This window comes from Danxiaibacter flavus, assembly GCF_041060425.1.
GTDB classification, from domain to species: Bacteria; Bacteroidota; Bacteroidia; order Chitinophagales; family Chitinophagaceae; genus Danxiaibacter; species Danxiaibacter flavus.
Map to the genome: position 1 here is coordinate 115,343 of NZ_JAULBC010000004.1, position 57,671 is coordinate 173,013.

Consider the following 57,671-nt stretch of genomic DNA (forward strand, 5'->3'; position numbering starts at 1 on the left):
TCTATACTAAAGCAATATTCATCAGCCAGCTCCTCGATTATGTCTAGTTCTCTTTTAAGCGGAGATAACTTGCTGGAAGGTTTAGCAACAAAAAAAAGCCCCTGCAAAAAAACCGATCTTACGTGTATTTCTTTTCCTACAGACTTTGCTCTTAACAATAGCTCACCTCGTTGGGAATGATTGTCTAATAGATTGAAAGGAACCTGAATAATATCAATGTCGGACTCAATTGCGGTAAGCAGCTCTTCATTTGAATATATCGATACACCGGTTTTCCTGACAGCTCCCCGCTTTTGCAGCGACTTTATAATTTGCTGAAAGTGCCCAGCTAAAAAATCTTTAAACGCGTGATACATGAGCACTTCGTAAGTATCTACGTCCAGGACCTCGAGCGACTGTAGAACACAAGTCTGCATTTCAGCAGGGCTCCTATAGGAAGCCGCCTTAAATTTATTGACTATCCGGAATTTTCGCCCGGTTGCGCGATGGTAAGCACCTACACGTTGGATCGCATCTCCGTACAATTCAGCCGTATCTAAATCACGTACTGAATTTTCAAATGCGTAGTCAAGAATTTCTTTTGTCTTTTGAAGGTCGGGTTGTCCGGCATGGTTGTTAATACCATAATCCAGCCCAAGTTGGGCCGTGCCTAAAATAATTTTTTTCATTATTAAGTCTGAGCATAGTTAATAATAGCCCAAAATAGCCTCAATAACATATGCTTGTTCAGCATCTGTAAGCGTAGGATACATGGGAATGCTTAGACATTTTTCATAGTATGATTCAGCAACTGGAAAACGGGCATCTTTATAGCCGCTGTTCCTGTAATAAGGCAACATGTGTACAGGAATGTAATGAACCTGTGCGTATATATTTTTTGCTCTTAAATTTTCATATAAACCTTTACGATCGGACACCTGTATAACGTACAAATGATACGCATTTTCACCGCTGGTTTGCACAGCCAGGGGTTTTACAACCGAATTGGCAAATGCGGCATCGTATTTTGATGCAATTTCACGCCTACGCTTAAGGCCTTCATCGGCTCTCTTCAATTGAGAAGTTCCCAGGGCCGCCTGAAAATCAGTAAGCCTGTAGTTATATCCAAGTTCCTGCATTTCATAGTACCATCCGCCATGATTTTCATGCATCAAAGCAGGATCTTTTGTAATACCATGCGTCCGCAAAAGCAATAGCTTTTCGTAAAGAGTCTTATTGTTTGTTGTTATCATTCCTCCCTCACCACATGCAATGTGTTTAACAGGATGAAAAGAGAATATCGCAAGATCAGCATAAGTACCATTTCCGCAAAATTGTTTAACACCTTTGCTGTCTACGAAATATCCACCGGGTGCGTGACAGGCATCTTCAAGAATCCAAAGTCCATATTTATCAGCCAGGGTTCTCAATTTTTCAGTATCAACTGCATAGCCCGCAAAATCAACCGGAACAATTCCCGTAAATGTTCCTGCGGGAGCTGAACTTAACAATTTTTCAACCGCATCCAGATCAATTGTCGCTGTCTCCGCATTAACATCAACTAATGTCACCGTTCCTCCGCAATACTTAATGCAGTTTGCCGAGGCGGCAAAAGTTATATCAGGAACAATCACATTCGACTTTTCATCAACACCAAGCGCTAAGGCTGCGAGGTGAAGGGCGGCCGTTCCATTTGACACAGCTACTGCGTATTTGGCATTTACATAGGTAGCAAATGCCTTCTCAAAGGATAAAATTGCAGGCCCCTGAGTCAAAAAATCAGACTGAAGTGCCTGTGTTACTTCTTTAATATCTTCTTCTGTGATGTGCTGTCTGCCGTAAGGAATGCTATTCATGATATTATGCTACGAAATTAGGATCTATGTGCTGTTTGATAAGGCCTCTCAATGATTCAACAGTCTCCCACTCAGTATTTGTTCCCGAGTTATACTTAAAGCCGATTTCTACAGGCTGAGCTTTGAAATGATTAAGATACTCATCACGTGACCATCCGGGCACCTGTGGCAAAATAACATAGTATTTGCCAACGTCTACGGTTGTAAATGAATCGGCCTCTGTAATCATTTCTTCGTGAATCTTTTCTCCGGGTCTAATCCCTACTATCGGTTTCTCTGCGTTAGGAGCTACAGCTTCTGCTACGTCTAAAATCTTGTATGATGGAATTTTGGGTACAAAGATCTCACCACCCCAGTGATGCTGTAATGCAAAAAGTACCATGTTAACGCCATCTTCCAACGAAATATTGAACCTTGTCATTCTTTCGTCAGTAATAGGAAGGATGCCACTCTTTTTCTTTTCTAAAAAGAATGGTATAACGGAGCCCCGTGAGCCCATCACGTTCCCATAGCGAACAACAGAAAAACGTAGGTTTCTTTTCCCTTTGATATTATTTGCTGCAACAAATAACTTGTCAGAGCAGAGTTTAGTTGCTCCGTACAAATTGATCGGAGCAGCAGCTTTATCAGTCGATAACGCCACAACGTCCTGCACGCCGCAGTCTAATGCTGCGTTAATCACATTCTCAGCACCCATGACATTAGTTAGAATACATTCCATTGGGTTATATTCCGCAGTTGGCACCTGCTTAAGCGCTGCTGCATGGATTATAATATCAATACCTTCACAAGCACGTTTTAATCGTTCCGCACTACGTACATCTCCAATAAAAAAACGGATGTTTGGATATTTTGAAGAAGGGAAGGAAGCCGCCATTTCAAACTGCTTCAATTCGTCTCGTGAAAAAACAACCATCCGCTTGATATCAGGATATTTTGCCAGCACTTCGGCTACAAATTTTTTTCCGAATGAGCCCGTTCCTCCGGTTATTAATATCGATTTACCATTTAAATCAAGCATAATGTAAATTCTTACTATGAAAGTAACTGTTTATATATTTTTCTGAAAAATATTAAGATTGTTGCAAGAACTCCTAGCACAAATGCACCAATAACCGTCCATTTGAGCAAACTGGCTTTTTCCTTTACCAAGGGCTGGCTTGGTTCGTCTATTATTTGATAAAGCGGCATTTCTTTTTGCAGAGTCATTTTTGCAATCTCAAGGTTTTTAACAACCTCACCGTAAGCGGTTCCTGCCGCCTGAGCCTGTAACTGATTCCATTGAACATCGGTTCTCTTTGATTGAAGCGCGGGATTAAGGTTAAATGTTCGATCAGTTACGTTTGCTGCAGAAATTATAGAAGATCCCAAGAGTCTTTTTAAACTGTCTGCCTCATTTTGTAACATTTCCAGATTGTTTTGAGCTGTCTTCGTTTTAGTGTCAATGTAAAACTTCGAGGCTTCTTGAACTACATTCCTGGCAAGATGAATAGATACTAATTCGAACGAGCTTTTGGTCGACACAGAGTAAAAACTTAATTTTTTGTCAGGCTTGCTAACATCTAAAACACCCTTAACCAACATGTCGCGAATTGCATTAATAAGACTGTCCTGAACTGGAGTTACCGAATTAATGTCATTAGGAAAAGGCAACTGCGCTTTTACATAAGCATTTTCTTTCCAGCCCTGCAACCCCGGAAAACTATCGCAGATGTAATTAATTAGCAGATCATTCCTGGCAGGAATTTTTTTGAACAACGCTCCCTTAATAATTCTTGTTGTTTTAAGAAGTTCAATGATGTTTTCGCCCTCAAAAACATCACTGGTCACGTTTCCAGATAAGTCCAATCCGAATTGGCCTACCAATCCCATTAAACCGCCACCCCTAGAATCATTGTTCGATAATACAAAAGTGACTGTCCCCGTATAAGTTGGCTTTTTCCTTATTGCATATATGGATCCCAATACGCCACCAACAAGTACACATATTGAAATAGTAAGCCATTTAGATCGCAAATACGCAAGCCATTCCTTGATCTTGCCAACTAATTCTTTCAGCGTAATTTGTTGCTCTTGCTCAGGCATATATTGATGAGAATTATAATTATTTGGTCAAATTAATAATTGCAACAACTACTGCGGCCAAGGAGGCCAACGCGCTTGATACACCTATTATTTCCCCAGTCGAAAAGGCTTTTCGTTCAGGCTTTTCGGGCACGACAATTTCTGATCCAGGTTTAACTGTGGGATAGTTTTTAAAAAACAAAAAATGTCTGGTCGCCTTCGCTTTTCCATTAGCATAAAGAATATATGATTTGCTTTTTCTTCCTCTTTCCGAAACACCGCCCGCAGCCGACAAATAGTTTTTAAAACTGTAGGATTTGTCATACGGAATTTGCGTTGGGAATAACACGCTTCCGCTCACCCTAACCTGGGCATTGAATCGAGGAACAAAAAGCTCGTCGCGTCCTTTTAAAACGACATCCTCGGGAGATCCGGGGTTACGCAGTATTTTCTCTAGGTCTATGGGGATTTGGTCAAATTCTTTTATAAGATCTTCCGTAATGTTCGTACTTGAGGTGTCTTTCAACTGGGACTGAATTTTTTCAATCTTTTGTTTACGAAGGGCGGTCATTTCATTATCATCATTGTATCTTTTAACATACGCGCCCTGAATGTACGCCTCCGGAGTAAATCCTCCTGCTCTCTTTACCAAATCACTTACGCGTTCCTCTCTTTTTGATAAAACATATGGTCCCGGGTATTGGAACTGACCAGCTACTGTCACCGTTTGTAACTCCTGGTAACCTGGCTTTTTGCGTACTGTAACAACATCAAAGGGCTGTAGTTTAATGTTGTTAGATCCTGAAGAAAGATCTCCAATATCATTTATTTCAACAATATCACTGGCTCTAATGTCTTGTGAAGTAAGCGTATCTCGTTTTATGAGCCTTGCCACTTCAATTCTCCTGGTATATGCTCCTTCCGCTAACCCCCCGGCCTGAATAACAAGATCTTTCAAACTAATGTTATTTCCATAACTATAAAATCCGGGATTTCTTACTTCTCCTTGTACTGACACATAGTATTCATCCCTTAAATCGAAAATTGATTTAATCACAACCGAATCTTCTCTTTTCAAATTAATCTGCTCACTCCCATTGAGAACATTTTTTACATTGAATGAAAGAATTTCTTTGGTAAGATCTGGCTGCAAACGAATAATTTGCCCCCTGTCGGTATATGCATCCTCTCTAATGCCATCAGCTTTCTTTATCAGATCGCTCAACGTCATTCCTTGTGTTAACTCAAAACCTCCGCCTCTGAACACAGCCCCGGTTATTGTAACTCTATTTACATATCGCCCCAATAGTTTATCTACAGCGTAAAAATCGCCGCCTTTAGGTTGATAAGTCTCGTACTCCTTTGCAAATATGTCTTTTACCTGCAATTCCTTATCCGTGAACTGCGTAACTTTTACGGATGCTCTATATGCACTATCAGAAAAGCCTGACGAAAATTTCAACAAATCACTAAAACTCTCGCCCGGTAATATTTCAAAAATTCCTGGTCTCTTTACATAACCGGAAATTTCCACACGATCTTTATATGCTGGAATGCGGATAACATCATTATCCCTTAAGTTAACATTGTCAGACTGATCACCATTTACAAGAAAACGATACAGGTCAATTTTCTTAAATAGCTTATTACTTCGGATTAGTTCAATTTCCCTAAAGCTACCGAACTGGGAAGGGCCGCCGCAAACAAACAGCGCATTAAAAGCAGTTGATAGGGATGGCAGTGTATAGTTTCCTGGTTTGTTGCTTCCAATAATAGTCACCCGGATGCTACGTATGTTTCCAAGCGTAACGGATAATTTTGACCCGCCGTTACCCAATGTCGGATACGCAGAACGCTGCATATACCCCTTAATTCTGTCGGTTGCGGCTTCTATCGTCATTCCCCCTACCTTAATTTGGCCTACATTAGGTATATATATCGCACCCTCTGATGAAACTGTCAAAGAATGAGCGACCTCCTGTATGCCATATACTGATATTTCAAGCTGATCGTCAGGCCCTATTTGATAATTAAGAGGTGTAGCTATGCGCAAGTTGGGTTCAAATGTAAGGGATTGATTGTTAAATAATTCAGATCCGAATATCTTGGGATCGATCAACGGCTGTGGCTTTCTATTTGTATCGATAGACGATGAATCTTCGAAGCGATTGGGTTGAACAGTAAGCGTGTCGGAGTTTTGTTTAGAGCCAGTCAAACTCTTATTGGCATTTAACATGGCAATCCGCTGCTTCAGCTTATTGATCTCGTCAGGCAACATTCCTTTAGATGCAGCCATTTGTTCTGCCTGCTCCACTGTCATTCCTGACGCTCTTAGCTGTTGCTGATATTTGTAGATTTGTGCATCAGTCAACTGATCTACTTTGATTTTGCTTAAATCACCTCCCCTCAGAAGATCCTGCGAATAGACCGTTGCAACAGAAACAATTATCGCTATAGCTGAAAAATAGAATTTAAGGTACCGTTTCATCCTGACTTTTTTTACATGGCTCCGCCACCTGAGTCACATACCATCAAAAAAATATCGATCAGAAAGAACGACCGATAGTATTCTTGCTTTTTCGGCTGGATGGCATATGAATCCCCCTTTGAAATTATTAACCGGCCGCAAATATAGGATTTTTATAATGCTCTCAAAAAGCCTTAAAAATGCCCAAACCGGCCTAGTTTTGAACTTATTACGTAAAATGATGCCAGTCTTCTGGCGAAATCTGACATGGCACCCTGGTTTGAGCAATGCCCTTATTATTAGTGATACTAATGTTTTTCTAACTTTTTCCCCCAAACCAAAACTTATTTTATCTTCCCCTCTTAATCTTCCATATGTCCCAACGTTATTATTCACTGGATGTGTTTAGAGGAGCAACTGTTGCATTTATGATCATGGTGAACAACCAGGCCGGCCCGGCTTATGAATTGCTTGACCATGCACCATGGCACGGATATACGCCGACTGACCTTGTGTTTCCATTTTTCCTTTTTGCTGTTGGCAACGCGATGGCTTTTGTGATGCCGAGGTTTGAGCAGGCTGGGACAAATGTGTTTCTCAAAAAAGTGATTAAGAGAAGTTTATTGATATTTCTGATCGGCCTCTTTTTGAACTGGTGCCCGTTTTTGAGATGGAGCCATGATCACCTTGTGTTCAAGGGATGGACCTGGGTTAATGATAGTGGCAAAATTCAGGGCGTGCGCGTTATGGGCGTGCTGCAACGCATAGCATTGTGTTATCTGTTTGCTTCGCTTATCGTTTACTTTTTTAAAACAAAGGGCGCATATTATATCAGTATAATTATTCTGCTTGCCTATTGGGTGCTGTGTGCAATGCTTGGCGATCCTAATGATCCTTACAGCTTGCAGGGTTATTTTGGAACAATGCTGGATGTGCGTTTATTTGGAGAGCCACATGTATATCATGGTGAAGGCGTGCCTTTTGATCCGGAAGGACTGGCGAGTACTTTGCCTGCAATTGTACAGGTTGTGTTTGGTTACCTGGTTGGACAATACATTCAACAAAAAGGAAAGAATTATGAAATGCTGTCTAATCTTTTTGTGGCTGGATTTATTCTCTTTATTGCCGGTGTATGCTGGGGCGAAGTGTTTCCGATCAACAAGAAAATATGGACAAGCAGTTATGTGTTACTCACCTCTGGCCTGGCTGCACTTATTCTTGGTGTATGCATCTATTTGCTTGAATTTAAAGAAGTTAAAGGATGGTGGAGCAGGTTTTTTGATGTGTTTGGAAAGAACCCGTTATTCATATTTGTTTTGAGTGGTTTTTTGCCACGTGTATTGGGATTGATCAGAATCGAAAATGGCATCAACAGTGATGGATCAGTTAGCTATCTTTCGCCGTTTAGCTGGTTGTATGAGCATGTATGCAAACCGGTATCTGACAATCTGAAAAATGGATCTTTATTCTATTCAATTATACTCATTTTAATATACTGGTTGATAGTTTATGTAATGGATAAAAGGAAGATTTACATGAAGGTATAGTACGCAAACCTTTGCGCTATTTTTTGAATGTCCCAATCGCGCAAAACGCCATTACCGATTGCATTACAGCGATTAGAGATATCTCTATCACTATCGTACATTTTTTAAATAAATCTTGTCAGATCACTTGCATTTGGTGTTGTGGTTGTTTAATTTTATAAAGACACCTTTAAACAGTCACATTATGCAAGCACCAGAATTCAATCAAATTCTGTTAAGCAATGCGGAGTTCTTAAAACCCTTTGCTATAACATTAACCCGGGACACAGAAGCTGCCAAAGACTTGTTTCAAGAGACTTTATACAAGGCGTTAGCCAACAAAGACAAGTACAATATTGGCACTAATATTAAAGCATGGTTGTATACCATCATGCGTAATATTTTTATCAACAATTATCGCAGACGATTCAGACAAAACACCATTTTTGATGCAACGCCTAATGATGCTTTTTTAAATTATGTTCAAATTACCGCCGCAAATATTGCAACAAGTAATATGAACATAAAAGAGATGCAGGACGCTGTTCATCATCTTCCTGAGATCTTCAAAAAGCCATTTTTGCTGTATTTCGACGGGTTTAAATACCACGAAATAGCAGACATGCTTGGAGAACCTTTGGGCACTATTAAAAGCCGGATACATTTCGCCAGAAAACTGCTTAAAATTCAAATCGAACGATTCTAGTCCATTTTCTCAGATTCTCCAGGTTCTTTTTCTCTGTCCCCCATGTAATTCAGCCTTAACCGTATCTCTCGTAATTTAATTGCACTCTTTACGTACCGAAAAAAAATTACCATTGTAATAATGGCTAATCCTTACTTTTATTGCATGGAACATGTGATACTAGTTAATGATAAGGACGAAGCCATTGGTGAAATGGAAAAAATGGAAGCGCACGAAAAGGCCTTGCTTCACCGGGCGTTTAGTGTATTTATATTCAACAAAAAAGGCGAGATGCTTCTTCAACAGAGAGCACTTAAAAAGTATCACAGCGGCGGCTTGTGGACCAATGCCTGTTGCAGTCACCCCAAGCCGAATGAAGATACCTCTGCAAGCGCTTTAAGGAGATTGAGAGAAGAACTTGGTTTTGAAACAGATCTGTCGAAAATTTTTGAATTTACTTACCAGGCTTCCTTTCCAAACGGCCTGACTGAAAACGAATTTGATCACGTATTTGTCGGTACATACAACGGACGAATTGAACCCAATCCCGAAGAGGTAAATGACTATTGCTTTAAAACAATGGAAGATATTGCCGCTTCACTTCAGTCTCATCCGCATAAATATACCGTGTGGTTCCATATTGCTTTTGGTAAAGTACATGATTGGTGGAAGCAGCATGTGACCAGCCTCGCGGCTTCTGCTGTTGAAAACATTGTAACTAAACAATCCTAGTTTTTTTCAAACAAATAAAAAAGGGAGCGCATTCACATTCGCTCCCTTTTTTATTGAATAAACTTTTTTATTTCTTAAAATTCTGCACCAACTGATCCTTCGGAACAACCTTTACCTTCATTCCATCTTTCAGCTGTTTACTCACTAAATCATACGGACCAGTTATTACCTGCAATGAATCAGACAAGCCGCTATCAACCTGGATGTAATTCAAATCCTGTATTGATGTGGTTACCTTTTGCTTCTTTACTGTCCCATCTTTTTGCAGCACAAACACAACCTCATCTATTCCTTCATCGCCGGCAACAGGCTGTGGATCAGCATCCGATGATGATTTATCATCTTTCTTATCTTTTTTATCGTCCTTGTCTTTGCTGTTGGTCGGTGCATCATTTTTATCCCGTGTAGTTACTGCATTCAACGGGACAGAGAGCACATTTACATTGGTTTTGGTTTGAATATCAGCACTGGCTGTCATATTCGGACGGAAAGGGAAACCTTTACCGGAAACAATCAGATCTTTATAACTATCCTGCAACAAACGGATATGCACTTTATAGTTTGTTACTGTTGTAGACGATGATGAACTTGCGGAAGTGCTTGTTGTTGTATTCGGATTTGCTATCTTATAAACTATTCCCTTGAATTTTCTGTTGTTATAAGCGTCCACTTCAACCAATGCAGTATCGCCATATTTTACTTTAGGGATATCATTTTCTCCCACATCCACCTGCGCCTCAATGCTGGCAAGGTCTGCAATGCGCATCATTTCTGTTCCGGCCATCTGGGCTGTACCTACTACCCTTTCGCCTTTTTTCACAGCTAACAGGCTTATTACGCCATCCATTGGAGCCACAATTGTCGTACGGCCCACATCTTTCTGCGCCCGGTTAAGACTGGCCTGAGCGCTTTGTACATTTGCCTGGTTTGCCATGATTCCGCTCTGAGCAGCATCATAATTTGCCTTGGCAGAAAGATATGCCTGTTGCGATTGCTCAAATTCTGACTGAGATATAACCTTCTGGTCCAGCAGTGTTTTTTGTCTTTTATACGCTGCTTCAGTCTGATCAAGCGTGGCTTTTAAGGCTCCGAGCTGTTGCTTTGAATTGGACACCTGCGCCTGGGACTGCGCGACTACAGCAGCGGCCTGATCGCGTGTTGAGGCGTAAATATCTGCGTAAATCTTCACCAACACCTGGCCCTTTTTAACGGTATCTCCTTCTTCAACATTCAGCTCCACTATTTCACCTGAAATGTCGGAACTCACTTTTACTTCCACTTCAGGATAGATCTTACCGCTCGCGGTTACCGTCTCAATTATCGTACGTTTTAGCGGTTTTTCTGCAGTTACCTTAGCACCTTCGTCTTTGCCAAAAACGCCGGCTTTACTAAGACCAACAAGCAGTACTACAAGTACTATCAGAATACCGATGATCCATTTTAATTTTTTGCTCATAGATGGATGAATTTATAACTATTTGCCCGCAGGCAGAATATTCATTTATTATGAAGTATAATGATTGTTTACTCAAGCCTTATACCTTGTCCTTTGTAAAATTCCAGCAGTTTCATTTTAAAAACATAATCGTACTGATTATTCAGCTGCTGAAGTTTTGCCCTCAACAAGTTATTCTGATTGGTTATAAGATCGATTGTAGACAATAACCCAACCTCATATCGTTTACTGGCATAATCATACGCTTTTTGCGAAGTTTCCACAGTCTTGAAGCCCATAAAATACTTCTGCATCGAGGCTGTTGCATTTGTATAGGCAGTGTATATATCATTTTTCAATTTAAGATCAGCACCATGCTGTTGAATTTTCAGATTCTGTAAATCGAGTTGGGACCGCTGGTAGTTGATACGATAGCTACCGGTGTTATTAAATATTGGAACCGTCATGGTAAGTCCAATGGCTTGCCTGAAGTTCTGATCCATCTGGCCCCAATAGCCATCCCACAAAGTAAAAAAGGATCGTCGTATTTGATCGTAATGAACTTGTGGCTGAAAAACATTGTAATTTGAACCGTTGACATCAACAAAATAGGATGTGGGTGTTTTCCCAATCACCGTAACGCTATTGTAGTCAACGCTTTTTGTCGGGTTCGAAAAGTTGGACGCCAAATTATAACCCAAATAGAAATTGGGGTACAGTGTAGCCTTACTCGCTTTTATAGCGCTCTCTGCTCCCTTTATCCTCAACGCATAGGCTTTTTGCAATGGCTGATTATTAATTGCCATGCCGAATACAACGTCCGGTGCAAGGTCCGCAATAGGCTCAATCGGGATCTTGTCTACAGGAGGTGTATCTACTTCAAAAGGAACAGCAGCATCTAAATTAAGAACACCTTTCAGCGTAAGAATGCTTAAATCAAAATTAGATTTTGCAGTTACCAAATTACTGCTGTCGGTAGCAAGTTGAGATTCCAGTTCTGCGAGGTTTAATTCCGGCAACGCACCGGCATCAACTTTCTTTTTTGTTATATCATACTGAGATTTTGTCTGCGATACCTGAACCTCTGCGATGTTTATTTGCTCCTTAGCGGAAAGGACCTGCAGATAATAATTTGCCACATTTAGCGATACATCATTTGCATTCTTTTCTACATCTGTAAAAGCGGCCTGCGTGTTATACTCATTTGCGTGGATATTTTGTTTTACCTGTCCGAAACCAAAGATTTGCAATCCACCCTGCAGAGCCATCCCCTGGTAAAGTAGTTGAGTGGTCGTGAACTGGTTTGTTGTAGGATCAATAGAACGGCCAAACTGAAAGCCAATATTAGGCGAAAAACTCATACTCGGGATCTTGGCGTATTTGGCTTGTTTTAGCTGAAGTGCAGTGATTCTTGCCTGGACATCAGCCTGCCTCACAGAAACGTTATTCTTAACCGCATAATCCACACACCGCTTTAAATCCCATTTGTCCTGTGCAATAGAACTTATTGTGACAATAAGTGCAATTAGAGTTAGAGCATAGTTCTTCATATATCAAAAATATAAGAAAGCATTTCCCGTCACGTTAAAATTAGATGAACGGAAAAATAAGTTTACGCACAAGTTAACACGCATTTGCCAAAAATTCTATGCATGTAAATAATTTTTAATAGCTATGGGCTATCAGCTTTCAGCCATCAGCCGGGCACAAGGTTTCAGGTATCAGGTGTAAGGCGTGAGGATTGAGGATTGAGGCATGAGGGTTGCGGTAAAAGCTCGAGGCGTGAAGATTGATGTAAAAGGCCTCGGGCTTAAGGTGCCAACTCTTACGATCTTACTTTCTTACTATCTTACGGTCTTACGGTTTTACACGTCTTCCTTGGTCTTATCTTTGTCTCATGACCACCAGGCAATCCCAAATAGAAAAATTCAAAGAGATTTATAACGGTTTAAATGAGCAGCAACGTCTTGCTGTAAATACCATTGAAGGACCGGTAATGGTAATTGCCGGACCCGGCACGGGAAAAACGCAGATACTTTCCGCGAGGATAGGAAAGATATTGCTGAATACAGATGCATTGCCGGAAAATATTCTTTGCCTTACTTATACTGATGCAGGCGTTGTAGCTATGCGGAAAAGGCTGTTGGGTTTTATTGGTCCTGATGCATACAAAGTAAACATTTACACTTTCCACGCTTTTTGTAACGATGTGATCCAGGATAATCTCTCTTTATTTGAAAAAACAGCGCTTGATCCGATTTCTGACCTGGAGCGTATAGAACTGTTTAAAGAGCTGATAGATAGTTTTCCAAAAAATCACCCGCTAAAAAGATACCGCGGTGATGTTTATTTTGAAATAAAGAACCTGCAATCCCTTTTCAGCACAATGAAAAGGGAGGGATGGACTCCCGCCTTCATTAATGAAAAAATTGACGAATACCTGGCGTCGCTCCCCACGCGCGATGAATTCGTTTACAAACGTGCATACAAGCAATTTAAAGCAGGAGATCTTAAACAGGATAAGTTGGACGAGGCAAACGAGCGCATGGAAAAATTACGTGCCGCGGTTAACGAATTTGACCGTTTCCAGCTAATGATGCGGAAATACAACCGCTATGATTTTGATGACATGATCAACTGGGTAATTAAGGCGTTCGAAGAAAACCCAACACTTTTATCCAATTACCAGGAACAATTCCTGTATATACTTGTGGACGAATACCAGGATACTAGTGGTACGCAAAACCGGTTAGTGCAACTCCTGATCAATTACTGGGATAAGCCAAACATTTTTGTGGTGGGCGACGATGACCAGAGTATTTACCGCTTCCAGGGTGCGAACGTGGAAAATATGCTGGCATTTGCAGATAGTTACAAACAGGATCTGCTCACGATAGTGCTCACAAATAACTACCGTTCTACACAGCCCATTCTGAACGTTTCAAAAACACTTATTGACCGCAACAATGAAAGACTGGTAAACCAGCTGCCCGGACTTAGCAAAGACCTTCTTTCTTCCAATAAAAATATCAATCAGCTTTTACACGCACCAATAGTCCGGGAATACGAGACGCCAAAACAGGAGATGACGGATATTACGCTCAAGGTTCTGCAATTACTGCAACAGGGTGTTACTCCGGGACGCATTGGCATTCTGTATAAAGAGAACAAATATGGCGAGGAACTGAGTCAGTATTTCAAACAAAGAAATATTGCGGTTTACAGCAAAAGAAGCCTGAACGTATTGGAAATTCCGCTGGCAAAAAAGATCATCCTGATCCTGCGCTACCTTGCAGCTGAACATGATATTCCTTACGGGGGAGACGAAATGCTGTTTGAAATACTGCATTTCAATTGGTTTAATATTCCTCCCATAGAGATAGCGAAGATCACTGTTGAAGTGTCGGATCAGCAATTTAAAAATAACCGAACCTCTTTGCGGAAAATACTGGTGGATAAAAGCAACCAGCCGCCAAAAGATCTTTTCTCGCAAGGCCTTCTGCCATCTTTGAAAAAAGCCTCTGAAGTTTTTGAACAGCTGATCGCAGATGTTCCTAATGTTACATTACAGGTTTTATTTGAACATATCATCAGAGAAGCAGGCATCATCAAATACATTATGCAAAGTGAAGAAAAACTCTGGCACTTGCATGTTCTAACCAACCTGTTTGACTTTATTAAAGAGGAAACGCGCCGCAATCCGTCTCTCACATTGCAGCAATTGGTGGATATATTCGATCTGATGGAAAAGGAAGGCCTTAGTCTGCCGCTGGTACAGGTAAGCGGAAGTGATAAAGGTGTAAACCTGTTAACGGCGCATGGCTCAAAAGGACTGGAGTTTGAGTATGTATTCTTTGCTGGTTGCAATGCGGCATTCTGGGAAAGCAAACGTAGACCAGGCGGAGGCTATTCTTTACCTGACACCATTTTTACATCTGCATCCAACCAGGATGAAGAAGAAGAAATGCGCAGGTTATTTTATGTAGCACTCACCAGGGCCGAACAACATCTATTCATTTCTTACAGCCGGTTTAGAAACGATGGCAAAGAGTTGGAACCCTCTATGTTTATTGCAGAAATACAGGAACAGCATCAACTGCCCGTGGAAAAGATCTTCCTGGATCCGGAGGTATTGGCGGAATTCCAGTTGCTGGATCTTTCTGGCGGAGATGCTCCGGAGATAGAAAAGATCGAGGAAGATTTTATAAGCCGTTTGCTTGAGAAATTTGTGATGAACGTAACTGCGCTTAACAACTATCTCAAATGTCCGCTGGAGTTTTACTTCAAAAATCTTATCCGCATACCATCGCCAAAAAATGAGGCAACAGAATTTGGCTCTTCCGTACACTATGCGTTGGAGCAATTATTCAAAAACATGCGGGAAACCGAGCAGTTCTCAGACAAAGAATCCTTTATCAGTGACTTCAAATGGTATATGCGCCGCCACCGGGAAAGTTTTACCAAAGAACAGTTTAACCGGCGCATGGAGTATGGAGAAATGGTCCTCTCCAATTATTATGACAACTATATCAACACGTGGAATAAGGTTGTCGCCATCGAACGGAATATCAAAAACGTGCACGTGAATGGCGTTCCATTAAAAGGTAAGCTGGACAAACTGGAATTTAATGGCAAAGAAGTAAATGTCGTAGATTACAAAACAGGCGACCCCGATAAAGCAAGGGAAAAATTGGTGCCGCCAAGCGAAAAAGTCCCCAACGGAGGCGATTACTGGCGCCAGGCAATCTTTTACAAAATTTTGATTGACAACTACGAAAGCAAGCAGTGGAACGTTGTGAGTACTGAATTTGATTTTGTTGAGCCCGACAAAAAGAAAGTTTACCGCAAAGCCAAAGTAGTCATCAGACCTGAAGATATAACCACAGTAAAACAGCAGATCACTACTGTTTGGCAGAAAATCCAGGACCGGGACTTTTATACCGGTTGCGGCAAAGAAGACTGCCATTGGTGCAACTTTGTAAAAAATAATGAACTTACGGTGGAGATGGAGGCGGAAGAAGAGGATGAGGCGTGAGGGTTGGGGTGTGAGGCGTAAGGTTTCAGGTGTGAGGTATCAGGTTTGAGGTTTAAGGTTTGACGTCGGGATAATTGTCTGTATGTATAATGTAGTTTATGCTTTACATCTTTTAAACCGACGATAGGGGCTGAAAGTGCAAAACCAAAGCCCAAAACCGGAGGCGGGTCTAGGCTAGAGGTTAAAAAAAGTGACAGCGTCCGGTATCAACTAAAAAAATATCGGCCAGAGACTAAGTCGCATGTCACACCCGATACCTTACACCTGATACCGGATACCGGATACCTCACGCCTTACACCCTACACCTCTCACCTCTTAGCTGACAGCTGAAAGCTAATAGCTGATAGCTCTTTTAACTTTTACCCACACCTACCATTCGCAAAAAGCCTTTATTTTGTAGCCTTTATGAAGCGATTATTTTTCTCAACTGCATTTATTCTCGTTGTTACCAGCATATTTATTAGCCTTTTAGGAGTTGGCTGCGCCGTTATTGTACCACCAGGCGGAGGTCCGAAAGATACTTTGCCTCCCGTTTTGGTTAAGGCGGTGCCTAATGATACATCCACCCATTTCAACACTAACAAGATTGTCCTGACTTTTGATGAATATGTCCAACTGGATAATAATCTGAATGACAACCTGATCGTCTCCCCTATTCCCAACACAATGCCGTTCGTTGAAAGCAAACTGCACAATGTGACCGTGAGACTTAAAGATTCTTTAGAGGCGAATACGACCTATTCTATCAATTTCGGTAAAGCGATAAAAGATGTAAATGAAGGCTTGCCGTACAAAGATTTCACTTATGTGTTTTCGACCGGCAGTCATATTGATCAGAATACATTTTCAGGAACGGTGACGCTTGCTGAAACTGGAAAAGTAGACAGCACACTGATCGTTATCTTACACAGCAATCTTTCAGATACTGCGGTCGAAAAAGTAAAACCCCGCTATTTTGCCAAACTGGATGGAAAAGGGCATTTTACTTTTCGATTCTTACCGCCGGGAAAATTCAACGCTTTTGTTTTGCCTAATGATTACACTAAAAAATATGATGATTCAACGAAATTGTTTGCATTTCTGAATGCGCCGGTCAATATAAGCGATACAGCGAGTGCAGAAAGTGTGCAGTTCTATGCATACCAGCAGGCAAAGGAAAAGCCCAAACCTGCCACAACAAGCACTTCAAATAACGGGACATCTGAAAACAAATCAAAAAAAGAAAAGGACAAGGAAAAACAGGAAGATAAAAGACTGAAAATCGCTCCCGGTGCAGCAGATCAGGGTTTGTTGGAAGATTACGAATTCAGCTTCAACCGTAAATTAAAAATATTCGACTCGACAGCAATTTTGCTTACTGATACAAATTATAAAGCAATTTCCAACTATAAAGTATCGCTGGACACAGGCAGAACCAAAGTAAGGATTAAATATACCTGGCCGGAAAACACCGAATACAAACTGATCATCACGAAAAGCGCGGCTACAGACAGCGCAGATATTGCCCTGACAAAAAATGATACACTTGCTTTCAGTACAAAAAGTGAAAGCGACTATGGAAGTATAAGACTGCGGTTTAATGATGTAGATCTTTCAAAAAATCCGGTACTGTTAATGATGAAAGGCGAGGACATTTACCAGGTAATTCCGCTTGCAACAAGAGAGTGGTATCAGAAACTGTACGAACCGGGCGATTATGAAATGCGCATTTTGTACGATGACAACAAAAATGGCGTTTGGGATCCGGGAAATTACAAGGAAAAAAAACAGCCTGAAATTGTTGAAGCCGTTAAGCGGAAATTGAATATAAAGGCTAATTGGGATAATGAGGTGGAAATTGTATTGCGAAGCTCGCAATAACAATTTTAAACGCTTCTTTTACCTGTTACACATCGTACCTTTGTTGTTTACAGCTTTCAACAGGTTGAGAGTATTTCAATATAAAATAGCTTAATGCAATTACCTTCTTCTCTTTTGGAAAATGCGGTGAACGAGTTTGCGAAGCTGCCGGGCATTGGAAAAAAAACGGCCCTGCGGCTGGTATTGCATTTACTAAAACAGGATGTTACCGATGTAACAACATTCAGTGATACTATTGCAAAAATGCGCAATGAGATTAAGTTTTGCCAGCGCTGTTTTAATGTAAGCGACGGCGACATTTGTGCCATTTGCGCCAACTCATTCAGAAATCAACGCCTTATTTGCGTGGTTGAAACAATTCGTGATGTTATAGCCATTGAAGCTACTCAACAATTCAGTGGAACATACCATGTGCTGGGCGGCGTTATTTCTCCTTTAGATGGCATAGGTCCGGATCAGTTGAATATTGAATCACTTACACACCGCATTCAACAGGAACAAACTGAAGAGATTATTTTCGCTTTAAGCCCAAACATTCAGGGCGACACAACCATCTACTACATTCAAAAAAAGATTCAGCATTTACCCTGCAGGGTTACCACGATCGCAAGAGGAATTGCTTTTGGTGGTGAACTTGAATATGCCGATGAAATGACGTTGGCACGTAGTCTTGCAAACAGGCTACCGGTGCAGCAATATGTGAAGTCGTGAGAGGGAGGCGTGAGGTTTGAGGTGGAAGGTGTGAGGCGTAAGTATTTATAAGTACGAACTACGAGGTACGAAGTACGTTAGGTGAAACAGGCTGTGTTTATGTAATCTCCAATTTGATCGAAGAAAATAAAAAAGAAAAAGCCATCCGGTGGATGGCTTTTTCTTTTTGAATCGCAACAATATTAATTTCTATTGTTGGCGAACCTTGATAATAATTTCAGTATTTCGATATAAAGCCAGATGATCGTTACCATCAGACCAAATGCTCCGTACCACTCCATGTATTTGGGTGCGCCCATGTTTGCACCTTGCTCAATCATATCAAAATCAAGAATAAGGTTTAACGCAGCAATTGCCACTACAAACAAAGACAAACCAATTCCCAACCAGCTGGAATCGTACATAAAGGGAATATTGATGTGGAACAACCTCAATACCATGGCTATCAAATAAAACAGCGCGATACCGGCTGTAGACATAAACACAACTGATTTGAATTTTTCTGTTGGCTTGATAATCCTGAAGGTGTAAAGCAGGAACATCGCAATAGCAACACCAAAGGTTAATCCAACGGCCTGAATAACCAATCCCGGATAATTTTTGGCAAACATCTCGTTGAATATTGCAGATATCGCCCCAAGGAACAGTCCTTCCAATAATCCGTAGGCAGGTGAAATATAGCCAGCCCAGGTTGGTTTAAAAATAATCGCGAAGCTTGTTATCAAACCGCCTATCAACCCAACCCACATCATAGTCATCATGGTTTGTTGCTGAAAGCTGTAATATAAGTGCCATGTATAAGCTGCGCCGGCAAGTACCATCAGCAATAAAAAGCCAAACTTGTACATTGCCCCGCGAACGGTCATTGTTCGTGAATCAGCTGTTCCTATCGTTTTGCTGAAAATCTTTTCAGACAAAGTAGGATTACCAGATTGAAATAGTGCCATAATTCATTGTTTTGAAGAGTAAAAATACAATTAAAGATAGCCAGATATTGTTAATAATTATCAGGTTAGCGGGCAATGTTGGCCGCTGTATGTATTATATACCTGATAACAGCAGCAACGGCTATCAGGTTTTGTTACGCTTTATGCCCGGATATTGATCTATTGTCCGGAAAACATAACGGCGGTTTTTTCTAAGCTCACCAATAAATTTATACAAAGAGTCTGAAGCAGCGGTAGGCGCGAACATCCTGTCGTGTGTCAGAATAACAATATGATTTCTTGTTTTCAGATGTTTGGAATCAGCGTAAGCGTCGATCATTTTTACCATTTGTTCTGCGCTTTGAACCGGAGCACTTTCTTTACCCTTAAAATTCCATTCAACATCCCAGCCAATCAGGTCGTAACCAGCGGAATCCAGCAGTCTTGCAGTCCGTAACGTATTGTGCGGGCCGGTAAGGCGTTCTCGCACGCTCCACGTGCTGTTGCCGGGTAAGCGAAGGATCTTGTAAGGAATTCTTAAGCTGTCCTGCGCACGGTAAAAATCAAACTGAGCCGCAGCAGGCGCAGCATAAAATTTTTTATAATGATTGTGCGCGTGGGAGTAACTATGGTTAACCAAAACCATTTCAGGATAGCTGTCCCTTATGGTATCGACAATATATCTCAAATGCCTGTCTGCATGCTGGCCAACCATAAAAAACGAAGCCTTTACACCCAGCTCTTTACAAATGCGGTAACAGTTCATTGTGCCGGTTTGCGGGCCATCGTCAAACGTAAGGTAAATGTACCTTGTATTGCTGTCCGGCAGATCTTCTACCATATCCTGCGGAGGCTGCGGAACGGGCTTTACATATTTGTTATCGTCCTGCTCATCTGCATCTTCATGTTCGCCTTTATCCCCGTTTACTTTAACTTCCTTTATTTTTTCTTTTTCGGGAAGATGAGCAACAGATTTTTTAATCCTTGTTTGGGTTCCAGGATTATCACAGCCAAATGAGAAAATTCCAATTTGCAACAGAACCATCCATATCAACGTCCTGCCATTCCACCCTGATTTCATCAGCATTTAAAAGTTTGTGTTTAGAATTGAGTGCGCAATTTAATCAGTATTTTTTTACCACTTTTTTCGTACAATAAACTTTAGCGAATATTTCTCTATGAGCTTAAAGCTCAAAGCCTAAAGCTTAAAACTTCTATCGGTCCAATCTTTTTGCATTACGTTCATTAAAATGTTTTGTATCGTTCAACATTAACTTATTTAAAGTTGTCTTAAAAAGATTGACAAAACACGGCTTTAGGCTTTGAACTTCAGGCTTTAAGCTTGCATTTCCTTACTACTTGCGAAAAATCAAAATTTGCCATCCATACTTATCGTAATTTTGCAGTCTTATATTAAGGTTATTTATATCTCAGAGGATTATTTAGCCCGAAAAAACGAATGAAATGGAAAGGAAAGAAGCTTTACTACAAGATGTAGTGATAAAATTTGCGGGAGATAGCGGAGACGGAATGCAGCTAACCGGCCTACAATTCACCAACAATACAGCCCTGCTTGGAATAGACCTGGCAACATTCCCGGACTTTCCGGCTGAAATCCGTGCTCCACAAGGTACTTTACCGGGCGTGAGCGGATACCAGATCCGTTTTTCTTCTGACAGGGTTTATACACCCGGCGACCTGTGTGACGTGCTTGTAGCAATGAATGCCGCCGCCTTAAAAGCAAATCTGAAAAGTCTTAAGCCGGCAGGCAAAATCATTGTAAACATTGATGGCTTTGATGCTAAAAACCTTCGCCTGGCAAATTATGCGGATGGAGTAAATCCGCTGGAAGATGGTAGCCTGGACAGTTACGAGGTGATTAAGATAGACGTGACCAAAATGACCAGGGAATCGCTTAAGGAGTTTACTGACCTTGGTATGAAAGAAAAGGACAGGGCAAAAAACATGTTTGTGCTGGGCTTTTTATACTGGATGTACAACCGTAGCCTGGATAACACCATCACCTTCCTTACGGAGAAATTTGGCAAAAAAGAAACCATACTTCAAAGCAATATTAAAGTGTTGCAAGCCGGTTTTAACTATGGCGATACAACCGAAACTTTCACTACACGCTATCGTGTTGAAAAAGCTAAGTTGCCTCCTGGTTCTTACCGCAGCATTATGGGTAATCAGTCACTTGCGTACGGCTTGATTGCCGCTTCAGAAAAAAGCGGTCTTCCGTTATTCCTGGGCACATATCCCATTACGCCTGCTTCTGATATATTGCATGAATTAAGCAAGCACAAAAACTTTGGCATAAGAACATTCCAGGCTGAAGATGAAATTGCGGGTATCACCTCTGCTATTGGCGCTGCGTATGGCGGAAGTCTTGGTGTTACTACGACTTCCGGTCCTGGTATGGCCTTAAAGGGCGAAGCGATGGGCCTGGCTGTAATGCTTGAAATTCCGTTGCTTATTGTTGATATTCAGCGCGGCGGCCCTTCAACCGGCTTGCCGACAAAAACAGAACAAAGCGACCTGTTGCAAGCGTATTACGGACGCAATGGCGAATGTCCGATGCCGGTAATTTCTGCAAGCACACCAAGCGATTGCTTTAGTGCCGTGTATGAAGCTGTGAGGATTGCTGTACAACACATGACGCCGGTAATTTTTCTTAGCGATGGTTATATTGCGAATGGTGCCGAGCCATGGAAATTTCCTCAAAGCAGCGACCTGGCTCCTATTGAAGTAAAATTCAAGACAGAACTTGGTTTTGACGAAGAGAAGTTTATGCCTTACCTGCGTGATGAAAAGCTGGTACGTCCATGGGCCGTTCCCGGAACACCTGGCTTGGAGCACCGCATTGGTGGTATAGAAAAACAAAACATCACCGGTAACGTTAGCTACGATCCGGAGAATCACCAGTTAATGGTAAAAATAAGGCAGGAAAAAGTTGACAAAATCGCTGACTATATTCCTGAACAAAAGCTTGATAGCGGAGCTGAAAAAGGCAAAGTACTCGTATTGGGCTGGGGAAGTACTTACGGCGCCATTAAAAGTGCTGCAATGGAGTTACAGGAAGAAGGATATGCTGTAAGCCATGCACACTTACGCTATATAAGACCTTTCCCCAAAAACCTTGGCGACATACTCAGGAATTTTGACCACGTGCTTATTCCTGAGATCAACAATGGCCAGCTTGTTAAGATCATACGCGATCAATATTTGATTGATGCGAAAGGATACAACAAAATAATGGGTATCCCTATCACAAAAACAGAGTTGGTAACAGAAATAAAGAAATACTTCACTGAATAAAATAAAGCCGCAATGATCTTGCGGCTTTTCTTTTTGTACTTTTTTACACGCTTATTGCATCCCACAAAAAACAAAAAAGAAGAGGTGGCTTTTCATCCCCCAATGAAATCAACCATGCCTCTTCCAAGATTGACAAATATTGACCGGAAATTCCGGTCGCGTTATGTATTGACAACAGAACAGCGATTCTTGTTGCACTTTGATCGTGATTTTTTTGTTAACGGCACAGCAAAATAAAAACAATGCGATGTAAATAAGGTTCGGAAAGCAGCAGAAAAAAAATGTCAGAAACCGCACTGGCCGGGAGTTACACAAATAATTTGTTTCCGAATAAGAGCAGGATGTATACGCTTTATGACGCTTGTTTTCACAAAAGGTTTAATGAGATAAAATAAAAAGGGGTGGCTCATCCCTATGGAAGAACCAACCCCTTTTCCCCGATTAACATATTATTTATGCAATATGGTTGTTTCCAGTTTTGCTGATTGACCAACACCTACTGAAATATTATTGATAGTTGTGTCTGTATAACCGTTAGAACCATTCACAAATAAAGTATAGCTACCTTCCTGTAAACCGTGTATGCTAAAACGTCCTTCGCGGTCAGGCAGCGCATAAACTGTATCTGCATTGTTCCATGCACTTATTACTGAGTAGGCTTCACGCGGCTGAACCCGGCCTTCAATAGCGCCTGTTTTTACCCTGGTAAAGCAGTGAATAACCGGTATTAAATGAAATTCATTATTGCGTACTTGCACAATTGATCTCGCTATGTCAAAATCAAGCCACAGTCTTTTCTTTTTAGGCTCGAACTCATCCCATTCATGACCTTTAAGAACAATAGTTATAGAAGCATTTGCCGCAACATTTATAGGATATGTTATGCTATCTTTCACAAGACTGTTATTTGTTCCCAATGTAATCCTGATCTTTTTTACAGAACCAATTGAAATGTTGCCTTGCGCCATCAGCGTATCTACACCATTTCTCAGCGTAAGCAGGTCATATACACCCGCCTTAACATTCAGGTCTTCCCATACAGCACAAGAACCATTTCCTGAGTTATCATCCCATCCATGGCCATCACCGTTGTCACCGCCATGATCGTCACTGCCTGAATCTGATTTATCGCAGGTATCAACCAATGCCTGCACCGATCTTATGTCTATAAATACGTTATCAAAAAAACCAGGACCATCAGTCATATAAAGACTTACATTCTGTTTATTGGCAGGCACATCAGAAGAAGAAGACTGATCATTTTTGGTACATGATACAACAATTAAAGATGTTGCAATTACACCAAGCAATAGAAAGCCATACAGGCGTTTTGTTTTCATCATAAGAAAAAAATTAGTGTAGATGTGCGACCTATAGCTTTCTGTTAGTTGTATAAATTTTCGTTTTTATCTGGCAACCATATATAACGCAGCCGGGCTTTTGCCGGTTGCCTGGCAACCTTTTGATTTTTGCAGCGGATTATTAAGACACAGATTTTTTAATTTCTGCGTGCTGAGATATTTACAACTCTTGTACCAAAGAAAATCGAACGAAAAAGGATTTTTTTTATTATGCTGTAAGTAATTTTTAATGAGCAACAATTGAACAGATTAAAATAAAGATGGAGGGCTCATTACATTTAAAACTTCATTTAGCTTCTTTGTGCGTTCAATATTGGGCAAAAAAAATCAGCGCCCGCAGAAGCAGAACGCTGATCAAAATTTTATTGAACTACCATTACACTAAAACCAGTTCTTCCTCATGTTCTTCAGGCATGTCATCCAAATCAAGAACAATTTCAGAAAAATGATATTTAAGACAATCAAGGAAATTTTGGATCGCTATGTTATGCTTACACGTAGCTGCATACCAGGTGCGCTTTGCAACTTCACGGGGTAACGGACGTGCCACTATGTTGCGGCTTTGTAAGTAAGGTTTTATAATCCAGTTAGCCAGCACACTTACCCCCAGGTTTGAACTAACCATTTCAATAATGGCATCTGTATAATGTATACGATGAAGATTCTTGAGTTTTACCTGTTGCATTTGGATCATCCGTTCTATAACAGGAACATTCCCGGAGTTGGGATCAACAAATGATAAAAACAGTTCCTCATCTTCAAAGTCTTTTATCTCTATCATTTTCTTGTGGGCTAACGGATGTTCTTTTGACATGATCACCATTAACTGATCTTCGAAAATCGGTTCGTAATGAATATTGGGATTATCAATTTTTGTTTTTACAATGCCAACATCCAGATCTCCGCTCAATAAAAATTCAAGTGGCTTATGCGTTGCATTTGAGTGAATATTGATGTTTATATCAGGACACTTCGCCTTGTAATATTTAATAATGCAGGGAAGCCAGTGATATGCGGTGTAACACTGTGTGGTGATATTTAACGTTCCTATTTTTCCTTTCTTAAAATTCACAATATCCCTCTCCAACAATCTTATTTCTGATAATATCTTTTCAGCGCTTTCTAAAAATCTGCCACCTTCTTCGGTAAGCTGAAGTCGTTTTCCCTTGCGGGTAAAAACTGGCGTATTTAATTCTCTTTCAAGCTCTTTCAACTGGTGACTCAACGCAGATTGAGTTAAATGCAAGGCCTCCGCTGCGTTGGTTAGCGTTCCAGCTTTAACGGCGGTTTCAACGAGCCGGAAATGGTGTAATCCAATATTCATCATGAATGATATTAATGAGTTTGATAAAATTAATTCATTTTATTCATAATTAGGTTAAGTGTAGATTTGCACAGTAACTTTTAGGAAAACACTTACTATTACCCCGGGTATATTTTTCGTGCGTTTAAACTCGAACAGCAAAACAGTAATTTCTCCCGATGTTTAAAAAATTTTTTTTCTATTCTCTGTTGTTATTTGCAGCTGGTTTAAAAACAACTGTTGTCTGCAGCCAACAAGCATTAAGCTTAAAAGAAGCAATCGATATTGCTGTAAAGAATTACGGTACAATCAGAGCTAAATCGAATTATGTAAAGGCTTCAGAACAATCTGTGATCCAAAGTCAAAAGGAATATTTGCCTGACCTCAATGTTTCCTTTCAACAGGATTATGGAACCGTTAACGGACAAACAGGCCCGTCTTACGGATACCGTGGCTTAAGTGTTGCATCTTCCGGACCTTCACTTGCTTCACAAAACTGGAACTCTGCCTTTGGCGCGCTTTACCTCGCAAACGTTAACTGGGATTTTTTCGCTTTTGGCAAGGCCAAAGAAAAGATCAAAGTTGCCCAAACTGTTTTGGCCAGAGATGTGAATGACCTGGGCCAGGAAAAGTTTCAGCATACTATCCGCGTTTCTGCGGCATATTTAACTGTGTTGGCGGCGCATCAGGTTAGCAGATCCCAGCAAAATAATCTTGACCGTGCAACTGCTTTAAGAAATGTGGTTGTTGCCAGGGTCAAGAATGGTCTTAACGCTGGTGTAGATTCATCACTGGCCAATGCAGAAGTGTCCAATGCTAAAATATCCCTGACAAGAGCCAAAGACTATGAGCAGGAACAAATGAACCAACTTGCTCAGTTAATGGGCGTTCCTGCTACAGATTTTTTGCTTGACACTTTGTATGTTACTCAAATTCCACCAGGTATTCTTGATACCACACAAGGCGATCAACAGAATCATCCTTTGTTGAAATTTTACCGCGAGCGGATCAATCTTAGCAACGAACAGGCTAAATACTACAACACTTTCAAATATCCAACCTTCTCTGTTTTTGGCGTAATGCAAGGCAAAGGTTCAGGATTTGATTACGACTATGGCGCCTTAAACAAAGGCGGCTTTACACACAGCTATTTTGATGGCGTTAACCCAACCAGGAGCAACTACATACTGGGCGTTGGTATGATCTGGAACCTTACAAGTCCGCTGCGTGTTAACAGGCAGGTAGAAGCACTTAAATATACTTCCAAAGGTTTGCAGGATGAATATGACCAGGTCAATCAGAACCTCCACAATCAACTGGAGCTCTCAGATGTAAAGATCAAAAACGCACTAAGCAACTACCGTGAAGCACCCATCCAGGTAAAATCAGCAGCTGATGCATACCTGCAAAAAAGTGTACTGTACAAAAACGGCCTGAGCAATATAGTGGATGTAACACAGGCTCTTTACGGACTTAACCGTGCAGAAACAGATCGCGACATTGCATTTGCAAATGTCTGGCAGGCACTGTTATTAAAAGCCGCAGCAAGCGGCGATTTCAGCACTGTACTCAACGGCCTGCGATAATAAAACAGCTCACTAATTATATATATTTCCAGATAGATCCCTGCTGTTATTTCAGTTACAACAGAACACCATTATACAACATGAAAAACATCATTAGCAGTCATAAGCCTGTTACATTAAACAACCCTTTTTATAAGGGTGCGGAGGAGGCCGTTATATTATGGGATTAATTAAAAGCGCATTACGAAAACCTATTACCATTCTTGTACTTGTAGCGGGTTTATTCTTTTTTGGAATCAACGCAATACGGAATATTAAGATCGACATCTTCCCGGACCTGAACTTACCGGTTATTTACATGTCGCATCCATACGGAGGTTTTACTCCCAACCAGATGGAAGCTTATTTTGGCAAGCAATATGTAAACCTGTTGCTTTACGTATCTGGTGTAAAAAGCATCGAAACTAAAAACATTCAGGGCCTTTCGTTACTGAAGCTTACATTCTATGAAGGCACCAATATGGCTCAGGCAGCCGCGGAAGTATCCGCATTTAGTAATCGTGCACAAGCCATATTTCCACCTGGCTCGCAGCCGCCATTTATCATTCGTTTTGATGCGTCTACACTTCCTGTAGGGCAATTGGTATTAAGCAGTAACATCCGCTCAAATAATGAATTGATGGATATGGCCAACGTGTATGTCCGTTCATCCTTCACATCCATTCCTGGCCTTATTGCTCCGGCACCATTTGGAGGAAACACCCGTACCGTGGTAATCAAGGCTGATCCTACCTTATTGCGTTCGCACAACATGACGCCTGATCAGCTGGTTGAAGCTATCCGTCTCAACAACCAGGCTACACCATCCGGGAATGTGCGTATTGGGGATTTAAACTATATCACACCGACAAACACAAGCATTAAAGAGATCAAAGACTTTGAAAATATTCCGCTGTTCAAAGGTGGCGTTCAGAATCTAACACTGAAAGATGTAGCTACGGTTGAAGATGGCGCTGACATTACCAGCAGCTATGCACTGGTGAACGGTAAAAGATCTATCTACTTACCCATTACAAAATCTGCCGACGCATCTACCTGGGAAGTTGTGCAGAACCTGAAAAAAGCAATTCCTAAATTTCAAAGCATCTTACCGGAAGATGTTAAACTCTCCTACGAGTTTGACCAATCAGTATACGTGATCAACGCTGTAAAAAGTCTGTTGACAGAAGGCGCCATCGGTGCTGTTCTTACTGGATTAATGGTATTACTTTTCCTTGGAGATACAAGAGGCGCATTGATCGTAATTCTCACGATACCTACATCAATTATTTCAGGCGTACTTTTCTTATCGCTGTTCCATCAAACCATCAATATCATGACCTTGAGCGGCCTTTCGCTTGCGATAGGTATATTAGTGGATGAATCGACGGTAACGATAGAGAACATACACCAGCACCTTGATATGGGCAAGCCAAAATCACTGGCAATATGGGATGCATGTAAGGAGATCGCCTTCCCCAAATTGCTGATCCTTTTCTGTATCCTGGCTGTATTTGCGCCTGCCTTCACCATGAAGGGCATTCCGGGAGCACTCTTCCTTCCGCTGGCCCTGGCTATTGCATTTTCAATGATCACATCTTACCTGCTGGCGCAGACATTTGTGCCCATTATGGCTAACTGGATCATGAAGGGACACAGCAAGAAGAAATATGCCAGTGATGAAGAAGAATATAAAGATTCTGAAATCGGACAGCTTCCACCCGAACTGGACACCTGGGATCAGAAGAAAATACTTACCGAACATGAACATCCTGACAGCAAAGGAAAGATTAGCCTGTTTGAAAGATTCCGCAGCAGGTTTATGCGATTCATTAATCGTATGTTACCTTACCGTAAACCGATAACAATTGCATATATACTGGTGGCTTGCGGCGCTGCATTCTTGCTGTTGAACAGCATTGGCCGAGATGTATTACCGAAAACAAATTCAGGACAATTCCAGGTCAGGCTTCGCGCTCCCGATGGAACAAGACTTGAAAGAACGGAAATGAAAGTTGTTAAGGCATTGGACTTGTTGAATGAAATAGTTGGCAAAGAAAATATTTCTATTACTTCTGCTTTTGTGGGAGCGCATCCTGGCCAGTTCTCCACCAGTCCGATCTACCTGTTCATGAGTGGAACGCAGGAAGCAGTATTACAGGTTGCATTAAAAGAAGACTATAAAGTAAACCTGGATGACCTGAAAGAAAAGTTCAGGAATAAAATGCAGGAAGCAATACCTGATATGAAGGTTTCCTTTGAGCCGATTGAGCTAACGGATAAAATATTAAGCCAGGGATCACCCACTCCTATCGAAGTTAAGATAAGCGGCAAAAACAAGAAGCTTAATGAAGAGTATGCTTATAAGGTGATTGATAAATTAAAACAGATCAGTTACCTGCGGGATGTACAGTTAGGACAGCCAATTAAATATCCGGCAATTAATGTGGATATAGACAGAACGAGAGCTGCGCAATTGGGTGTTGATGTGTCCGATGTTTCGCGGTCACTTATCGCGTCAACATCATCATCACGTTTTACTGAAAAGAACGTGTGGCTGGATCAAAAGGTAGGATTGAGCTATAGTGTGCAGGTGGAAGTTCCGGAAAACCAGATGAACAGTATTGAAGAGATGAATGAGATCCCCGTGTCTAAAAACGCAGCAAGACCGGTATTGGGCGATGTTGCATCCGTACACATGGACACCACTTATGGCGAAAACGACAATATAGGTGCGCTGCCTGTACTGTCAGTTACAGCCAATCTGCACAAAACGGACTTGGGAACGGCTGCGAAAGATGTGCAAAAGGCCATTAATTCAATAGGCACTTTGCCGCGCGGTTTAAGCATAGATGTAAAAGGTCTTACGCAGATACTTACGGAAACGCTGGATAGTCTTCAATCAGGATTATTGACAGCTATTATAGTAATCTTTTTAATGTTGGCGGCTAATTTCCAATCATTTAAAGTATCACTTGTGGTATTGTCAACAGTACCTGCAGTTTTAGTCGGATCTTTGCTGTTGCTGAAATTGACAGGCTCTACATTGAACCTGCAGTCATACATGGGAATGATCATGTCTGTGGGTGTATCGATAGCCAACTCGGTGCTGTTGATCACCAATGCAGAACACCTGAGAATGCACAATGGAAATGCACTTGAATCGGCACGTGAATCTGCAGCTTTACGTTTGCGTCCGATCCTGATGACGAGCGTGGCGATGGTAGTGGGTATGATACCGATGGCGAGCGGACTAGGTGAAGGTGGCGACCAGGCTGCGCCGCTGGGCCGCGCCGTAATCGGCGGACTTATTGCATCTACCTTTGCAGCATTGCTTATGTTGCCGTTGATATTTGCATGGGTACAGGGCAAAGCTTCAACAGAATCGGTATCACTTGATCCGGAAGATAAAGAGAGCAAACATTATATTCCATCACTCTACGAGAAGTGAGTTATAAGTTTTACGTGATACGTTATACGTACGAGCAACACAACAACAAGGCTTCGCGTATAACTTAAAACGTAAAACGTAAGACTTACAACGTAAAACGTAGAACGTATAACTTAAAACGTATAACTTATATCGCTGACAATGAAAACACATTACAATAAAAGAGCTCTTGCAACATTATTCATCGGTACGGCATTTACAACTGCCGTGCTTTCCGGCTGTTCATCCTCAGCAGGAAAAACCGAGGCAGAAAATGCAAAGCCAAAAGAAGAAGCCCCTGCAATAGAATCATTCCCGTTACAAAAAGGAACACTTTCTTCAAATCTTAAAGTACCGGGAGAGTTAATCGCTTTTCAGCAGGTTGACTTGTACGCAAAAGTGAGCAGCTTTGTGCAAAAACTATATGTGGACGTTGGTTCACAGGTTGCAACCGGTCAACTACTGGCGGTGATGGAAGCTCCGGAAATCACCTCTCAGTTGGCGGGAGCTGAATCAAGACTAAAAGCGCAGGAAGCAATCTATCTTGCCAGCAAGGCCAACTACGACCGTTTATATGAAACCAGCCAGACACCGGGAACCATTTCTCAAAATGATCTTGACCAGGCGATGGCCAAAAAGAATGCTGACTATGCACAACTGGAGGCTGCGAAGGCTACCTACAAAGAAATAGCACAAACAAGAAATTATCTTGAAATACGCGCGCCATTTAGCGGCGTTATAAGCGCGCGTAATGTAAATACAGGCGCCTATGTAGGACCGGCAGGAAAAGGCTCGGAATTGCCCATGTTTACGCTTCAGCAGCAAACCAAATTGCGTCTCGTGGTATCTGTGCCGGAAGCATATACCGGATTTTTGAAGAATCAGCACGATGTGTCCTTTAGCGTAAAGGCTTTGCCAAATGAAAAGTTCCACGCCAAAGTAAACAGGCTGGCGGGAGCCCTGGATACCCGCCTGCGCTCCGAAAGGGTTGAAATGGATGTTATGAACGACAACAAAAGGCTGCTGCCGGGAATGGTTGCGGAAGTAAATGTTCCTCTACCAGCAAACGACAGCAGCTTTATTGTTCCTAAATCAGCGGTAGTTAACTCCACCGAAAAAATATTTGTGGTAAAAGTTGCAGACAACAAAGCGCAATGGATTGATGTGAAGAAAGGCCGTGAGGCAGACGGAAAAGTGGAAGTATTTGGCGCGCTAACACCCGGTGATCAGATTATTAAAACTGCCACAGATGAAATCAGAGACGGCTCTGAATTGAAAAACGTAAAGTTGGTAGAACAAGCAGACAGCACAAAGCCGAAGGCGAAGGCTTAGGCGGTTTTAAGCTTAAAGCCCAAAGCCTAAAGCTTAAAACTGGATTACTGTCGCGAATAAGACAACGAGACTCACTTGTAAGTATTAATCCAAATAAAAAATATTCTTTATAAAACCGAGCCAAAAGGAGCCTGATTATCAGGTTTTAGGCTTTGAGCTTTAGGCTTTAAGCTTTCTTCCTAAAAAAAATTAAAAGAATATTTTGTTGAATCAAACCCGCCCCTTACTTTTGCACCCCCTCTACAACAGTAAGGGCCCCGGGAAGTAGCGCAGGCCGGTAGCGCACCTGGTTTGGGACCAGGGGGTCGCAGGTTCGAATCCTGTCTTCCCGACTTTTAAAGCCCCTGATAAAGAATCTTTTATCAGGGGCTTTTTGCTTTTATAGAGTGTCACACTCCTTGTGAACCTGAATTATGGACCAAGCCGAAAAGTTTCAGAAAAGATAATTTCCTTAAATATTGAAGAGGCAACTCAGTTCCCGAACAATACTTCCGTCAGATTCCAATATGAGCTCAATATTATTTCAAAGAAAATTTATGTCTGGCAACCCTTAAAAGTGGAATATGAACTTACCGCCTGGAAAAATCAATCATACCTGTTATTGAGTAAACGGTACTTTGGGGAGAAGAACACAGGGAGATTTTGGAAAAGCAATACAGCCTGACTAAGAGATGTATGGATTGATTCATCAACCTTGTTAGAAAAATATGCGCAACTTAAAACTGAACTAAATCTCATAATTATTGGCCTGATCCATAAAATCTTTCTCTTTTATGAAGTGCAATTTTGCATTGTCAATAATGACAGTAAAACGTAAAAAATAAAAAATGAAACGTACAGCAAAAGCACATTGGTCAGGTAGTATAAAAGAAGGCAAGGGCGAATTAACTACGCAAAGCGAAATTTTAAACCACACAAATTACAGTTTTAAAACTCGTTTCACAGGTGAAGAAAAAGGTACAAATCCTGAAGAACTATTAGCAGCAGCACATGCCGGATGTTTTACAATGGCAGTCAGCTTTGCATTAACGGGAAAAGGATTGGATCCAACGTCATTGGATACTGAAGCTACTGTATCAATGGATGGTGCAGGGATTACAGGTGTACATCTTTCTATCACGGGAAATGTACCAGGCATTAGTGCCGAGGAATTTGAAGCAGTTACAAAGGAAGCCGAAAAGAACTGTTTAATTTCCAAAGTATTGGCTCTGCCCATCAGTTCAGAAGCGCATCTTGTATCCTGATCACAGGATCAGATCAATACTTTTTCCAACAGGAAGTTTACAACATTGCCTCATTCAACATTTTGCTACATTTGGCATAGTGTTGAATGAGGATTGCGCATTCAGTTAAAAGCATATTGAGATAAATGGTTATTGACTATAAAAAATTTGATTTGTTTGGAAAGCAATTCCTGCAAAAAATAGTATTGACACCTCCTTTCGAATATACCTTTCCCGAAGCAGAACAAGCCTGCTTTCTATATATGTTAGGTGGCGAGATGCAATATCAGTCTGGAGATCATCAAATAGATATTCCTACACATCAGGCATTATTGCTAAACTGCATCAACTCAGGGAAACAAATACATGAAACAAGTGCTAAGGGCAAGGGTGAAGTTGTGATCGTTACTTTTCATCCGGATATACTAAAGAAAGTTTATGAAAGAGAATTGCCTTTGGTTTTTCAGCCGAGCAATAAAGTGACCAATCAGTCAAGCGGAAAAATAAATAATGATTTTTTAATTCAAAAATATATTGAAGGTCTACTCTTTTATTTTGAAAACCCTTCTTTGGTAAATGATGAAATTTTGATTTTAAAATTAAAAGAAATCATCCTTTTGTTAGCTCAGACACAAGATGCTGAAACCATACAAGTGATATTATCCCAACTTTTTTCACCAACTATTTATACATTCAAACAAATTGTAGAAGCAAACCTTTTTCTGCAAATAAATATTGACGAACTGGCACAAAAAACCAACTTAAGCGTTTCTTCCTTTAAAAGAGAGTTTAAAAAATTATATGATGATTCCCCGGCCAATTATATTAAAAACAAAAGGCTGGAAAAAGCTACCGAACTGCTTGCGATTTCTAATGAACGCATAACCGATATTGCCTTTGAATGCGGATTTAACGACCTCGCCAATTTCACCAAAAGCTTTCATGATAAATATAAAATTACTCCCACCAATTACCGCTTAAGGCTTAAAAAATAAGTACTAGTATACAGATTGAGATGTTTGTGCTGTACTTGAACCAAATTACCAAATCATTGATCTGATTTATAAAACAGTCCTGTTTTTTGCGTTGCAATTTTGCGTTGTTAACATGAACAATCAAATCTAAAATTTATAAAAATGGGACTTTCCAAATTAGGGATCTTTCACACAGCCATTGGTGTTATTGCGATTATTGCGGCAGTTATTGCTTTTATCAGGAGCGGTAAAATAGACTTGAACAAACTGCCGGGCAAAATCTATTTTTATTTTACGCTTATCACTTCACTGACAGCCCTTGGATTATCAAGTATTAAGGGTGTTAATCCGGGACATATTCTTGCGCTATTAATCGTGGTTTTGATATCGGTGGCATATTTTTTACATGCAAAAAAGCCAGGAAACAACCGGGCACGTTATATCGAAACGTTTTTTCTGTCATTCAGTTTCTTCTTATCGATAATTCCTACCGTAAATGAAACATTTAACCGTATTCCTGCAGGACATCCTTTGGCTCATGGACCTAAAGATCCATTAATTGCAAAAACACTGCTGTTACTTTTAATTTTGCTTATCGTTGGTTCTGTTTTGCAATTTAGGCAACAGCGTAAAATGAATAAGCTGGCCTGATTTAAGGCGTTTATTACTTTTGTAAAGCTGTAGTTTACATAACCAAAATTCCGGCTGCGTAATTCACAGCCGGCAATACAATTGGTGTTTGCGAATAGTTATTTTATTTCAATAGTCCGGGAAGTCATCCTGCCATAACCATTAAGAACTATTTTGGCTGGATGCAGTTCTATAACTCCGTATGAATTTTGTGCTTCCGTCTCTACCATTCCTTCCGCAACGATACAGGGTATTCCATTGATTTCACAAAAAGCGCCGGCATGGTGGTGTCCGGCTATAACTGCTTTTACACATTTGAAACTAGAGATCAGATTTATTATTTGTTGGTCATTCAATGCAGTGAGCCCTTCTGCGCAGCCCAGCGGATGATGCGAGAATATCAACACCTCCTCACCTTTCTGTTGTGAAAGATCAAGAAGGTTTTCAAGCCAGAGCAACTGCTTGCTGCTGATACCCCCATTGTATTCCTCGGCATTTTTCCCATTTCTTTCTTTGATTGTCCTGGTCATCTCTTCATACTCCTTTTGTTTCCAGGTCCCTGAAATATTTGAATAAGAAGCCACTTCATTAGTATTTAGCATGATAAAACGCCAATTCCCCTTTCTAAATGAATAATATTCGTCCGGCATGTTCAGCTTCTTATACAAAGCCTGATTATTGGCAATGTCACTATAGTCATGATTTCCCGGCGTTGTATATACCTGATTTTTAAATCCGTTCAACTCACTTAGTACAGTATCCAGATCTTTCGGGTTGCGGTCAGTAACATCGCCGAGGTTCAGCATGAAAGGGAGATGTTGCTGATTAAAAAAGGAAATGCTCTCTTTGAGTTTTGCTAATGAGTTCCTATAAAACCGGCTCCCCCTGCTGTCTGCATCTGCATATTGTATATCTGTCACTAACCCAAACCGGATAGCAGATTTTGTTTGTGCGTTGAGGTTTTGTGTAAAATGCATCAACAGGGTTAATGTGAAAAGAATCCAGATTTTTTTCATGTACTTATTTTTTATTTTGGTTGCCATTTAATTGAGTCAGCATTATCTGGTATCGCTTTTATGACATCCATTTTTGCACTTTTTCATATCAACTGCTATGCACTGATAAAGCAAGAACATTTGTTCTTGTAAACTTGCGGCAGATCGCGACGGTTTTGGAGACAAAACATTATTTTCTTTTCTATCGAATTTCTTTTTCCAATGAGCTTGCCCATTCGCTTATTTCGTCCTGTTGCGGCTTTGACAACTTTGCGTTCGTATGAACAAGCGTATACGACGATAACGGCATTTCTCCTTCCTTGACCGTTTTGGCTATCTCGTGGAGTTTTTTCTTTTTCTTCTCTACTGTATAAAGGTTAAACTCATCAAAATTCAGCTCCTCTTTGCCTTCATTTACATGACTTGATAACCACCACGCAATTGGCTGCATATTGTTATACCAGGGATAGCTGGTATTGTTGGAGTGACAATCGTAGCACGCAGTCTTTAAGAGTGTACTTACATGCTGAGGAACGGTGTAATGCCGCTCAATAGCATTAGCCTGCACTTGAGCCGAAATGTTTTTTTGTGGACGAAAAAATTGAATAATAATCAGTACCGCCGCAATCGGCATAATTACTTTTTTCATTGTGTTTATTTTTTTAATTTTTATTATCCGGATTCTTCAGCAGCATGCAAGCTTCACGGCAATCACCAGGTACGTCCTCATGTGGTAGAAGATCGTAATTGGAAAGATATCCAATTACTCAAATATTACTATGAAAAACCATACATTTTGCCGCTTTTTAATGATCAAATGATACGGCGAGTCAGCCACTGTCTTATCACTCTTACCGGTAATCACAAGAAAACTTTACTTATGTAACTGCTGTCATAAGGATTCGGCTTACACCAAAATAGTTTTGCCTTTGAAAACAATCTCCAGATGGACAATGGCGACGGATCGAACATAAAAAATACATTATTCAATAATAAATATTACCGGCAACATCAATTACATCAACCAATCATTTAGCTTACGATCTTTTCGGTTGTAAATGTCTATTTATGAAATTCAGCTTAATCGCTTTTATATCGGCAGCTCTACTATATGGAACCACAGGCCAGGCTCAGGACACCATTCGCATAACAGATTACGGGTATACGGCCGGCTCCAGGCAAAATGCAGTGCCTTATGTTTTAAAAGCATTGAATGATTGCAAAACAAAGAAAGACCCGGTACTGATATTTCCCGCAGGCCGGTACGATTTCTGGCCACAATATGTAACTGAGAAGTTATATTATGAAAGCAATACAGATGTTATCCCGCTCAGAAGATGCCCTATACTGATAGAAGGCTTCAATAAGCTTGAAATAAACTGCAACAAGGCCGATTTTATTTTTCATGACAGGATGCAGCCTTTTACTATCGACAGCAGTAAAAACATCACTATCCGTAATGTAAATATTGATTGGGAAATTCCTTTAACAGCCCAGGCTCAAATAGCTGAAGCTACAGATGATTATATAGACCTCGTCATTAATGCGTTTGAATCTCCTTATGTCATAGAAAACAACAAACTGGTGTTTGTTGGCGAAGGATGGAAAAGCGAATGGTGGGGATCAATGGAGTTTGACAACAATACAAAACAGGTAACATCGCAAACCGGGGATGCAGGCTGCATGGGCGATAACTTCAAAAATTATAAAGCCATAGAATTAAAACAAGGCTATGTGCGTCTGCAGTATACTGGCAAACACAAACCACTTAAGGGTAACTGGCTGGTGTTGCGGCACAGTGCAAGAGATCATGCTGGAACATTTATCATTAACAGCCGCAATGTTGTTATTGAGAATATGAATTTATATCACTGCGCAGGCCTGGGTATATTATCACAGTATTCGGGTGATCTTTATTTTAAGCGGGTGAATGTTGTTCCCAATGCAGTCAAAAACAGGATACTTTCAGGACATGATGACGGTATGCATTTTTCAAATTGCAACGGCCAGTTAACCATTGACAGCTGTCGTTTTTTATCACTGATGGATGACCCGGTAAATGTGCATGGTACTTCCGTACGCATCATGAAAAAATTGAGTGATACAAAGCTTCTTTGTCGATTTGTGCATGAGCAAAGTATCGGTTTTACCTGGGCAAGAGAAGGAGAAACAATTGGTTTTATTGAAAATGAAGCAATGAACACAATTGATACCGGCAAGGTTGAATCTTTTCATTTAAATAGTCCGGAAGAATTTGAGATAAGTTTTTCAAAACCTGTTCCCGCAACTATTATAGAAGGCGATGCATTGGAAAACCTGACCTGCACACCTGATGTTTTGATAAAAAACAGTTTTTTTGGAAGCAATCGGGCAAGAGGTATTTTGATTTCGACACCTGGTAAAGTAATCATAGAAAATAATGTATTTGAATCAAGCGGTTCCGCCATTTTGATTCCGGGTGATGCAAACGGCTGGTACGAATCAGGCGCTGTAAAAGATGTAACCATACGTAACAATGTTTTCAATGATCTATGTCTTACTTCATTGTACCAGTTTTGTGAAGGCATCATAAGTATTGACCCTGAAATACCCAGGCCTGACGCAAACAAACCTTTTCACAGGAACATACGCATCGAAAACAATACATTCCATCCTTTTGATTACCCCGTGCTTTATGCAAAATCAGCAGCAGGTTTACATTTTAATAATAACACCATCATCCGCTCAACGCGTTTCCAGCCATTTCATTACAGAAAGCATATGCTGACATTTGAATATTGCAAAACAATAGAAGTTGCAAACAATCAGCTACAAGGAGATGTACCCGGAAAAAACATCAAGCTTATCGCAACACCAAAAAAAGAATTACAACTGCAAAAACACCAGGGGATCGTATTGACTGAATAAGAAATTATTGCACCATTTATGTTTCCGACAAACAAAAGGACAAAGCTGAAATATTCACTTTGTCCTTTTTGTTTATCAAATTGCATCGTATCAGAAAAAGTATTTGCCTTACTAAATGTTGAAGATCCTCAAAGTAGCCTGTTAGTCTAAACGGGCATTGCTTCAAAATAGCTTGTCGAAATTTCAGATTCATTCAAAAGATCTATCATCCCAATTTGGGCCGTAGGACAACCAGATTCTTAAACTTACGAAAGATGGTGTTTTGGGGTTATTTAAAAGAACTTTTGGAACACCCATATAAACTTTATCGTTCTAACTTCATGCTTGCGGGAAAACAACCTTGCACGAACTGATCAATCAATAAATATCCACCTTATTAGGTAAATCATATTTGGTAGCTACAAATTGCGGGAATTTTCCTTGATTGACCCCAAAGAAAAAATAAATAAGGACGCTGAATCTCCAAACCTTAGCGTAGGGCTGGCGGAGATTGCGGGCTATATAACCTTGCCCGCAATTTTCGATTATAAATAGGTTATTAAAATTAAAATCATGAAACAATGAATTTTAGAACTTTAGATGTTCAGGAGATGGAAAAAATTATCGGTGGATTAACAAGAACGAACCGAAACACAGGATGCATGGCGATGGGCTTTGCCGCTGGAATTGCAGCTGGATTTAATCCGTTTGTTGGTGGATTGACAACATTTGGTTGTATGCTATTAACTCCCGCGGACTAGAGCAGCGTTTGTAAAATCAACATCATATCTCAGCGGCTAATAATATTATGAGCCTGCGTTATGCAAAGAGCAATTATAATACTATGGTAATATTATTGTTAGAAAAAAAGTTTCTTGCGTAGAAAGAGATATGATGTTGAATATCTAAACACCTGGGTCGAAATATTTATTAATAGACAATTCTAATGAGCTGATTTTTTTTAAATATCACCTGATTTTCAGGATAAAAAAAATAATAATGACTAGTAACGCCGGATTATTTATGGGACTCTTTGTGGTTCTGATTGCTCTACTTGGAAGATATTCTAAAAAAAGAAAGTCTAAAAAGTAAACCTATTTTATTGCCTTACTAAACTGCCCCTTTTTATGCACATAACGTTACGAGATATTTCAAAAAAATTCAAATCAAATATTGTATTTAAGAATCTAAATATTGATATTCAGTCAGACAGCATTTATTGTTTGCTTGGAAGTAACGGTGCGGGTAAAAGCACAATCATCAACTTACTTGCAAACCTTACAGAACCTGAAGAAGGCGCCATCTTGATAGACGGCAAAACTTTTGCAAAACACGAATTATCATTAAAAAAGACGATAGGCCTGCAAAGTCAATATAATCAATTAATCGAAGAGCTAAATGCTTACGATTACTTGCATTTCGTTGGATTGCTTTATGGCATGCGCGAAACAGAATTACATTCACAAATACAAAACCTTTTTGATTATTTTTTTGACGACAAAGAAAAACTCAAGAAAAGTATCAAAACTTTTTCTTCAGGGATGAAGAAAAAAATTTCAATATGTGCGGCGCTTGTAAATAAGCCGCAGCTTTTGTTACTAGACGAGCCCTTCGCAAATCTTGATCCCAGTGCGTGTGCAAGGCTTTGCTCTCTAATTAAAAAATATCGCACAAATAACAGAATAATTCTTATTTCTTCTCACGACCTTTTATATGTTGACCAGATCGCTACAAACATAGGTATTTTGGAACAGGGGGAACTTGTATTTAATGACACGCTCGATATATTTAAAAACAATTCAAAGAACGATCTTGGTACTAGTCTTTTGAAGTATTTAAGCCCCAAAGCTGAAAATAATATTGCCCTTGATAAAATAATCTAGCTGATGAAAATATTTCTATTTATATGGCAGTGGAAAATGCGGGAATATTATTCTCCTCAAAACTGGAAAAGACTGTTAATTATATTTTTCACTGTTTTATTTGTTGGTTTATATGCATACCTCACTGCAATTTTATTTGACGAGGCACATCTTGGCAAGATAGATCTAAATCCGGATAGATTGCTACAAATCAATCAATGGGCAATATTAGTCATACCTATTTTACTGAAATTCTTTCCATTTTATGTCATAAAACAAGCTCCAATTAGCTGTCACTATCCAATACCAAAAAATAAAATTGCACTAATTGATCTTGTTGCATTCAGTTTGACAAGGCCAGTAGTCGCAGCGTTGACAATATATGTTCTTTTGTTTTGTTCTTTAAGCCAGTATTCAACATTAGAAATTTCATTTAATCATTTCCTTTTTCTTTCATTTGGATTTTTAGTCGCGGAAAACTTAGGCAATGCGATTAGTTGGGGGAACAAAGTTTATAAAATGTTATTACTGTCTATATTTGCTTGCCTTCTAATTGGCATTTTTCTCTCATCGTCTTTTCCAGCAGTCTTTTTCTTGTTTTTAGGATTAGATCTACTTTTATTAGCGCTTTGGTTTTGCTTTTACTCCGCAAAGTTATATCAACTTGAAAATGTAGATGTAACGATCCCATTACTTAACAAATGTTCATACGTGAAGATAAGTATGACAAATTTTTTATTTAGGCGGTTATTTTTTCTTGCAATTACAGCAAAAACAGTATTCATGTTTTTTATAGCACCCAAAGTGCCTGAATTTACCAAGATAACTGTCCTCTTTCTTGTCGGATGTCCATTGTACTTATTCACTTATATTTTTAATAATCTATGGGGCATACTAAAAACAACTGCAATTACTATATCCATAACTAATAATTCATTTGAAAAATATGTGGACAGCTATTTTAAGCTTATAATACCAGCACTTTTGATTGACTTTATTATTACACTATTTTCAATGCATTTATTAAAAAACTTGAACCTAAAATTTTTACTTTGTTGGTTAAATATCTCCGTTGCTCTTGTTAGCCTTGGCATATTGATTTCTTTTTTGCAATTTTTCGAAGTAAAGCTTTCTTTATTCAATCTGAAGGGCACCACTTCACAAGTTTTTATCGCTGTCTTTTTTCCATTTGCAATAGCTATTGGCTACTGTTTTAATGAAAACATGTATTTGATCATAGGACATGTAGGATTGAGTCTTATTTCAATTGGGGCCTGGCTTTATATGAAAGCAAATAAAAAAAGCATTTGCAGACGATTTAAATCTAAACTTTTTTGGCTTGGCGATATGCGTTGAATAACAATGTCAGAACCAAAATGATTTTAAACAACCGAGTTGGTATGTATAGAGATCTATTGAACATGAATAAATTATTATTCTTTTTTGTGCTTGCTACAATAACTGTTGCTTTTGCCTATTTAATTCAGTCAATTTTTTTCACGCAGGATTTGTTTATTAGTACCTATGCAAACATATTAGATCAGGAAAGAATCACCGACTCCTTTAGACAAACAACAAATTGGATATGGCTCGGTTATGCTTCTATTCCTTTTTTATTATTGGCTAAAATTTTATATAATTCATGTTCTATAACCGTCGGCTGTTTGATTGGTATTGAAAAAAATAGCCTTAGAAGTAATTTTAATATTTGTTTAAAAGCAGAGCTGGTTTTTATTCCAGTTCTGTTCATACGTTTTATGTGGCTCAACATAAACGGGCCAACCGTAATAACCGACTTGAATTTCATACCGTTGTCCCTGATGAATTTAAGCAATACTGAAACTCCAAGGTCGTTATTCTATCCTTTGCAAACTCTAAACCTTTGGGAATTATTGTATTGTTATTTAGGAAGCGCCCCTCCTGTCTATTACCTACGGGATATCTATTAAAAAAGCGTGTCGAATATTTTGTTGCTCCTACCTTACCGGTCTGTTATTATTGATGTTAATAGCAGTGTTTTTAACAATTTCCTACTCTTAATTCTTAATGAAATGACAAATGGTAAAACCGTATTTTTTTATGCAATAATCACCGGCGTATTCTTGTTACTACTCGTTTTTGGCTATAAGGTTTACCAAATCAAAACTATTAAGGCCAGAGTGTGGCAGGAAACGAAAAGCCTACCGGACTTGCCCTTCTACTTTCCCTATGGTGGCAACGTTTTTACAAACAAACCCATCATTATAAACTATTTTTCGCCGGAATGCGAACATTGTCAGTATATGGCGACACAGATTGTTTCTCATAGCACCACATTGACGAGTGCGCATTTATTATTAATTACAGCTGCTAACTTGACAGATGCCGCGGGCTTTATGTCAACATTTAAATTAGATAGCCTGCCCTTTGTTACTCTGGGATTAGACACAAACAACGTATTCTTTAGAAAATTTGGTTCAAATACGGTCCCTTCATTTTACATATACAACGCACAGCATAATTTAGTTAGGAAGATAATGGGAGAAACTAAAATTGAAAACATTATAGACGCGATCAATGCTAAATAAATATCAAATCGTTCTTCAACAAGAACAATCCGACTGTGGCGTTGCCTGTCTACTATCAATTATTAAATATTATGGAGGCTCTAACACTTTGGAAAATATCCGTAAGCTCAGTGGTACTTACATTAAAGGCACGACACTGCTGGGATTATATCAGGCTGCCAAACAACTAGGTTTTGACGTTCAAGGATGCGAAATATCATTGGATAGACTGCTAAATACCGATGAACCTTGTATCCTACATGTCCAGCCAGATGAAAACTCGTACCATTATGTTGTTTATTATGGCACGGTAACCGAAAAAAGTCAGCATTATTTTATAATTGGAGATCCCGCTCGCGGAATGGCACATATTAGCCTGCCAGAACTGGAAAAAATTTGGACCACACACGTGTGCTTGTTTCTTTTTCCAAATGACCAATTCAAAAAATCAGCAGACGTTAAAACCGCTAAGCGTCAATGGTTGAAGCTGTTATTAAAAGATGATGTCCCCCTCTTGCTTGCTGCCACTGCATTAGGTATTGCCATATCCCTTTTATCACTAACCTTAGCAATTTTTTCGCAGCGGCTTGTTGATAATATCCTTCCGAAAAGAGACCTCCTTACGTTAACTGTGAGTATTACATTGGTATGTGTATTGCTTTTACTTAAAGAAGCATTTTCTGTTTTGCGTCAATATTTTTTCCTAAAACATAGCAGGGACTTCAATACGAGAGTCATTGATCTTTTTTATTCCCATCTCTTGAAACTACCAAAGCTATTTTTTGATACACGCAAGATTGGAGAACTAGTTGCACGCTTGAATGACACTTCGCGTATTCAACAAGCAATAAATCAATTAGCTAGTAATGCTATTATCGATGTTCTGGTTTCTATAACATCGATTGCCTTTATGTGCATTTACTCATGGAAAGTTGGTGTAGCCAGCCTTTTATCAATGCCTGTATTCTTTTCTATTATTTACGCTTTTAATAAAAAGATAAATGAAAAACAAAAAACTATAATGCATAATTATGCCAGTGTAGAAGCCAATTATATATCTACATTACAAGGTATAGATTCAATCAAAAGCTACAACAAACAGACCCTATTTGCTAACAAAAACAAAGCTGTTTACCGGGATTACCAAAATGTACAGCTTGATCTCGGAAAAATAAAAATTCGTCTTTCATTTTCTGCTAACGGATTTGGTATCCTATTTCTAACCGGTGTTCTTTTGTTTTCAACATCTCAGGTTTTAAACGAGCATCTCAAAACAGGTGAGCTTTTAGCTATTCTAGGCATGTGCGGTACATTGTTACCCGCCGTTGCAAATCTAGCATTAATGAGTATATCGATAAACGAGGCTGTGGTTGCATTTGACCGAATGTTTGAATTTGCTGCTTCGGAGCCTGAAAAAAAGGATATGTCAAAATCTGATTTAAGTTTATTTCACTCGTTATCTGTGGCAAATTTAAATTTTCGCTTTGCAGGAAGCCCTCCCATATTAAAAAATGTTTCATTTTTAGTGAGAAAAGGTGAAATTATTTCCATCATGGGTGACAACGGTTCTGGTAAATCAACACTTACCCAAATCATTCAAAGGCATTATCTGGCAGAAAGTGGGGAATTTATGGTTAATGGTAAGTTACCCCTTGAAGACGTTCAGTTGTCTAGTTGGCGAAGTTCTTGTTTAGTAGTTCCGCAAATCATTCACATTTTTAATGGAACAGTTTTAGAAAACATTGCCTTTGACGAGGCTATTAACAATACAGAGGCTGTTATTACGTTCTTACAACAACATGGATTTAGTCCTTTTTTTGACATTCTGCCCCAATCTGTTTTTACCCTGGTTGGAGAGGAGGGCTTAAATTTATCTGGAGGCCAAAGACAACTGATAGCATTTGCCAGAGCTTTATATAAAAAACCTCAACTTCTAATCCTTGATGAAGCGACCGCCGGAATGGACAGACATTGTGAGAGGTTTGTTTTAAACTTACTAGCGAAACTCAAAAATGATATGGGAATTATTTTTATTACCCACCGTTTGAATGTTCTAAAATTTCTTTGTGATAGAATTTATGTTTTAGAAAATAATACTATAACAACGGTTGGAGACCATGATACTTTATTGAGAACATCCAATCTTTATAGCAGATATTGGAACGATTTAACATCTTAATTCATTGATTGCACTAGCGGTAGCAAACATGTTTATAAAAACCGCTGCTTAAATAAAGTACACAACGGTCTTCAATCTAATGATTTTTTAACTCAAAGCCAGCCTCGATATTCAATTGAATTCCCTAAACAAACTCTTTTGGCGCAAACGAATAAAAGGACAACCACAGGAAATAAACCCGCTATCTACTCACAAAGCACCGTATAACTTTTTGATCAGCAAATTTCTGGGCATTTCTGATCTTAGACGCAATGTTTATCAGCGCACACCATTTGTATCAAAAACGAACAATTTAAAATCTTGGATAGCCCCAACCATCTGCGTGTCAATAACTTACAAAAACGGCACCAATATGGATTGCTTTACTGCGGCAATCAAATACTTGTCTCTATGTTTGGCACTTACTTTAAAACCGCGTGGCGCAATCTTACCAAGAACAGGTTAAACGCCTTCATCAATACAGCTGGCCTTTCTGTTGCTTTTATTTGCTGTATACTGCTTTCATTAACTGTGTACTACGAGTTCTCGTACGACAAATTTCATAAGAACGCTCCGCAGCTATACAAAGTTTATGCTTTAAGCCACACAGCAACGGGCGATGAAAAAAACGGCACAATGTCCTATCCCGCAGCACCGTCGATGAAAGCAAATGTGCCCGGTATTATTAAATCAACAGGTGTTATTTATGGCGGCACGGGTATTATGTACAAGGAAAAGGAAGTGGATAAAAACATTCTGCTGGTTGACAACGACTTCTTCAGCATGTTTACTTTTCCTGTGATAAATGGTAACGCGAACGCACCACTTGCAGGAATTGGCGACGTGGCAATCAGTCAAACAGCTGCGCGCGCAGTATTTGGTAACGAGAATCCGGTTGGCAAACTGGTCAGGGTAAAAATATCAGGCGAATGGAAGGAGCTCGCAGTTTCTTCGGTATTAGCAGATTTTCCGGACAATTCAACGCTTCGTTACGATATACTTGCCCGCATGGAGTTGAGCGGCGATTATGCAAGTAATAAAAACAACTGGAACAACCAGAATCATCCCGTATATGTGCAGATCAATCCAAATACAACACAACAGCAGGTAGAAAATGGCCTTCGCAATATGGTTAAGCAATTTCATCTGGCAGATGAAAAAGATCTGACAAAACGTGGTTTCCGCAAAGATGAAAATGGCGACATGTTTGCGTTCAAACTAGCACCTTTTACCAGCCTGCATTTCGACCAGGAAATCGGTTCAGGAGGCACAGTAAGCAAACCATACCTGTATACGCTTGTACTTATAGCTATTCTCGTACTTGTGATTGCGTGCTTTAATTTTATTAATCTCAACGTGGCTCGTGCATTTACACGTGCGCGCGAAGTAGGCGTGCGCAAAACAATCGGTGCCGGCAAAAAACAGATCTTTCTACAATTATGGGTGGAAAGTTTTATGCTTTGCCTGATAGCGCTTGTTATCGCGCTTGCGGTATCATATCCTTTACTTACTCCATTTAATGCCTTGTTTGTTGAAAAGCTAAAACTTACAACACTCATCCAGCCTGCCGTTATTGTAAGCGTTATGGCTGGCGTGGTGCTGGTATCATTCCTGGCCGGAGGCTATCCTGCATGGATGGTATCGAGGTTCAAAACAGTGGAAGTGCTAAAAGGCAAAGTGTCAGTGAACCGCTCAGTATATCTGCGCAACAGCCTGATTACTTTTCAGTTTGTCATGGCCAGCCTGCTGATATGCGGCACTTTTATTATTTACAGGCAGTTTGACCACCTGCGCGCAGCACCGCTTGGGTTTGAACAGGAAAATATAATAAGCATCCCTATAAAAAATAAAGAAAACAGTTCTGCTTATATCAGGCAACTAAGGGCAAGCCTCGCATCAAATCCCGAAGTAGTCAGCATTTCAGGCAGCTCCGGAAATATAGGCATTGGCCTGGATCATAGTCAAAGCACAATGGCTATGGGTTTTGACTATGAAGGCAGACAGATATTCACCAACCTGCTTACGGTCGATTACGATTTCGTGAAAACACTTGGAGTTAAACTTATTTCCGGCAGGGAATTTACACCCGAATTTACTTCAGACACTTCGACTGCAACAGATGGAAATGTAGTTGTTACTGAAAGCATGGCCAAACAATTCGGCAAGTCTGACGCACTCGGCATAACAATGACAGACACCTCCGGTCCGCACTGGACGATCGTTGGTATTATACCCGATTTTCACTTATTCAGCATGAATGAAAAAATGATGCCCTTAACATTAACGATGAATAAGCACAACCAGATTGGCTATATGCTGGTTAAAGTAAAAACCGGCAATCCGGCACGAACCATGGAAACCATCAGGGCAACGTACAAAACCATTGAACCCGATAATACCTTAACACCATCCTATGTTAATGAAAATACGGAAAGGTGGTACGAAAAGGAACAACGGCTTAGCAAGATCTTTTTTACATCTGCTGCGATTGCTGTACTATTGAGTTGTTTAGGCTTGTTTGCCATAGTTACACTTGTCATGCAACAACGCCGTAAAGAGATCGGTGTACGAAAAGTATTGGGTGCATCGATAGCACAAATAACATCTCTATTGTCAAAAGAATTTTTGTTCCTTGTACTGCTCGCATTTGCAATAGCAACCCCGATCGCCTGGTATTTCTTAAATCAATGGCTTCAAAATTTTCCATACCGGATTAATATCAGCTGGTGGATCTTTCCGGTTGCCTGCATTGTGGTGCTGTTGATCGCTTTCATTACCATAAGTGTTCAAACGATAAGAGCGTCCCTGGCTAACCCGGTTAAGAGCCTGAGAACCGAATAACATCTTGTATAATTGTCAATTCAATGTGGTTTAGTTAGGCAGGCATCGTCAATTTTGGAAGATGTCTCCTATCGTCGACATGACGATCCGGGCTTATCAGAAAAAGTAATCACAACAGCTCTGGCAACAAGTACATGATAATGTTCAGGTCTTGAACCGCATCGTCACCTCGACGACAGGAGAGGTCTCCCGAATATTGATCTGATCGTGATACTTTATGCGTGTTAAATACTACAAACTCTTAACTAAACGACATTGAATTGACAATTAAAAAGCTGTTTTCTCTCATCGCCGGAAACGGCTTTTTAAGGCCCGCTATTCCTGATATTCTGCAGTGCATGAAGAGCCGCTTTGAACCTATTGAATAACTTTCACTAAAAAATAATTTTATTCAATCTGTCATTTTCCTTTTTCAGGCGTGCAGCTAAAATATTTGTCTGCAGTAATTATTCTATGCTGATACAACCTCCGGCCATCAAAACGGAATCGACCTTCAACGCTTTAAAATTTCATGGCAGCAATGCCAAGCAAACGTCTGTACAAACCTAACTGCCCAAGAAAATACGATTCATGATCTATGGTGAAAACTATGGAATCGAACAATTTAAAATCACCTCCTGGCATCTCGAAAGGATCCTTTCCGTTTAATTGCTCTTCGGTCAATTTTTGCAAACCTTCTTTTAAAGCTGGCGAAACCTTATCCCATGCTTTGCGGCATTCTTCCAGCGAAGGATAGACTACACCATCCTGAATGCCTTTAAAACCCTGGAATTCTTTCGTTGTATCCAGTTGAATGTTTACCTGTATACCTTTAGCAAGCGCTTCTCTTTCATAGACCATTCGACCCGCAATATAGGCTACATGATTGGCCTGTGTATTAAGACGGTCGTGTGTTTTTTCTTCCGGAATATTCTCCAATGCATGGTGATATTGACTGGTGTGAAAATCATACAACGAAATAAAAAATTCCAACGCGTTCTTTTTTTGTGTTTCCATGTTTGTAATTTTTATAAATAAGGAATTTATAAATGCTAACAGTATTCACATTACAAACTTACCACGATTAATAGGCTCTAACGGTTGTGAATGCGTCAATTTCCGGGCCAATTGCGAAAGCCATTCGTTAGTTACCCGGAGAATAAAGCGTATTTCCCTATAAGACAATTCCATTTATATCAGTCGTCAGCACCTCGCTCATGTAATCAAAAAATGGTCGCATGTTCTTATAGGTTTGATTTGCCTGCTCTAAAAAATCTGCGCTCAGCACTTCGTCATCAGAAAACGGGCGAATAAGCAAATATTGCTTGTAGCGTAGCAGATCAACAGCTTCATGTTTTGCATCAAAACCTTTAGGAGCAGACTTTAATTGCTCGCCTTTAAGCGCTCCGAATGTCTTTATAAATGATTTGCTGCCGAGAATTTTTCTTAATGGTGCAGGGTCAAATGCAATATCATCCCTTACCCGTTTCAGATCTTCATTGTTTGGTCCCCAGAAACCACCGGCAACAAAGTTGTTGCCCGGCTCAATATGGAAATAATAACCACCGCGGCGGAATTTGGTGGCGCGTTTAAAATTGCCGCTCCAGCCGGTTTTATAAGGCGTTTTATCTTTCGAAAAACGGCTATCCCTGTAAATACGATGCAATGCTTTTTTGCCTGAGAGCGTTTCTATCGCATCGTGCACGCTTAGCGCCTGTAGCAATGCATCAGCAAAAGCTTCCAGCTTTTCCGATTCCCGAATAAAAATGTTTTTATGCTGGTTGAACCATTCCCTGTTGTTATTTTTCTTCAGATCAGCTAAAAAGTCAAAGGAAGAATGGGCAATTTTTACTTCATTTTGTTTGGTCATAAACGATGCATTAAAGGCAAAAGCCGGGGGCAAATATAAAGGCTCAGTTAGCGTTTCTCCTGTGCAAAATTTTTTGAAAATAATATCATGATCACCTGATATTGGCCGGACTTTCTTACAGGAAACAATTAATACGATAAACTTTCTTATATTAATAATCGTAACGCAAGTACAAAATCTTCATCATCAACAAAAATTTATTCCAAAAAATTTGCGAAACCGAATGGTTGCTCATATATTTGCAACCGAACAGTTTCACATAAATGATGCGCAAATGAGAAGAGATGTTTTTCAAGCCATTGCCGATCCGACCCGAAGGGCCATCATTGCTTTAATCGCATTACAGGCAATGACCCCTAATGCTATCGCAGAGCATTTTGACACAACACGCCAGGCGATTTCAAAACACCTGAGAGTGTTGACCGAATGTGAATTGGTGAAACAGGAACATCAGGGGAGGGAAATATATTATCAACTTGAACTTGATAAAATGAAAGAAATAGATAAATGGTTGGAACAATTCAGGAAGATTTGGGAAAACCGCTTCCAGCAGCTCGACCAACTTTTAGCCACTATAAAAAAGCAAAAAAAATGACGCAAAATTTGCAATTCGACTTCCTTGCAGACAAGAAAAAAAATACACTCACCATCAGGCGTGAGTTTTTAGCAGGTCGACAATTGGTTTGGGACTGCTACACCAAAAGTGAGCTTCTTGACCAATGGTTTGCACCAAAGCCTTTAACCACAAAAACCAAATCAATGGATTTTCGTGAAGGCGGGCATTGGCATTATGCAATGGTAGAACCAAACGGCACTGAATATTGGGGCCTGACAGAATATCAGAAAATCAAACCGATCGACTACTATACAGCACTTGATGCGTTCTCCAACGCAGAAGGTGAAATAAATGAAGATCTGCCCCGCGCTGAATGGCTCGTAACTTTCACTGATAAGAATGAGAATGCTTTAGTAGAAACTATTGTAACCTACAAATCACTTTCCGATTTGGAACAGGTTATTCAAATGGGTATGGAACAAGGAATGAAGGCAACGCTGGAAAAACTCGACGAATTATTATTAACTATCAACAAATAAAAAATGAGCAACAAAATAACAATTTCTGCCACCGTAAATGCAGATATCAAAAAAGCCTGGGACTATTATACAAATCCGGAACACATTACAAAATGGAATTTCGCGGATCCTTCCTGGCACTGCCCTTCAGCATCCAATGATATGAAAGTGGGCGGAAAATATGCAGCAAGAATGGAAGCAAAAGATGGAAGTTTTGGCTTTGACTTTGAAGCTACTTACAACGAGATTGTTAACGGTGAAAATTTCACCTACACAATGCCAAATGGCAGAAAGGTGAATGTTGCCTTTAAAGAAGATGGCAACCAAACTGATGTTGATGTAACATTTGATCCGGAAGATCAACATCCTCTGGAGTTCCAAAAAAATGGCTGGCAGGCGATATTGAACAACTATAAACAATATACAGAAACGAACTAAGGAACGAAGACAATCTGCCATTGTTTCGAAAACACTTTTTGCGGCTAATTGATTTAGTTGTGCAATACAAAACGGACAAACTGATTATTTCAGTGTTGTCCGTTTTGCTATCTGAGATCCTTTCCGTCATTTCGTTTTACCGTTAAATATCAATGTGAAGCCCTCAACACCTGTTGCGAATTACGAAAAACTGGTTTAATTTTACTATGCAACCGGAAATAGCATCGACATTTTAAAAGATGATTGTAATACTCCGAAGCACTACCTCGCCTGCCGGGTCAAAATTCAGGGCGATACTCCCGAAAAACAAAAGCACGAAAAAATAAGCATCATAAACGTCTTACCCCACTAGCCGACACGGCTGATCCGCACCTTGTCGATAAAACTGCATTGCTGTAATTATAACACATAAAGTCTATTGTATGACTCCCAATGAAAAATGCAACCGCCGGAGGTTCATTAAAACAACACTAATTGCAGGTGCCACTGCAGGTATTGCTGCTCCGCTCCTCCCCGGCCCGGAACAGACCAGTGCATCACAAATAACGATGCTCACATCTGACGGGAAACTGGTAACTGTCAACAAATCGGTTCTCGAACAAACAACCGGTCAAAAAAAAGCGACAGAAAGAGAAGTTTTTGAATGGATGAACAACAAACATAAAACCTGATTTTCATTGCACCTCCCTTACTAATTTCTTCACATTCAAACCCAAGGTAATGAAACTTACGACCAAACTTTCACTGCTAAGTGTTGCACTGGTAATAGCAATGCTGGGCTACATAATTTCCTGCACACACAAAGATACTGTTCCACCCAGTGGCGGATCCAACGGGTCTGATATAACACGCGGAACAGACCATATCGGCCTTAGTGATGGCAAAACCAGCTTCGACAAGGCACACTCAAATGTCAACTGGTCAACTGCCTACCTTGGCCAGGTATCTATATTAACCGGTAGATTCAACACTTTTGGATTCAACTCGTTCAACTTTTATGAGGATAAGGCCGACAGCATTTATTTCGAAGCGTACGTTTACCTGAACAGCGTTAACACAAGCGAACCTGCAAGAGACGGCGGCTGTCTGCTCTCTACGTTTGGAACCTCAGCCGGTGCGGGTTATGTAGATAGCAACCTCGCTATTATTAAAAGCAAAAAAGTAGAATTAAGCACAACTGATAAAGGCTATATCGTCACAGCCGACTTTACCTTTCATGGTGTAACTAAAGAAGTGACCGCCAAAATGGATTATGCAGGCAAAGCCAATCAGGGCACATCCGACACTTATGGTTTTAACCTGGCGTTCTCCATTTTAGCCATTACTGATTTCGGAATTCAATCGACCAGCATTGGTGATAACGTCAATATTGCGTGCGGCGCCGCATTCAAACATACGCCTTAATCCTGCTAAAGTCGCGTGATTGCTCACAAGCAAATTATCAGTTATGAAATCAAGAAAAATTTATTTAATATGGATTCTTGCATTGGCTACAGGATGTTACTATGACGTAATTAAACCTGCAGACCCCAACGCGCCACCACAAAGTGTTAGCTTCAGTGGAGATCTACAACCCATTTTTGATGCTAATTGTACCAGTTCGGGCTGCCATGGCGGCGCTCACGAACCTACGTTAACGGCAGACAAATCATACAATTCTCTTATGTCTGGCGGTTTCGTAAACGTCCTTATTCCAACAGAAAGCATACTGTACCAGGAAGTAAATTCCGGCTCAATGCCTCCAACAGGCAAACTGGCACCTGTTCAGATTCAACAGATCCTTGACTGGATTAAGAATGGCGCACCTAATAACTAACTAAAAAAAGCACAAATGAAAGCATACACAAATACATACTGCAGCATTTATAAAGTTGCGTTGCTGGTGCTGCTGTGCTTTACAGGACTGGTGAAAAACGGATACGGACAAGATAGTACAGCTACTACCCAGGATACAACAGCGCACGAAGCAGAAGAGCAAACTCCAACACCCAAAAAAAGTAAACCTGTAAAAGAAACATTCGCCAGCATTTGGATATTGGACAATCAAACTGTTGTGGTTCCCGTTAAGGGCACAATGGAACTTGATTTCATGCATCGCTTTGGAACGATTGAAAATGGCTACCAGGATTTCTTTGGCTTGTTTGCAGGAACCAATATCAGGCTTGCGGGAAACTATGTTCCTATAGATAAATTAATGGTAGGATTATCTTTTACTGAATACAATTTAACATGGGAAGGATATGCAAAATACGCTTTGCTGCAACAAACACAGGACAACAAAATACCCGTGAGCGTAACCTACTATGGAGATGTCTCTATCGATACAAAAGCCGACCCAACAGGAACACTTTACCCGCACTTTTCCGACAGAATGATGTTTTTCAACCAGCTGATCTTCGCAAGAAAAATATCTGACAGATTTTCAATACAGGTAGCACCAAGCATTACGCATGTTAATACTGTACAAGGCTTTTATCCCGGTGATACAACCGCAGATGGCAAAAGCGTGCTGGAAAAAGAAATGCATCACGATCACTTCGCAATCGCCTTTTCAGGAAAGATAAAACTATCCAATACACTTAATCTCTTATTGAATTATGATCAGCCAATAACAAAACACATGACCAATAATCCAAATCCGAATTTATCGGCAGGTTTAGAGATCGTAACCAGTGCACATGCGTTCCAGGTGCTTATTGGCAATTACCGCTACATCACACCATCACGCAACAACTATTATAATAACAATAACTACCAGGATGGACAGTGGCTTATCGGATTTAATATAACGCGTCTGTGGAATTTTTAATCAACAAACAAAATATTCTTCCTCAAATACCAAATACAATTTTATGAAATCAAAAATGACAAGGACCATTTTGCTGATCACAATCCTGGTTGCCGTTGCAAGTCTTGCATTCACAAAAAAACAACAAAAACCATGGGCCGTACCCGACAAGGCCAGCAAAACAGCCAACCCCGTGAAAGCTGATGCTGCATCTATTAACACCGGCAAAGCAGAATGGGCAAAACATTGCCAATCATGCCATGGCAAAACAGGCAAAGGAGACGGCACAAAATCAGGTGGATTAAAGACACATCCGGGTGACTTTTCTGCAGCAGCAACTCAAAGCCAATCCGACGGAGCATTATTCTATAAAATAAGCGAAGGCAGGGATGAGATGCCGGCATTCAAAAAGAAAATACCGGATGCTGACGATATTTGGAGCGTAGTTAATTACATGCGGACATTCAAGAAATAAGACAGGCCTTCCAAATTAAAAAAAATGAAAGATATGGATGAGGAACAAAGCAACTCACGACGATCCTTCATAAAAACCGGCCTTATAACCGGTGCCATTGCGGCGGGCGGCCTGGGCATAATGGAAGTTGCATCCCAGGACACGAGCAAGAAAAAAGGCGACACGGTAAAGCTGTTATCGCCTGATGGAAAAATAGTTGAAGTAGATTCTTCCGAGATCAATCCCCAGATCCCGGATTCGCTTATTTCAACACACAATGTTCGTGAAGGTGTGCCCGGTAAAAAATTCGTGATGGTAATTGATCTTGCCAAATGCAAAAATGCCGGCCGTTGCAAGAGTGCATGCTCAAAAATGCACTATCTGCCGGAAACGCGCAGCTACATCAAGATCAATAAAATGCAGGATTCGGATAAGGCGTCACCTTACTGGATGCCAACGCCATGCTTTCATTGCGACAATCCGCCCTGTGTTAAAGTGTGCCCCGTAGGGGCAACCTTTAAACTTACAGACGGTATAGTGGGCATTGACAACGACCGTTGTATCGGATGCCGGTTTTGCATGGTAGCCTGCCCTTATTCCGCCAGGGTATTTAACTGGGATACAGAATACCAGATAAACGTGGTGCGTTTTAAAGAGATAAAAGAGCACGCCGCATGCAGCACGCATGTAACAGGCACAGTTGAAAAATGTGACTTCTGCCCTACCAAAGCAGCAAAGAATGAATTACCTGATTGTGTGCAGGCCTGTCCTAACGGTGTGTTCTATTTTGGCGATGAAAATGAAGACGTGGTAAGCAATGGTGATGAAACTGTACGATTGAGCCAGTTGCTGAAAGACAAATCTGGCTACCGTTTTTTAGAAGATCTGGGAACAAAGCCAAGAGTGTATTACTTACCGCCGGTTGACAGGCAGTTTCCTTTTAAGGATGTAGAACCCGGTACCACTTAATCTTTTTTAAAAACCAAATAATGGAACCCATAAAAATAAAGCTGGACAAATCGAATGAATTACTAACGGATTTGATGCCAAGAAAATTCGGGCCTCAGGGACGATTGTGGGTTGGCTTTTTGTTGCTGGTTATTATCATTGGTGCAGTTGCATACTATCGCCAGTTGAAACATGGCCTGGTTGTAACAGACATGCGCGATTTCACTTCGTGGGGAATCTATATTTCCAACTTCGTGTTTTTCGTTGCCATCAGCCTGGTTGGCTCGCTTGTAAGCGCCATTTTAAAACTTACAAATGTTGCATGGCGAACGCCGCTGGTAAGGATCTCTGAAATAATAGCAGTAGCAGCAATTACATTTGCTGCGATCATCATTATTGTTGATATGGGCCGGCCAGACCGCTTCTGGCACTTGTTTGTATATGGCAGGATACAGTCTCCGATTCTTTGGGACGTAATTGTTATTACGACTTATTTTGTTGTAAGCTGCCTGCTTTTATATATCCCGCTGTTGCCAGACATAGCAGTTTGTCGTGATACCGCACCAGCATCACCCAGGTGGAAAAAAAGATTCTACACTTTTCTTGCACTCAACTGGAAAGGCACATCAAAACAATACGCCATCATCCATAAATCCATTAATGTACTGGCTGTGCTTGTTGTTCCGCTCGCATTGGGCATACACACTGTTACTTCATGGTTGTTCGCGACTACATACAGAGCGGGATGGGACAGTTCCAATTTTGGGCCTTATTTTGTTGCGGGCGCATTTCAGGCCGGATGCGCAGGCGTAATTGCGGTAACATTTGTTTTACGAAATCACTACAACTTACGCAAGTATATCACCAACAAGCATTTCGACAATTTGGGAAAATTGCTGGTATTGCTTTCCCTGATCTACCTGTATTTCAACATCAACGAATACCTGGTTCCCGGCTACAAAATGAAAACGGTAGATGGCGAACACTTGCATTCGCTTTTCCGCGGCAGCTATGCACCTTTGTTCTGGAGCGTGCAGATCTTTGGCATGATATTGCCAATTATTGTACTGCTCTTTAAAAAAGGAAGAAAACCACTGCCAATTTTTATCGTTTCAATACTGGTCGTTGTTGGAGCCTGGTTCAAAAGATTTTTAATTGTTATCCCAACACTGCTACACCCATTTATTCCCATACAGAACGTTCCCGAATCATGGCATCACTATGTGCCAACCTGGGAAGAATGGGCCATTACATCTGCTTCGCTGGCAGGGGCGCTTTTGATTATCACGATCTTTGTGCGATTATTTCCCATCATCTCCATTTGGGAAACCACCGAAGAAAAGATGAACGCAACAGCAACGCAAACCGGAGATCAAACTCAATTTTATGGCGCGTAACCTCATTCATATAAAATGCTGCATGGCAATTCTTGGCTCGTTTTTTATGTTGAATATCCACAATGCGATAGCGCAAGACAGTACACATAACAGCAGCGCAAAAATCGCCCTGGACTTCGTGACACAGGACAGCATCAACCAGGTTAAAGCAACCGTTACCAACCCGGATGCAAATGGAAAAGATACTGCCGTAAAAGGGGCAGACGTACATTTTTTTATAAAAAAGAGCTTTGGCTTGTTACCGATAGGAGATGCTGTATCAACAGATGACAACGGTGAAGCGCTGGCTGAATTTCCGATGGATATTCCGGGAGATCAATCAGGCAATGTAACCGTGATCGCAAAGATTGAAGACAATGAGCAAGTGGGTAATCTTGAAACATCGAAAGTTACTAACTGGGCAGTTCCAACAAAAACGGACCACGGAGATCCTAAAAGAGCTTTATGGGCTTCTGCAGACAATGCGCCAATACCGCTGGTAGTTACTGTAACATCCATAGTCGCGCTTGTATGGGGAACGATCTTCTACATTTTATTCCAGCTTGCAGCAATAAAAAAAGCAGGCAAACTTGAAAATGCTTAATGACAGCTTCTGTCGCTCAGGCAAGACAAGAGCGTCGATAACACAAATCTTAATACGTCTCACTCACCAGATTATATAGGTGTTGAATAGCACAACAATTCAACCCTAAACTCCTTTCTGTCACCCAATGGAAAATACACTAGATACTCAGCCTGATCCTAATCTGTAAGGAAAATATCCAACCCACTTCGGCATATAAAGAGCGAAAAAAAGGGCAAAATTCAATTCTAAAAAACAGTGTCGCTTCTCGCCAAACAAAAGAATTTACTATTTTACCGCATTATTCGCGTTACCTTAAACTTGATTATTACCAACAATGAAAAAGAACTGTTTATTGTTCATATTACTGCTGGGCTTTACGCATCTTCATGCACAAACCATAGAACAGTACTTTGAACGGATAAGAAACAACACGGCTGAGCTCACTGCATTTTTCGCG

At 40.3% G+C, this 57,671-nt stretch carries 47 protein-coding genes and 1 tRNA gene (2 of these 48 running past the window's edge); 33 read left to right on the forward strand and 15 right to left on the reverse strand.

Annotated elements, in window-relative coordinates:
• The 5 genes in view from QTN47_RS13245 to QTN47_RS13265 are tightly spaced (at most 19 nt apart) and all read right to left on the reverse strand, a layout consistent with a single transcriptional unit that may run on beyond the window.
• Nucleotides 1-668 carry the 5' portion of an aldo/keto reductase gene (locus QTN47_RS13245; protein WP_369329867.1) on the reverse strand. It extends 187 nt beyond the left edge of the window, so only the first 668 of its 855 coding nucleotides appear in the window; its start codon is at nt 666-668; its stop codon lies off the left edge, out of view.
• 18 nt (nt 669-686) lie between these two features.
• Entirely contained in the window at nt 687-1,835 is a 1,149-nt protein-coding gene (gene pseC, locus QTN47_RS13250) for a UDP-4-amino-4,6-dideoxy-N-acetyl-beta-L-altrosamine transaminase (protein WP_369329868.1), read from the reverse strand.
• Nucleotides 1,836-1,839: 4 nt separating this feature from the next.
• Nucleotides 1,840-2,856: a UDP-N-acetylglucosamine 4,6-dehydratase (inverting) gene (pseB, locus tag QTN47_RS13255; RefSeq protein ID WP_369329869.1), complete on the reverse strand. Its 1,017-nt coding sequence runs from the start codon at nt 2,854-2,856 to the stop codon at nt 1,840-1,842.
• Nucleotides 2,857-2,870: 14 nt separating this feature from the next.
• Nucleotides 2,871-3,920 (reverse strand): GumC domain-containing protein, encoded by a 1,050-nt coding sequence (locus tag QTN47_RS13260; RefSeq protein WP_369329870.1) that lies wholly within the window; start codon nt 3,918-3,920, stop codon nt 2,871-2,873.
• A gap of 19 nt (nt 3,921-3,939) precedes the next feature.
• The gene (locus tag QTN47_RS13265) at nt 3,940-6,387 is read right to left on the reverse strand and encodes an SLBB domain-containing protein (RefSeq protein WP_369329871.1); all 2,448 of its coding nucleotides are present in this window, start codon (nt 6,385-6,387) and stop codon (nt 3,940-3,942) included.
• A gap of 353 nt (nt 6,388-6,740) precedes the next feature.
• Between QTN47_RS13265 and QTN47_RS13270 the strand changes: the two genes are divergently transcribed.
• The 3 genes from QTN47_RS13270 to idi all read left to right on the forward strand — a co-directional run bounded on the left by QTN47_RS13270 (nt 6,741) and on the right by idi (nt 9,309).
• Nucleotides 6,741-7,913, forward strand: a complete 1,173-nt coding sequence (locus tag QTN47_RS13270; protein ID WP_369329872.1) for an acyltransferase family protein — start codon at nt 6,741-6,743, stop codon at nt 7,911-7,913.
• Nucleotides 7,914-8,097: 184 nt separating this feature from the next.
• On the forward strand, nt 8,098-8,598 hold the full coding sequence (locus tag QTN47_RS13275) for an RNA polymerase sigma factor (RefSeq protein WP_369329873.1): 501 nt from the start codon (nt 8,098-8,100) through the stop codon (nt 8,596-8,598).
• 144 nt (nt 8,599-8,742) lie between these two features.
• Complete coding sequence (gene idi, locus QTN47_RS13280; RefSeq protein ID WP_369329874.1) at nt 8,743-9,309, forward strand: isopentenyl-diphosphate Delta-isomerase; 567 nt, start codon at nt 8,743-8,745, stop codon at nt 9,307-9,309.
• A gap of 67 nt (nt 9,310-9,376) precedes the next feature.
• Here the strand turns inward: idi and QTN47_RS13285 are convergent, their stop codons facing one another.
• Both QTN47_RS13285 and QTN47_RS13290 read right to left on the reverse strand, forming a co-directional pair.
• A complete protein-coding gene (locus tag QTN47_RS13285) occupies nt 9,377-10,765 on the reverse strand; it encodes an efflux RND transporter periplasmic adaptor subunit (protein ID WP_369329875.1) in 1,389 nt (462 codons plus the stop codon).
• 68 nt (nt 10,766-10,833) lie between these two features.
• Nucleotides 10,834-12,294 carry a TolC family protein gene (locus QTN47_RS13290; protein WP_369329876.1) on the reverse strand — a complete coding sequence of 487 codons (1,461 nt, stop codon included), beginning with the start codon at nt 12,292-12,294 and terminating at the stop codon, nt 10,834-10,836.
• Between the two features lie 347 nt (nt 12,295-12,641).
• On the opposite strand from QTN47_RS13290, the gene QTN47_RS13295 reads away from it, so the two are divergent.
• From QTN47_RS13295 to recR, 3 genes are all read left to right on the forward strand, one after another.
• Nucleotides 12,642-15,779 (forward strand): ATP-dependent helicase, encoded by a 3,138-nt coding sequence (locus QTN47_RS13295; RefSeq protein WP_369329877.1) that lies wholly within the window; start codon nt 12,642-12,644, stop codon nt 15,777-15,779.
• Nucleotides 15,780-16,185: 406 nt separating this feature from the next.
• Nucleotides 16,186-17,640, forward strand: a complete 1,455-nt coding sequence (locus QTN47_RS13300; RefSeq protein WP_369329878.1) for an Ig-like domain-containing domain — start codon at nt 16,186-16,188, stop codon at nt 17,638-17,640.
• A gap of 93 nt (nt 17,641-17,733) precedes the next feature.
• A complete protein-coding gene (gene recR / locus QTN47_RS13305; protein WP_369329879.1) occupies nt 17,734-18,351 on the forward strand; it encodes a recombination mediator RecR in 618 nt (205 codons plus the stop codon).
• Nucleotides 18,352-18,533: 182 nt separating this feature from the next.
• On the opposite strand, the gene QTN47_RS13310 is transcribed toward recR, so the two are convergent.
• Together QTN47_RS13310 and QTN47_RS13315 are read right to left on the reverse strand one after the other, a co-directional pair.
• The gene (locus tag QTN47_RS13310) at nt 18,534-19,298 is read right to left on the reverse strand and encodes a Bax inhibitor-1/YccA family protein (protein ID WP_369329880.1); all 765 of its coding nucleotides are present in this window, start codon (nt 19,296-19,298) and stop codon (nt 18,534-18,536) included.
• Nucleotides 19,299-19,422: 124 nt separating this feature from the next.
• A complete protein-coding gene (locus QTN47_RS13315) occupies nt 19,423-20,358 on the reverse strand; it encodes a polysaccharide deacetylase family protein (protein ID WP_369329881.1) in 936 nt (311 codons plus the stop codon).
• A gap of 383 nt (nt 20,359-20,741) precedes the next feature.
• On the opposite strand from QTN47_RS13315, the gene QTN47_RS13320 reads away from it, so the two are divergent.
• A complete protein-coding gene (locus tag QTN47_RS13320; protein WP_369329882.1) occupies nt 20,742-22,595 on the forward strand; it encodes a 2-oxoacid:acceptor oxidoreductase subunit alpha in 1,854 nt (617 codons plus the stop codon).
• 449 nt (nt 22,596-23,044) lie between these two features.
• On the opposite strand, the gene QTN47_RS13325 is transcribed toward QTN47_RS13320, so the two are convergent.
• Entirely contained in the window at nt 23,045-23,938 is an 894-nt protein-coding gene (locus tag QTN47_RS13325; RefSeq protein WP_369329883.1) for a DUF4382 domain-containing protein, read from the reverse strand.
• 394 nt (nt 23,939-24,332) lie between these two features.
• A complete protein-coding gene (locus QTN47_RS13330) occupies nt 24,333-25,283 on the reverse strand; it encodes a LysR family transcriptional regulator (protein WP_369329884.1) in 951 nt (316 codons plus the stop codon).
• A 155-nt stretch (nt 25,284-25,438) separates the two neighbouring features.
• On the opposite strand from QTN47_RS13330, the gene QTN47_RS13335 reads away from it, so the two are divergent.
• The 7 genes from QTN47_RS13335 (at nt 25,439) to QTN47_RS13365 (ending at nt 34,434) form a co-directional block, all read left to right on the forward strand.
• On the forward strand, nt 25,439-26,845 hold the full coding sequence (locus QTN47_RS13335; protein ID WP_369329885.1) for a TolC family protein: 1,407 nt from the start codon (nt 25,439-25,441) through the stop codon (nt 26,843-26,845).
• A gap of 160 nt (nt 26,846-27,005) precedes the next feature.
• Nucleotides 27,006-30,275, forward strand: a complete 3,270-nt coding sequence (locus QTN47_RS13340) for an efflux RND transporter permease subunit (RefSeq protein ID WP_369329886.1) — start codon at nt 27,006-27,008, stop codon at nt 30,273-30,275.
• A gap of 141 nt (nt 30,276-30,416) precedes the next feature.
• The gene (locus tag QTN47_RS13345) at nt 30,417-31,586 is read left to right on the forward strand and encodes an efflux RND transporter periplasmic adaptor subunit (protein WP_369329887.1); all 1,170 of its coding nucleotides are present in this window, start codon (nt 30,417-30,419) and stop codon (nt 31,584-31,586) included.
• Nucleotides 31,587-31,844: 258 nt separating this feature from the next.
• A tRNA-Pro gene (locus tag QTN47_RS13350) sits at nt 31,845-31,918 on the forward strand.
• 495 nt (nt 31,919-32,413) lie between these two features.
• On the forward strand, nt 32,414-32,830 hold the full coding sequence (locus QTN47_RS13355) for an OsmC family peroxiredoxin (RefSeq protein WP_369329888.1): 417 nt from the start codon (nt 32,414-32,416) through the stop codon (nt 32,828-32,830).
• A 125-nt stretch (nt 32,831-32,955) separates the two neighbouring features.
• Nucleotides 32,956-33,804: a helix-turn-helix domain-containing protein gene (locus tag QTN47_RS13360; protein ID WP_369329889.1), complete on the forward strand. Its 849-nt coding sequence runs from the start codon at nt 32,956-32,958 to the stop codon at nt 33,802-33,804.
• A 141-nt stretch (nt 33,805-33,945) separates the two neighbouring features.
• Entirely contained in the window at nt 33,946-34,434 is a 489-nt protein-coding gene (locus QTN47_RS13365; protein WP_369329890.1) for a hypothetical protein, read from the forward strand.
• A gap of 98 nt (nt 34,435-34,532) precedes the next feature.
• On the opposite strand, the gene QTN47_RS13370 is transcribed toward QTN47_RS13365, so the two are convergent.
• Nucleotides 34,533-35,429, reverse strand: a complete 897-nt coding sequence (locus QTN47_RS13370) for a metallophosphoesterase (protein WP_369329891.1) — start codon at nt 35,427-35,429, stop codon at nt 34,533-34,535.
• Between the two features lie 181 nt (nt 35,430-35,610).
• Complete coding sequence (locus QTN47_RS13375) at nt 35,611-36,057, reverse strand: heme-binding domain-containing protein (protein WP_369329892.1); 447 nt, start codon at nt 36,055-36,057, stop codon at nt 35,611-35,613.
• Nucleotides 36,058-36,476: 419 nt separating this feature from the next.
• On the opposite strand from QTN47_RS13375, the gene QTN47_RS13380 reads away from it, so the two are divergent.
• From QTN47_RS13380 to QTN47_RS13410, 7 genes are all read left to right on the forward strand, one after another.
• Complete coding sequence (locus QTN47_RS13380) at nt 36,477-38,315, forward strand: alpha-1,3-galactosidase-related protein (protein WP_369329893.1); 1,839 nt, start codon at nt 36,477-36,479, stop codon at nt 38,313-38,315.
• A 560-nt stretch (nt 38,316-38,875) separates the two neighbouring features.
• Complete coding sequence (locus QTN47_RS13385) at nt 38,876-39,055, forward strand: Blp family class II bacteriocin (RefSeq protein WP_369329894.1); 180 nt, start codon at nt 38,876-38,878, stop codon at nt 39,053-39,055.
• A 366-nt stretch (nt 39,056-39,421) separates the two neighbouring features.
• On the forward strand, nt 39,422-40,177 hold the full coding sequence (locus QTN47_RS13390; RefSeq protein ID WP_369329895.1) for an ABC transporter ATP-binding protein: 756 nt from the start codon (nt 39,422-39,424) through the stop codon (nt 40,175-40,177).
• Nucleotides 40,178-40,180: 3 nt separating this feature from the next.
• On the forward strand, nt 40,181-41,512 hold the full coding sequence (locus QTN47_RS13395; RefSeq protein ID WP_369329896.1) for a hypothetical protein: 1,332 nt from the start codon (nt 40,181-40,183) through the stop codon (nt 41,510-41,512).
• A gap of 695 nt (nt 41,513-42,207) precedes the next feature.
• Nucleotides 42,208-42,723 (forward strand): TlpA family protein disulfide reductase, encoded by a 516-nt coding sequence (locus QTN47_RS13400; RefSeq protein WP_369329897.1) that lies wholly within the window; start codon nt 42,208-42,210, stop codon nt 42,721-42,723.
• Nucleotides 42,713-44,881: a peptidase domain-containing ABC transporter gene (locus QTN47_RS13405; protein WP_369329898.1), complete on the forward strand. Its 2,169-nt coding sequence runs from the start codon at nt 42,713-42,715 to the stop codon at nt 44,879-44,881. Before QTN47_RS13400 ends, QTN47_RS13405 begins: the two co-directional genes overlap by 11 nt.
• A 390-nt stretch (nt 44,882-45,271) precedes the next feature.
• Nucleotides 45,272-47,701, forward strand: a complete 2,430-nt coding sequence (locus tag QTN47_RS13410) for an ABC transporter permease (protein ID WP_369329899.1) — start codon at nt 45,272-45,274, stop codon at nt 47,699-47,701.
• A gap of 501 nt (nt 47,702-48,202) precedes the next feature.
• Here the strand turns inward: QTN47_RS13410 and QTN47_RS13415 are convergent.
• Nucleotides 48,203-48,697 carry a DinB family protein gene (locus QTN47_RS13415; RefSeq protein ID WP_369329900.1) on the reverse strand — a complete coding sequence of 165 codons (495 nt, stop codon included), beginning with the start codon at nt 48,695-48,697 and terminating at the stop codon, nt 48,203-48,205.
• Between the two features lie 157 nt (nt 48,698-48,854).
• Nucleotides 48,855-49,550: a DUF2461 domain-containing protein gene (locus QTN47_RS13420; RefSeq protein ID WP_369329901.1), complete on the reverse strand. Its 696-nt coding sequence runs from the start codon at nt 49,548-49,550 to the stop codon at nt 48,855-48,857.
• A 274-nt stretch (nt 49,551-49,824) separates the two neighbouring features.
• On the opposite strand from QTN47_RS13420, the gene QTN47_RS13425 reads away from it, so the two are divergent.
• From QTN47_RS13425 to QTN47_RS13480, 12 genes are all read left to right on the forward strand, one after another.
• The gene (locus tag QTN47_RS13425; protein ID WP_369330224.1) at nt 49,825-50,145 is read left to right on the forward strand and encodes an ArsR/SmtB family transcription factor; all 321 of its coding nucleotides are present in this window, start codon (nt 49,825-49,827) and stop codon (nt 50,143-50,145) included.
• Nucleotides 50,142-50,645, forward strand: a complete 504-nt coding sequence (locus QTN47_RS13430) for an SRPBCC family protein (RefSeq protein WP_369329902.1) — start codon at nt 50,142-50,144, stop codon at nt 50,643-50,645. Before QTN47_RS13425 ends, QTN47_RS13430 begins: the two co-directional genes overlap by 4 nt.
• A gap of 3 nt (nt 50,646-50,648) precedes the next feature.
• Nucleotides 50,649-51,062, forward strand: a complete 414-nt coding sequence (locus tag QTN47_RS13435) for an SRPBCC family protein (RefSeq protein ID WP_369329903.1) — start codon at nt 50,649-50,651, stop codon at nt 51,060-51,062.
• A gap of 422 nt (nt 51,063-51,484) precedes the next feature.
• On the forward strand, nt 51,485-51,733 hold the full coding sequence (locus QTN47_RS13440) for a twin-arginine translocation signal domain-containing protein (RefSeq protein WP_369329904.1): 249 nt from the start codon (nt 51,485-51,487) through the stop codon (nt 51,731-51,733).
• A gap of 49 nt (nt 51,734-51,782) precedes the next feature.
• A complete protein-coding gene (locus QTN47_RS13445; protein WP_369329905.1) occupies nt 51,783-52,466 on the forward strand; it encodes a YceI family protein in 684 nt (227 codons plus the stop codon).
• Between the two features lie 43 nt (nt 52,467-52,509).
• The gene (locus QTN47_RS13450) at nt 52,510-52,878 is read left to right on the forward strand and encodes a hypothetical protein (protein WP_369329906.1); all 369 of its coding nucleotides are present in this window, start codon (nt 52,510-52,512) and stop codon (nt 52,876-52,878) included.
• A 15-nt stretch (nt 52,879-52,893) separates the two neighbouring features.
• Nucleotides 52,894-53,871: a DUF5777 family beta-barrel protein gene (locus tag QTN47_RS13455; RefSeq protein WP_369329907.1), complete on the forward strand. Its 978-nt coding sequence runs from the start codon at nt 52,894-52,896 to the stop codon at nt 53,869-53,871.
• A 43-nt stretch (nt 53,872-53,914) separates the two neighbouring features.
• Entirely contained in the window at nt 53,915-54,325 is a 411-nt protein-coding gene (locus tag QTN47_RS13460; RefSeq protein ID WP_369329908.1) for a c-type cytochrome, read from the forward strand.
• Between the two features lie 24 nt (nt 54,326-54,349).
• Complete coding sequence (locus tag QTN47_RS13465) at nt 54,350-55,273, forward strand: 4Fe-4S dicluster domain-containing protein (RefSeq protein ID WP_369329909.1); 924 nt, start codon at nt 54,350-54,352, stop codon at nt 55,271-55,273.
• A 20-nt stretch (nt 55,274-55,293) separates the two neighbouring features.
• A complete protein-coding gene (gene nrfD / locus QTN47_RS13470) occupies nt 55,294-56,649 on the forward strand; it encodes an NrfD/PsrC family molybdoenzyme membrane anchor subunit (RefSeq protein ID WP_369329910.1) in 1,356 nt (451 codons plus the stop codon).
• Complete coding sequence (locus tag QTN47_RS13475) at nt 56,639-57,232, forward strand: hypothetical protein (protein ID WP_369329911.1); 594 nt, start codon at nt 56,639-56,641, stop codon at nt 57,230-57,232. Before nrfD ends, QTN47_RS13475 begins: the two co-directional genes overlap by 11 nt.
• 316 nt (nt 57,233-57,548) lie before the next feature.
• Nucleotides 57,549-57,671, forward strand: the start of a protein-coding gene (locus tag QTN47_RS13480) for an amidohydrolase family protein (protein ID WP_369329912.1). Its footprint extends 1,296 nt past the window's final position; only the first 123 of its 1,419 coding nucleotides appear in the window; its start codon is at nt 57,549-57,551; its stop codon lies beyond the right edge, outside the window.

What these genes read in the sequence shown, in the direction of transcription:
- pseB (WP_369329869.1), bottom strand. Translation starts at nt 2,856, where the DNA reads ATGCTTGATTTAAATGGTAAATCGATATTAATAACCGGAGGAACGGGC.
- QTN47_RS13405 (WP_369329898.1), top strand. Translation starts at nt 42,713, where the DNA reads ATGCTAAATAAATATCAAATCGTTCTTCAACAAGAACAATCCGACTGT.
- QTN47_RS13385 (WP_369329894.1), top strand. Translation starts at nt 38,876, where the DNA reads ATGAATTTTAGAACTTTAGATGTTCAGGAGATGGAAAAAATTATCGGT.
- QTN47_RS13335 (WP_369329885.1), top strand. Translation starts at nt 25,439, where the DNA reads ATGTTTAAAAAATTTTTTTTCTATTCTCTGTTGTTATTTGCAGCTGGT.
- QTN47_RS13375 (WP_369329892.1), bottom strand. Translation starts at nt 36,057, where the DNA reads ATGAAAAAAGTAATTATGCCGATTGCGGCGGTACTGATTATTATTCAA.
- QTN47_RS13420 (WP_369329901.1), bottom strand. Translation starts at nt 49,550, where the DNA reads ATGACCAAACAAAATGAAGTAAAAATTGCCCATTCTTCCTTTGACTTT.
- QTN47_RS13290 (WP_369329876.1), bottom strand. Translation starts at nt 12,294, where the DNA reads ATGAAGAACTATGCTCTAACTCTAATTGCACTTATTGTCACAATAAGT.
- QTN47_RS13310 (WP_369329880.1), bottom strand. Translation starts at nt 19,298, where the DNA reads ATGGCACTATTTCAATCTGGTAATCCTACTTTGTCTGAAAAGATTTTC.
- QTN47_RS13340 (WP_369329886.1), top strand. Translation starts at nt 27,006, where the DNA reads ATGGGATTAATTAAAAGCGCATTACGAAAACCTATTACCATTCTTGTA.
- QTN47_RS13355 (WP_369329888.1), top strand. Translation starts at nt 32,414, where the DNA reads ATGAAACGTACAGCAAAAGCACATTGGTCAGGTAGTATAAAAGAAGGC.
- QTN47_RS13285 (WP_369329875.1), bottom strand. Translation starts at nt 10,765, where the DNA reads ATGAGCAAAAAATTAAAATGGATCATCGGTATTCTGATAGTACTTGTA.
- QTN47_RS13315 (WP_369329881.1), bottom strand. Translation starts at nt 20,358, where the DNA reads ATGAAATCAGGGTGGAATGGCAGGACGTTGATATGGATGGTTCTGTTG.
- QTN47_RS13370 (WP_369329891.1), bottom strand. Translation starts at nt 35,429, where the DNA reads ATGAAAAAAATCTGGATTCTTTTCACATTAACCCTGTTGATGCATTTT.
- QTN47_RS13400 (WP_369329897.1), top strand. Translation starts at nt 42,208, where the DNA reads ATGACAAATGGTAAAACCGTATTTTTTTATGCAATAATCACCGGCGTA.
- QTN47_RS13330 (WP_369329884.1), bottom strand. Translation starts at nt 25,283, where the DNA reads ATGATGAATATTGGATTACACCATTTCCGGCTCGTTGAAACCGCCGTT.
- QTN47_RS13430 (WP_369329902.1), top strand. Translation starts at nt 50,142, where the DNA reads ATGACGCAAAATTTGCAATTCGACTTCCTTGCAGACAAGAAAAAAAAT.
- QTN47_RS13325 (WP_369329883.1), bottom strand. Translation starts at nt 23,938, where the DNA reads ATGATGAAAACAAAACGCCTGTATGGCTTTCTATTGCTTGGTGTAATT.
- QTN47_RS13465 (WP_369329909.1), top strand. Translation starts at nt 54,350, where the DNA reads ATGAAAGATATGGATGAGGAACAAAGCAACTCACGACGATCCTTCATA.
- QTN47_RS13435 (WP_369329903.1), top strand. Translation starts at nt 50,649, where the DNA reads ATGAGCAACAAAATAACAATTTCTGCCACCGTAAATGCAGATATCAAA.
- QTN47_RS13270 (WP_369329872.1), top strand. Translation starts at nt 6,741, where the DNA reads ATGTCCCAACGTTATTATTCACTGGATGTGTTTAGAGGAGCAACTGTT.
- QTN47_RS13440 (WP_369329904.1), top strand. Translation starts at nt 51,485, where the DNA reads ATGACTCCCAATGAAAAATGCAACCGCCGGAGGTTCATTAAAACAACA.
- QTN47_RS13300 (WP_369329878.1), top strand. Translation starts at nt 16,186, where the DNA reads ATGAAGCGATTATTTTTCTCAACTGCATTTATTCTCGTTGTTACCAGC.
- recR (WP_369329879.1), top strand. Translation starts at nt 17,734, where the DNA reads ATGCAATTACCTTCTTCTCTTTTGGAAAATGCGGTGAACGAGTTTGCG.
- QTN47_RS13455 (WP_369329907.1), top strand. Translation starts at nt 52,894, where the DNA reads ATGAAAGCATACACAAATACATACTGCAGCATTTATAAAGTTGCGTTG.
- QTN47_RS13260 (WP_369329870.1), bottom strand. Translation starts at nt 3,920, where the DNA reads ATGCCTGAGCAAGAGCAACAAATTACGCTGAAAGAATTAGTTGGCAAG.
- QTN47_RS13365 (WP_369329890.1), top strand. Translation starts at nt 33,946, where the DNA reads ATGGGACTTTCCAAATTAGGGATCTTTCACACAGCCATTGGTGTTATT.
- QTN47_RS13410 (WP_369329899.1), top strand. Translation starts at nt 45,272, where the DNA reads ATGTTTGGCACTTACTTTAAAACCGCGTGGCGCAATCTTACCAAGAAC.
- QTN47_RS13360 (WP_369329889.1), top strand. Translation starts at nt 32,956, where the DNA reads ATGGTTATTGACTATAAAAAATTTGATTTGTTTGGAAAGCAATTCCTG.
- QTN47_RS13445 (WP_369329905.1), top strand. Translation starts at nt 51,783, where the DNA reads ATGAAACTTACGACCAAACTTTCACTGCTAAGTGTTGCACTGGTAATA.
- QTN47_RS13395 (WP_369329896.1), top strand. Translation starts at nt 40,181, where the DNA reads ATGAAAATATTTCTATTTATATGGCAGTGGAAAATGCGGGAATATTAT.
- QTN47_RS13345 (WP_369329887.1), top strand. Translation starts at nt 30,417, where the DNA reads ATGAAAACACATTACAATAAAAGAGCTCTTGCAACATTATTCATCGGT.
- QTN47_RS13390 (WP_369329895.1), top strand. Translation starts at nt 39,422, where the DNA reads ATGCACATAACGTTACGAGATATTTCAAAAAAATTCAAATCAAATATT.
- QTN47_RS13475 (WP_369329911.1), top strand. Translation starts at nt 56,639, where the DNA reads ATGGCGCGTAACCTCATTCATATAAAATGCTGCATGGCAATTCTTGGC.
- QTN47_RS13450 (WP_369329906.1), top strand. Translation starts at nt 52,510, where the DNA reads ATGAAATCAAGAAAAATTTATTTAATATGGATTCTTGCATTGGCTACA.
- QTN47_RS13415 (WP_369329900.1), bottom strand. Translation starts at nt 48,697, where the DNA reads ATGGAAACACAAAAAAAGAACGCGTTGGAATTTTTTATTTCGTTGTAT.
- QTN47_RS13460 (WP_369329908.1), top strand. Translation starts at nt 53,915, where the DNA reads ATGAAATCAAAAATGACAAGGACCATTTTGCTGATCACAATCCTGGTT.
- QTN47_RS13265 (WP_369329871.1), bottom strand. Translation starts at nt 6,387, where the DNA reads ATGAAACGGTACCTTAAATTCTATTTTTCAGCTATAGCGATAATTGTT.
- QTN47_RS13275 (WP_369329873.1), top strand. Translation starts at nt 8,098, where the DNA reads ATGCAAGCACCAGAATTCAATCAAATTCTGTTAAGCAATGCGGAGTTC.
- idi (WP_369329874.1), top strand. Translation starts at nt 8,743, where the DNA reads ATGGAACATGTGATACTAGTTAATGATAAGGACGAAGCCATTGGTGAA.
- QTN47_RS13380 (WP_369329893.1), top strand. Translation starts at nt 36,477, where the DNA reads ATGAAATTCAGCTTAATCGCTTTTATATCGGCAGCTCTACTATATGGA.
- QTN47_RS13425 (WP_369330224.1), top strand. Translation starts at nt 49,825, where the DNA reads ATGAGAAGAGATGTTTTTCAAGCCATTGCCGATCCGACCCGAAGGGCC.
- QTN47_RS13320 (WP_369329882.1), top strand. Translation starts at nt 20,742, where the DNA reads ATGGAAAGGAAAGAAGCTTTACTACAAGATGTAGTGATAAAATTTGCG.
- nrfD (WP_369329910.1), top strand. Translation starts at nt 55,294, where the DNA reads ATGGAACCCATAAAAATAAAGCTGGACAAATCGAATGAATTACTAACG.
- QTN47_RS13295 (WP_369329877.1), top strand. Translation starts at nt 12,642, where the DNA reads ATGACCACCAGGCAATCCCAAATAGAAAAATTCAAAGAGATTTATAAC.
- pseC (WP_369329868.1), bottom strand. Translation starts at nt 1,835, where the DNA reads ATGAATAGCATTCCTTACGGCAGACAGCACATCACAGAAGAAGATATT.